This window comes from Pseudomonas sp. IT-P218 (assembly GCF_949767605.1).
GTDB classification, from domain to species: domain Bacteria; phylum Pseudomonadota; class Gammaproteobacteria; order Pseudomonadales; family Pseudomonadaceae; genus Aquipseudomonas; species Aquipseudomonas putida_AE.
The window spans coordinates 1-56,196 of sequence record NZ_CATKQQ010000006.1 but is presented as its reverse complement, the minus strand read 5'-3'; the positions used below and the strand labels follow the sequence as shown (position 1 = coordinate 56,196).

Below are 56,196 nucleotides of genomic sequence, written 5' to 3'. Positions count from 1 at the left end.
CGCATCGGGCACGTTCTGGTAGCACACCGGGCGCAGGAAACGATCGATCGCCAGGGTGCCGACCGAGGTGCCGCGGGCATCGGAGGTGGCCGGGTAAGGCCCGCCATGGACCATGGCATCGCACACCTCGACACCGGTCGGGTAACCGTTGAGCAACACCCGGCCGACCTTCACTTCCAGCGCGCCGAACAGCTCACCAAAGACAGTGAGGTCATCGTCGTCGGCCAGCAGCGTGGCCGTGAGCTGGCCGCGCAAGGCAGCGACGGCGCGCAACAGTTCAGCCTTGTCCGCCGCTTGGACTACCACTGTGCAAGGGCCGAACACCTCCTCCTGAAGCAATTCATCCTGTTCCAGCAACAGGCTGATGTCGGCCTCGAACAGTTGCGGCTGCGCCTGATTGCCCGCTTGCGACAGGCCGCTCAAATGCTTGATGCCCGAGTGCGCCCGCAACGCCTGCAAGCCTTTGCAGTAACTGTTCAGGGTGCCTGGATTGAGCATGGTTTGCGGCGCCTGTTCGGCCATGTGCCCGGTCAGTTGCTCGATGAAGGCGCTGAACGCTGGCGAGCGAATACCCAGCACCAGCCCGGGGTTGGTGCAGAACTGGCCACAGCCCTGCACCACCGAGGCGGTCAGCTCCCGGGCCATTGCCGCGCTGCGGTTGGCCAGGGCCTGGGGCAGGACCAGCACCGGGTTGATGCTCGACATCTCGGCAAACACCGGGATCGGTTGCGGCCTGGCTGCCGCCATGTCACACAGGGCACGGCCGCCTTTCAGCGAGCCGGTAAAGCCCACCGCCTGGATGCCCGGGTGCTTGACCAACGCCTCTCCGACGCCGGCACCGAAGATCATGTTGAACACGCCGGCCGGCATGCCCGTGCGCTCGGCCGCACGAATCAGCGCCTCTGCCACCCGCTCGGCGGTGGCCATGTGGCCGCTATGGGCCTTGAAGACGACCGGGCAACCGGCGGCCAGGGCGGCGGAGGTATCACCACCCGCGGTGGAAAACGCCAGCGGGAAGTTGCTGGCGCCGAACACCGCCACCGGGCCGACGCCGATGCGGTACTGACGCAGATCCGGGCGTGGCAAGGGGGTGCGTGCCGGCAGCGCCTGGTCGATGCGTGCGCCGTAAAAATCACCCCGGCGCAGCACCTGGGCAAACAGGCGCATCTGGCCACTGGTACGCCCGCGCTCACCCTGGATACGGGCGCTCGGCAGTGCCGTCTCCTGACAGGTCAGGTCGATGAAATCTTCGCCCAGTGCATCGAGCTCGTCGGCGATGGCTTCAAGGAATTCCGCGCGGCGTACCGCCGGCAGCGTGCGAAACGAGGCAAACGCCGCGCTCGCCGCCGCCACCGCGGCATCGACTTCCGCCAGGGTGGCCTGATGGAAAGCGCCTGGCAGGCGTTCGCCGGTGTGGGCGTCGATGCTGTGGACCAGGGTGTCGCCCAGGGCACTGCGCTGGCCGGCAATGAAGTTGTATCCGGAAAATTGCATGGTGTTCGCCTTGTGAAAGTTGCGTGGCTGTCAGTCAGGTCACGGCGCCGATCTGCCAGGGCACGAATTCGTTCTGCCCATAGCCGTGTTGTTCGCTCTTGCTGCGTTCGCCGGAAGCGATTCGCAGCATCTGCGCGAAGATGTAGGCGCCGCGCTCTTCGATGCTGGTGGAACCGTCGGCAATGCCGCCGCAGTTCACGTCCATGTCTTCTTCCTGGTGCTCGAACACCCGGTTGTTGGTGGCCAGCTTGATCGAAGGTGCGGGCGCGCAGCCGTAGGCCGAGCCCCGGCCGGTGGTGAAGGCGATCAGGTTGGCGCCACCGGCGACTTGCCCGGTGGCCGAGACCGGGTCGTAGCCCGGGGTGTCCATGAACACCAGGCCCTTGGCCCGGACCGCTTCGGCGTACTGGTAGACATCCACCAGGTTGCTGGAGCCGGCCTTGGCCACCGCCCCCAGGGATTTCTCGAGAATGGTGGTCAGGCCCCCGGCCTTGTTACCGGCCGAAGGGTTGTTGTTCAGTTCGGCGTTCATGCGCCGGCAGTAGTCTTCCCACCAGTGGATGCGCGCAATGAGTTTTTCCCCCACTTCGCGGCTCACGGCGCGGCGCGTGAGCAAATGTTCGGCGCCATAGATCTCCGGGGTCTCGGACAGGATCGCGGTGCCACCGGCCGCCACCAGGCGATCGACCGCATTGCCCAGCGCCGGGTTGGCGGTGATGCCGGAGTAACCGTCCGAGCCGCCGCACTGCAGGCCGACGATCAGGTGGCGTGCGCTGACCGGTTCGCGTTGCACCTGGTTGGCCTTGGGCAGCAAGGCCTTGACCTGCTCGATGCCACTGGCGATGGTTTTCGAGGTGCCGCCTATGCCCTGGATGGTGAAGGCGCGCAACTGGTCGCTGGCCGCAAGCCCCTGGGTTTCCAGCAGGCTTTCGATCTGGTTGGTTTCACAGCCCAGGCCGATGATCAGCACCGCGGCAAAATTGGGGTGAACAGCGTAGCCGCCGAGTGTGCGGCGCAACAGGCCCAGGGCTTCGCCGCTGGGGTCTACTGCGCAACCGGCACCGTGGGTCAGCGCCACCACACCATCGATGTTCGGGAAGGCGGCCAGTGCTTCGGGGTGGATGTCGCGACGAAAGTGATCGGCCACGGCCCGGGCGACGGTCGCCGAACAGTTCACCGACGTGAGAATGCCGACATAGTTGCGCGTCGCCACGCGGCCATCGGCCCGCACGATGCCCTGGAACACGGCTTCGGAGGCTGGCGATACATGGGCGTCCACGCCGAAGGCATAGTCACGGGCAAAGTCGCCCATCTCCACATTGTGTACGTGCACGTGGTCGCCGGCTTCGATGGGCTGGGAGGCAAAACCGATGATCTGCCCATAACGACGCAGGGCCTGGCCCTGCTCCACGCGCTGGGTGGCGACTTTGTGCCCGGACGGAATCGGCTGGCGCACGGTGACGGCTTCGGCTTCCAGGTTCAGGCCTTCAGGCAGGACCTGTCGGGCGATCACTACGTTGTCCAAGGGGTTGAGGCGAATCACGGCAGGGTCGCCGGTCCGTGTACTGGCTATCAGTTGCATGGGACCTCTCAGGGTATAGCGGCCGACTTCTTGTTATGGCGTCACCCTTTCTGTGGAGGGTGAATCTGCGCCAACTGTAAGGAGCCAACCCCGGGATTCCCAATGAGATGATCCGATCAACTGATAACCAAACGTTATCACTTCGACCTATTGCGCCCTGAAGTAGTCGAGCAATTTAGTGAGCGCTACCGACTTGGGTCGTGACCCCAAGGTCAGCAGGCCAATGTTGGCCATGGAGATCGGCAATTCCACCGGCAGGACAGTGACCATGCCATAACGCGCGTAATGCTCGGCCACGTCGTTGGGCACCACCGCGATCATGTCCGAGGCTTCGAGCATCGCCGTGGTGGCCAGGATCGAGGCGGTTTCCACGATATCCAGCGCCTGCACCATGCCGCCGGCCTGCAGGGCACTTTCCACCCGGCGACGCATGGGGCTGCCCATGGGGTGCAGGATCCAGGTCTGTGCGATCAGATCGGCCAACTGCAAGGGCGCAGAACCGGCCAACGGGTGGCCGGCACGGGCAATCACGCGCATCTGTTCGCCGTGGTCGAACAGTTCGATGTCCAGGCCGTGGCTATCGCTCTGATCGGGCACTCGCCCCAGCACCACATCGAAATCGCCGCGCAGCAAGGCCGGCAGCAAGGTATCGCTGGTCCCGACCTCAATGGAGATGCGCACCTTGGGGTGTTCGCGCTTGTACGCCAGCACCGCCTTGGTCAAAAGCGTCGGCACCGGCCCCATCACACTGCCGACCCGCACCAGCCCCGTGGCCCCGCGCGCCAGTTCGGCGATCTGCTCCTGGGCATGCTCGAACTCATGCAGCGCGCCCTGGGCGTAGCGGATCATCACCTCGCCATACAGGGTCGGCTGCATGCCGCGCGGCAAGCGGTCGAACAGGCGCACGCCCAGTCGCTCCTCCAGTTGCTGCAGCAGCAGGCTGGCGGCCGGTTGCGAGGTGTGCATCGCCGTGGCCGCCCGGCGCAGGTTGCCGAACTCGCCCAGGGCATTGAGCAAGGTGATCTGCCGGCTGGAAATTTTCAGGGCAGCAAAATTGCGCAGCTCGGGCGCCGTGGTTTCTGGCTCGATAGGCATATCAAATCCGGTATCGATACTTAGGAATTCGCGATTATGCCTGTATCGCCTGGCGATCTACAGTCGGGGCTCCCTATGGTCACCCAGAACAAGAATCCGCCATGAGCATTCGAATCACTCACCTGAGCGTGCGCGACATCCGTTTCCCCACCTCCCTGTCCCTGGACGGCTCCGATGCGATGAACAGCGCGCCGGACTACTCCGCCACCTATGTCGTGCTGCACACCGACGCGCCTAGCGGCCTGGAAGGCCATGGCCTGACCTTCACCATCGGCCGTGGCAACGAAATCTGTGTCGCGGCCGTGCAATCCCTGGCACCGCTGGTGGTCGGCCTGACCCTCGAAGACATCGTCGCCGACATGGGCGCCTTCTGGCACAACTTCACCGTGGGCGACAGCCAACTGCGCTGGCTGGGGCCGGAAAAAGGCGTGATCCACCTGGCCACCGCGGCCATCGTCAACGCGATCTGGGACCTGTGGGCCAAACACGAAGGCAAACCCGTGTGGAAGTTGCTGGCCGACATGACGCCGGAACAACTGGTGCGCTGCCTGGATTTCAGCTACGTCACCGACGTGCTCACCCCCGAAGAAGCCATCGCCCTACTGCGCCGCCAGGTGCCTGGTAAAGCCCAGCGTGAGGCGCAAATGCTCCGTGAAGGCTACCCCGGCTACACCACCGCGCCGGGCTGGCTGGGCTACAGCGAAGAAAAAATGCGCCAACTGGCGCGGTCGGCAGTCGAGGATGGCTGGACCCACATCAAGCAGAAAATCGGCGCCAACCTGGAAGACGACATCCGCCGCGCCACCATCCTGCGTGAAGAAATCGGCTGGGAACGGAGCCTGATGATGGACGCCAACCAGGTCTGGGGCGTCGACGAGTCAGTCGCCAACATGCGCCGCCTGGCCGCATTCGATCCGCTGTGGATCGAAGAGCCGACCAGCCCCGACGACATCCTCGGCCACGCCAGCATCCGCCAGCGTATCGCACCGATCGGCGTGGCCACCGGTGAGCACTGCCACAACCGGGTGATGTTCAAGCAGATGTTCCAGGCCGGCGCCCTGGACTTCTGCCAGCTGGACGCCGCCCGCCTGGGTGGGCTCAATGAAGTGTTGATCGTGTTACTGATGGCCGCCAAGTTCGACATCCCGGTCTGCCCCCATGGCGGAGGCGTCGGTTTGTGCGAGTACGTGCAGAACATCGCGCTGTTCGACTACATCGCCGTCTCGGCCTCGCTGCACAACCGGGTCCTGGAATACGTCGACCACCTGCACGAACACTTCCTCGACCCGGTGGTGATCCGCCGCGGGCGCTACATGCCGCCGCAACGGCCGGGGTACAGCATTGAAATGAGCCCTGAGACACTGGAGCGTTATCAGTATCCGGGTGGCGCGGTGTGGGTCGATATACAGGCGCACGCGGGGACGTAAAATTCAGACGCCCAACAAAAAGGGCCCCTCTCGGGTAATGCTGTTCACTTAAGCATGGGGTTGTTAAAAACTGGATTGGGGGGATATCCATTGCTGCGGTAACGGCCACCTATGGTTTCGCCCTTGCGGCGAGTCCCTTTTTCAAACGCCAAAAAAGAACCAAAAGGCTCTTGCCCCACCACTCGGTGCCTCGCCTAGGCTCGGCATGCCCTCACTCCGGCATTGCTCCGTGGGTCGCCACGATCAAAAGCAAAGCGAGGCGGCCTGACAGCCGACCTGGTTTCAAGTGAGCACGTTCCCCTGTAGGAGCAGCCGGTCGACGCTCGATTGCTCGCGAAAAACCTGAGAGCACCGCGGGGTGTCAGGCTCCCCGCGTCATCGTTGACCTCCATCGCGAGCAAGCTCGCTCCTACAGGTAAGAGCGAAACCATAGGTGGCCGTTACCGCAGGAATGGATATACACCTAATCCAAATATCCACCTGAAGCCCTCCAACCTAAAGTGAACAGCATTGCCCCTCTCGGGGCCCTTCGTACTCAAACCAAGACGTGCCTTACTTGCTACTCGTCAGCCCCAGGTCAGTTCCAGTGGCCTGTCTCAAACCGTCAACACGCAGACTCTTCACATCGCTCGCCGTCACCGCCGCACCCTGGTTACCCCAGCTCGTCCTGATGAAAGTCACAACCGCCGCAATTTGCTGATCTGATAATCGCCACGCAAAATCAGGCATGGTGAAGGTTGAGGGTGCCGCATGCGTCGCTGGCAATGACCCACCCTTCAGCACAATGTTGATCAGGGAAGTAGCGTCCTCAGTCTGCAGCACCGGGTTGCCGGCCAACGCAGGAAACACACGAGCGTATCCCTGGCCATCGGTTCTATGACAGGCCGCGCAATTGTCGATGTACACCGAAGCGCCGGGTTTGCTGTCGTCTCCTCGCCATAGAGCATCCGCCACCTGTTTGTCATATTGATGGGGCTTGTCGTCTGGGTCGGTGGGCGGCAGGCTTTTCAGGTATCGGGCGATCGCGCGCAGATCAGCCTCCGTCATGTATTGCATGCTGTGCTCGACCACATCACTCATGCCACCAAAGACAGCCCCTCTGTCGCTACGGCCGGTCTTGAGAAACAGCACCAGATCGTCTTCGCTCCAGCTCCCCAATCCATCCTTGTGATCACCACGAAGGTTCTTGGCGATCCAGCCTTCCAATGGCGCGCTGCCGGACAGGAACAACGGGCTCTCACTGGCACTCAGGGCCTTTTCCTGCATCGTGATTGCACGCGGTGTATGGCAGGCACCGCAATGGCCCAGGCCTTCGACGAGATAAGCGCCACGACTGACCACCGGATCTGCACCCACTGGAGCCTGATGGGTTTCAACTTTTGGGGCGAACAGTTCCCGCCAGATCGACAGTGGCCAACGCATACTCAGGGGCCATGGAATATCGGTCTCCTTGTTCGGCTGCTCAACAGGTTCCACGCCCTTCATGAAGTACGCGTAGAGCGCTTGCATGTCGGCCGGGCTGACACGTGCATAGGAAGGAAATGGCATGGCGGGATACAAGCTGCTGCCACTCTTGCCAATCCCATGACGCACCGCCCTGTCGAAGTCATCAAAGCTGTAGCCGCCAATGCCGCTGGCGTCAGGGGTGATGTTGGTCGAATACACCGTGCCGATTGGCGTCTCCATGCCAAGTCCGCCGGCGAAGGGTTTGCCACCCTTGGCGGTATGACAGGCAACGCAGTCACCGGCACGCGCCAGGTATTCTCCCTGTTTGATTTGGGCATCGGTGGACTCTGCAGCCCATGCCGGGAGGTTCGCGCAGAGCATCAACGCCGCGACAATTATTTTTTTCATCACGTGTCGCTCCTTATGCCTGAACCAGCGGGCCTGGGTTTTTCAAGTACTGTTCGCGAATCGCCCGTGCCGACCAGTACGTCAGGGCGGCGACAAGACCCGTGGGGTTGTAACCCAGGCCTTGAGGAAACGCTGAAGCGCCAGGGACAAAAACGTTGTGCACGTCCCAGCACTGAAGATAACGGTTGATGGCACTGGTCTTGGGGTCAGTGCCCATGATTGCGCCGCCGTTGAGGTGCGTCGTCTGATAGGACGCCGTATTGAAATGATCCCCTACTTTCTTGCCAAGCACGGCAATGGTTTTAGGGTTCATGGCCTGGGCGATCTTGCTCATTTTTTCGACCATGAAACGATTCATTTTTATATCGTTTTCCTGCCAGTCGAACGTCATGCGCAAAAGCGGCAGCCCGTAGGCATCGCGGTAAACCGGATCCAGGTCAAGGTAGTTGCCGCGATAGGATTGATGCGCACCATGCGCGTCCATCGACACCTGATGGGTGTAGTAATCGGCGGTCGCCTTCTTCCAGCTGCTGCCCCAGGCCGGGGTGCCTGGCGGGTTCGATGTACCGGCGATTGGCCGACTCCCCGCCTGGTTGACCCACATCGGCGATCCGCCGACAAAACCGTGGGGGCCGTGATCGAAGTTATCGGCATTGAAGTCATCCACCGCCACGCCGTTGCCACCCGCACCGATAAAGTTGTTGGTGTGGGTGTCCTTGTCGAAGAAGGCCTTGATGGTGGCCATGTTCTGATAGGCAAAGTTCTTGCCCACTACCCCTTCCCCGGTCTTCGGGTCATAGGGTTTGCCAATGCCGGATAACAACATCAGGCGCACATTGTTGAATTGGAAAGCCCCAAGGATCACCAGGTCCGCCGGTTGCTCGACCTCTCGGCCTTGCGCATCGATGTAGGAGACACCCGTGGCCTTGCGCTTGCTGCTATCGAGATTGACGCGCAGCACATGGGCGTTGGTGCGTAACTCAAAGTTCGGCACCTGGCGCAGGGCTGGCAGGATATTTACGTTGGGAGAGGCCTTCGAGTACATGTAGCACACGTAACCGCTGCAGAAGCCGCAGAAATTACAAGGCCCCATCTGTGCGCCATAAGGATTGGTGTAGGGTCCCGACGTATTGGCAGAGGGCAGGTTGTAGGGTTTATAGCCAACACTGAGTGCGGCCTTCTGGAACAACTGCGCCGAGTAGGTGTTCTTCTGCGATTCCAGAGGGAAATCACTGGAACGATCCGGCGCGTAGGGATTACCGCCCTTCCCTGCACCGACCAACTGGCCTTTCACTGTCCAGGCCTGGCCAGATGTGCCGAAGACCTTTTCGGCGAAATCGAAAAACGGCTCCAGCTCTTCGTAGGTGACGCCAAAGTCCTGGATGGTCATGTCCTTGGGAATGAAGTGCTTGCCGTAGCGCTCCTCGTAGTGGCTGCGCATCCTCAACTCGATGGGGTCGACGCGAAAATGCACGCCCGACCAATGCAGGCCCGCACCACCGACGCCTTTGCCGGGCAGGAACGCGCCAAGCTGCCGATTGGGCAACGCGACGTCATTGACGCTATGACGGATAGTCACCGTTTCCTTGGAGATGTCCTGGAACAGCTTTTTGCGCACGCTGTAGGTCAGCTCATCGATCACTTGCGGATAGTTTCCATCCGGATAGGTGTCCTGCATGGGGCCGCGCTCCAACGCCACCACCTGCAGTCCCGCCTCGGTCAGCTCCTTGGCCATGATGGCCCCGGTCCAGCCGAAACCGACGATGACCGCATCAACCTTTTTCAATACCGTCGCCATCTTCAAGCCCTCTCGCCACGAATCGACACTGCCGGGAAGGGGTACGGCTCGTTGCGCTCGACCCAATCCATGAAATCGGCGCGAGCGCCAGGGAAACCAATCTGGGTCCAGCCGACCATCCCTTTGTTACCGCCATGAATGGGGTCGCAGAAGAATCCTTCACGGGTGTTCTGCACCATCAGGCTGAAGAATGCTTTAACCGGAAAATCATCGAAAACCACCTCTCCGGACTCCATTTTGTGGAGAATACTGTCTCGGGTAGCGCTGTCTTGCGCAGCAAAAACTTTGCCGTAAGTGGTTTTGCACCACGCGTCCGTTTCCGCGATGCCCAGGCGGTAGAGTTGCTGCGGCGCCAATTGCAGTTGGTAACCCAGTTCAGGGGGAGCATCAGTCACAAATGGGCCCTGCATGTACCAGAGCGCACCTGTTGCGTAGGGCGTGTTCATCTGCCGATCGATAAATTCAGCTGCTCCCGCTTCAAGTGCACCGGGGCCAAGGTCGTCGGCAGGAATAAGGCGCGATACCACCGCCTGGACGAAAGCCCACTCTTCCTTGGTGAAATAGCTGGGCTGGTAATCGCTCGCGGGGGGTGCGATCGGCGCTTTGGCGGTCGGGGCGCTATCGGTTGCCGCCAGTGCGTTCATGCCGAAACCGGTACTGGCCACCGTCACTACGGGAATCAGGGTCAGCGTTTTGCGCAGAAAGTCCCGGCGCGGGTTGTCTTGATCTTGCTCAGACATCACAAATCCTCATCAGCAATTCGGGTAGGCGGCGCATCAATCTTGTTGGTTTTTGGACGCACTGGCTGGGAAAAAGCGGGGAATATATCGACGACCGAGACAAAATGAAACCGGTTTCAGAGCAGCTTGACAGCCGGGCAGCTGCAAACATTTATCGAGGTTGCGTTTACCCGAGAAAATACTGCAGCGGCCGTCGACGTCGTGCGTACAATGCGCGCCCCTTCATAAGCTAATGTTTTCCAATGAAAAAACTGCTGTCTGTAGTAGCGCTGACCCTCTCGGTAATCACCTGCGCCTTCGCAAGCCCACCCTCGACCTTTTCCGAGGCCAAGGTCATCGCCAAACAGAAAATCTATCTGGACCAGGCGAACAGCTCCATGGGCGAGTTGTATTGCGGCTGCAAATGGACGTGGGTGGGGAAATCAGGCGGACGTATCGATGCCGAGTCCTGTGGCCTCAAGGCCAGGAAGCAAGAGAATCGGGCAGAGCGCACTGAGTGGGAACATATCGTGCCCGCCTGGACATTCGGTAACCAACGCCAATGCTGGAAGAACGGTGGTCGGGAACACTGCGTGGATGATGATCCTGTGTTTCGCGCCATGGAAGCGGACCTGTTCAACCTCTACCCGTCCGTTGGCGAGGTGAACGGCGACCGAAGCAATTTCAACTACGGCATGGCTACCGGCGTAGCGCCGCAGTATGGGCAGTGCAAGACGCGGGTTGATTTCGATCAACGTGCTGCGGAACCCCGTGACGAGGTCAAGGGGCTGGTCGCAAGAACAACCTTCTACATGTTCGACAGGTACAAGCTGAGCATGTCCCGTCAGCAGCAACAGCTACTGATGGCCTGGGACAAGCAGTACCCGGTTTCGTCCTGGGAAAAAGAGCGGGATCGACGTATTGCAGCCATCATGGGGCACTCCAATCCATTCGTGACGGGCGAGCGTCGATGGTCGCAAGGATATAAGGCGGTCGGTGAGGGTGTCGTCAGCGCGATGCCTGTTAACCCGCCGCGGGCAGCAGCCCAGCCGACCCTGGCGAGTACGAGCGCAGCAGGTTCGATCATCGGCAACCGCAATAGCCACATCTATCACCTCTCAATGGGGTGTCCTGGGTATGCTCAGGTGTCGACGAAAAACCAGATAACTTTTGACTCTGAATCTGCAGCCCAATCCGCGGGATATCGCAAGGCAGGAAACTGCAAGTAGCTGCGGTGACGCAAATGGCCGGTTCGGTGCGCAACACCGAGCCGGCCACTTGATACTCGATAGCGTGACTACCGCTTGCCCCCGAATCGAGGAATCTCCAGACCCAGGCTTTCACGCAAGGTCGTACCTTCATACGCCCTGCGGTAGACACCACGCTCTTGCAGCAGCGGAACCACCTCGTTGGTAAAACGGTTGAACTGCTCAGGGTGGCCAATGTAGATGTTGAAACCATCCACCGCCCGGGCTTCGAACCAGTCAGCCATTTTCTGCGCAACAGTGTCAGCCGAGCCAACGAAGGCACCCGGGCGCAGCTGTCGACCGAACTCCACGGCCTGGCGCAGCGTGAAACCCTTCTCCCGTGCCTGATCGGCGATACGTTTGGCCGCGGTGAAAAAGCTGCTGCGCGCAGACTCCAGACTCTCCTGAGGGAACGGAGCATCGAGGTCGTATTGGCTGAAGTCATGCCAACCGAAGTTGCGGCCAAATTCCTTCAGCGCGAGCTCGAAGCTATGGTCGGCCTGATGGTAGTACTGCTCGATTTCACGCGCATGTTTGTCGTTGTCACCTACATGGATTTCGGCACCGGGCATGACCAGTAACTGCTCGGGATCGCGGCCAAGTCGCTGCGCCCTGCCCTTGATATCCTGGTAGAAAGCCTGGCCCTGCTCGACGCTGGCGGCATGGGTGAAGACCACATCCGCAGTCGCGGCGCCCAGATCGCGGCCCTGCTGCGAATCGCCGGCCTGGAAGATCACCGGCTGGCCTTGCTGTGAGCGTTGGATGTTCAGCGGGCCGACCACAGAGAAGTGTTCGCCCTGGTGATTCAGACGGTGCAGTTTGCCTGGGTCGAGAAACTGGCCCGTCGCCCTGTCGCGCACGAACGCATCCTCCTCATAAGAGTGCCACAGGCCCTGGACCACCTGGACGTGTTCGGCCGCCCGACTGTAGCGGGTGTCGTAATCGTAATGTTCGTCGCGACTGTAGTTGCCAGCGGTGCCGGCATCGCCGCTGGTGACGACGTTCCAGCCCGCACGGCCTTTGCTGATCAGGTCCAGTGATGCCAGGCGCCGCGCGACGTTATAGGGCGAGTTGTAGGAGGTCGTCAGCGTACCGACCAGACCGATATGTCGAGTGCTCACGGCAATCGCTGACAGCAGTGTCAGCGGCTCCAGACGATTCAGGTAGTGGGATGGCGAGCCCGGTGTAATGAACTGGCTGTCGACGATGAACATCAAGTCGAACAGTGCCGCCTCGGCCTGACGCGCAATGTCGATGTACCAGTCGACATTGACGCTGGCATCGGCGGGCAATTGAGGGTCCAGCCACAGGTTGTGGCGGCCTGGCCCACCACACCCCATCGTCAGCGCGCCCAGTTTGAGCTGTCTTTTGGTCATGGCAAAAATATCCTTATTTGGCCAAGGCTGGCTGCAAGGAGGCAGCGAATGAATTGTCGAACAGGTTGACTGCCGGGTAGGACTTGACCAGTCCCAGGCTTGCGAAAAAGTCCACGGTCTTCTGCGCCTCCACAGGAACCTGCGAGCTCAGTGGCTCGACGGTGGTTCGCGCTCGGGCAAACCAGAGACGCGCGATTTCAGCGTCAGCCCGGGTGCGTTTGGCCCAGGCATCGGCATAAGCGTTGGTATTGGCTGGATTTTGCAGCGTCCAATCACGCGCTTTCCTCAGGCGCTGGAGGAAATCACTGATTTGTGCGCGCTTGGCGTCGACGGAATTGGCGTTGGCGGCGATGAAGCTCTGGGCCGGGATCAATCCATCAGCCGTGGCCAGAATCCGCGCACCCTGGCGTTCCTGTTGCGTGACGTAGGGCTCCCAGGTAGCGATGACGTCAACCGAGCCACCGTCCAGCGCATGGGAGGCATCCAGTGCACTGAGATAACGCAAATCCAGCGAGTCGCGTGGGACACCGGCTTTATCCAGCGCGGTCAGCAGCAGCTGCTGGCTCCAGGAACCTTTCCAAATGGCCGCGCGCTTGCCCTTCAGATCCTCAAGACTGTGGATCGACGAATCCTTGCTCACAAGAATGGCCACACCGCCAAGACTTTGCCGGCCGACTGCAATCACCTTGATCGGTGCGCCCAATGCGCCCAGGAACAGCGCGGGCGCATCACCGAGCAGCCCGATATCGAGACTGCCGACATTGAGTGCCTCGGCGACAGGCGACCCTGCCGTGAACTGCTTCCACTCAAGGGTATAAGGCAGATCGTCAAGTACCCCCGCCGCCTCCATCACGGCCTGGGCGTTGTAACTTTGGTCACCCACCACCAGCGATTGCGCGTTCGCAGCAAGACACAGCCATGCAGCGGCCATCCCGGCCGCCAGTTTCGTCAGGTAACGCACGTTCGTCTCCAGATGCCTTTTCAGGCAAGTCAGGTCGATCCGCGCGCGCGGTCTCGGTACTATTTACAGGAATGGACGAGCCGATATGGGCTCGATAGGCATGCCGAAGCTTTTTCGCGATCACATCTGAATGCGGCCTGCTTTATACGATGAGGCCCTGACCACCTCTCGTAAAATACTCATTACGCATAACGTAATTCCATAAAAATGCAGTTTTTGCATGAATTACGAAAACCAGGGTGCCGCAACTTCCTTCAATCGACTTCATCGACGACCCTGATCTGCGTCAGCCCCACCAGTTCAGCCTGCCATAGCACCTCCTCTGGCGTCGCGTCCGCATTGGGCATGATCAGGCTGTTCTCGCCATCGCCAAAATGCAGTTGCAGCAGGTGCATCGCCGCCTCATGGGTGGGCAACCGAGGTGGCTCGAGTTCGAACAGGTGAGTGCGAGGCTCGCCGTTGAACAGGTATTGCACGGTGTAGTGGTGCATGGGGAATTCCTCGATAGTGCCCTGCCCTCTGATGCCAGGCCTGTCTTTATGGCAAATGATCAGGAGCAAAGGTTCGACTTTTTTGCTTGCTCATTACATATGGATATCCGTATATTTGATTATCCATATGTAATAGGCCCAACCCAATGCTCACGCCCCCTGAGGTATTCAAAAACCTGGCCGACGAGACCCGCGCCCGCGCCACCTTGCTGATCGCCCACCAGGGCGAGCTGTGTGTCTGCGAGCTGATGTGCGCGCTGGACGACAGCCAGCCGAAGATCAGCCGTCATCTGGCGCAACTGCGCAGCAGCGGGTTGTTGCTGGATCGCCGTCAGGGGCAATGGGTTTATTACCGACTGAATCCGAACCTGCCTGCCTGGGTGCACGAGATCCTGCAGGTGACGTTGCAGGGCAACGCCGATTGGCTGCAAAACAACGCGTCCCGCCTGCAGAACATGGACGGGCGCCCTGTGCGCGATGCTGCCTGCTGCTGAATCCCTGATCGAGTGAGTTTTCGATGCTGATTGCCTTTGCTGTTTTTGTCTTCACCCTCATTCTGGTCATCTGGCAACCCAAGGGGCTTGGTGTGGGCTGGAGCGCCGCGGCCGGTGCAATCATCGCGTTGGCGGTGGGTGCGGTGTCGCTGCAGGATATTCCCACGGTGTGGGCCATCGTCTGGAACGCGACCGCGACCTTTATCGCCATCATCATTATCAGTCTGCTGCTGGATGAGGCCGGCTTCTTCAAATGGGCCGCGCTGCATGTGGCGCGCTGGGCGCAGGGCAGTGGCTATCGCTTGTTCGCGTTTTGCGTGCTGCTGGGCGCGGCGGTGTCTGCGCTGTTCGCCAATGACGGCGCGGCGCTGATCCTGACGCCCATCGTCATGTCCATGCTGCTGGCGCTGCGTTTCTCGCCCGCCGCGACCCTGGCGTTCGTCATGGCTGCCGGGTTCATCGCCGACACCGCCAGCCTGCCGCTGGTGGTGTCCAACCTGGTGAACATCGTGTCCGCCGGCTACTTCGGGCTGGGTTTTGCCGAGTATGCGTCGGTGATGGTGCCGGTGAACCTGGTCAGCGTCGCCGCCACCCTGCTGGTGCTGTTCCTGTACTTCCGTCGGGACTTGCCACCGCGCTATGACGTGGACGCGCTGCCGGCGCCGGAAACGGCGATTCACGACCGCGCCACCTTTGTCGTCGGCTGGTGGACGTTGCTGGGCTTGCTGGTCGGCCTGTTTGTCCTGGAGCCGCTGGGTGTTCCCATCAGCGCGGTCGCGGCGGCCTGTGCAGCAATTCTGTTCGCGGTGGCGGCCAAGGGTCACCGGATCTCCACCCGGCGCGTGTTGCGCGAGGCACCCTGGCAGGTGGTGGTGTTCTCGCTGGGCATGTACCTGGTGGTGTATGGCCTGAAGAACGCAGGGCTGACGGATTCGCTCACCCATGTGCTCGACCGCCTGGCCGACTACGGTCTGTGGGGCGCCGCCATCGGCACCGGCCTGCTGTCCGCGCTGCTGTCGTCGGTGATGAACAACATGCCCAGCGTTTTGATCGGCGCGTTGTCGATCCAGGGCAGCGGCGCCGACGGCGTGGTTCGCGAGGCGATGATCTACGCCAACATCATCGGCTGCGACCTCGGCCCGAAAATCACCCCCATCGGCAGTCTCGCCACCCTCCTCTGGCTGCATGTGCTCGAGCGCAAGGGCGTGCGCATCACCTGGGGCTACTACTTCAAGATCGGCATCGTGCTGACCCTTCCGGTTCTGTTGATCACCCTTTCGGCCCTGGCGCTGCGCCTGAGCCTGAGTCTTTGACGCCGCCGTGAGCGGCAGGAGCAAATCCATGCGAGTCCTGTTCATGTGCACGGCCAACAGCTGCCGCAGCATCCTTTCCGAGGCCATGTTCAATCACCTGGCGCCGCACGGTTTCGAAGCGGTGAGTTCGGGGAGTTTTCCCAAGGGCCAGGTACTGCCGCGCAGTCTTGTCACCCTGCAACAGGCCGGCATTGCCATCGACGGCTTGAGCAGCAAGGGCAATGACGCCTTCGAGGGCAACCCGCCGGATATCGTCATCACCGTGTGCGACAAGGCGGCGGGTGAATCCTGCCCGGTGTACTTCGGCCAGGCTGTGAAAGCCCATTGGGGCCTGGAAGATCCATCCGATGTGGTGGGTGATGAAGCGCTGGTCGACGCCGCCTTCCGCGCCACCCTGGCGCGCATCGAACAACGCTGCAAGGCCTTCCTCGCCCTGCCCTTCAACACTATCAGCCGCGATGAACTGAAACGCGAGCTGGATCGAATCGGCTCGCTCTGAGCAGGAGGAAAAATGTCAGACCACCTTCCCAACCTTGATCTCACGCTGTTCGACGGCCCGCAGATGCCGAACCAGCCCAGTGCGCACAAGCCACGCATCCTGCTGCTGTACGGCTCGACCCGCGAGCGCTCGTTCAGCCGCCTGCTGGTCGAAGAAGCCGCGCGCCTGCTGGAGCACTTCGGCGCCGAGACGCGCATCTTCAATCCCTCCGGTTTGCCGCTGCCCGACGATGCGCCCGTCGCCCACCCCAAGGTCCAGGAACTGCGTGAGCTGATGCAGTGGTCGGAAGGCCAGGTCTGGTGTTCGCCGGAACGCCATGGCGCGATGTCGGCCGTGTTCAAGGCGCAGATCGACTGGGTACCCCTGGAGCTCGGCGCCGTTCGCCCGACCCAGGGCAAGACGCTGGCGGTGATGCAGGTGTGTGGCGGCTCGCAGTCGTTCAACGTGGTCAATCAGCTGCGTGTGCTGGGGCGCTGGATGCGCATGTTCACCATCCCCAACCAGTCCTCGGTGCCCAAGGCCTACATGGAGTTCGATGAGGCGGGCCGGATGAAGCCATCCCCGTACTACGACCGGGTCGTCGACGTGATGGAAGAACTGGTGAAATTCACCCTGCTGCTGCGTGATCGCCAGGCGTTCCTGGTGGATCGTTACTCTGAACGCAAGGAGACCGCCGAGCAGCTCATGGCCCGGGTCAACCAGCGTTCCCTCTGAAGGCAATGCCAGGTTTATGCGCGGCCAATTTCCAGCATGGCGCGCAAGCCTGTGGGGCTGCGATTCTCCAGTTTGATTTGCCCACCCAGGCGATCGGCAATGGCCTGGACGATGGTCAGCCCCAGCCCTGCTCCCTGGTCATTGCCGCGGCTGTAGAAACGCTCGAACAGCCGAGCGCGATCGTCCTCGTTGATGCCCGGCCCCTCATCTTCGACGGACAACTCAAGGACGTTTTGCCTGGCGGCCAGCGTGACCCTGATGAGTCCATGCAGCGGTGAGAAGTTCGCCGCATTGGTGACCAGGTTGTTCAGGGCGATATCAATCGCGGCGGGGTCTACCCGCACCAGGCCGATGTCGTCACTGACGTCGAACACCAGTTCCAGGTCCTTGCTCAATAACCAGGGCGTCAGCTGGATCAGGCTGTCGCGAACGGTGGCGGCCAGGTCGATGGGGGCAGGCGGTTGCGTGCCGGGATTGGGCTCGATACGCGCCATGGTCAGCAACTGGTTGACCAGTCGACTGGTACGGTCGACACCGGCAATCAGGTGTTCAAGGGATACGCGCCGCTCCGCGTCACTGCCCGCCTCCATCAGGTTTTGCGCATGCACCCGCAGCACCGCCAGGGGCGTGCGCATTTCGTGGGCGGCGTCGGCGATGAAGCGCCGCTCGCGCCCCATGACTTCCTGGATTTGCGCGAGCATGCGGTTGAGGGCGGCCTGCATCGGTTCAAGCTCGGTGGGCAGCGGCGTCAATTGCAAGGGCTCGAGTGAGCCGGGCTGCCTGGCCCGCAATTTGGCCGCCATATCGACCAGAGGCTTCAATCCCCAGCCGATGGCCAGCCAGATCATGGCGGCCAGCATCAGGCTTGCCAGGACATTGGGCCACAGCGTGTGGCTAACGATCCGATCGACCAGGTCCGAGCGCACGTCGTCGCGTTCGCCCACCCAGATGCGCAGGTTGTTTTGTTTGTCTTCGAGCAGGAAGGCGCGCCAATGCCGGTTTTTCAGGTCGACTACATCGCTGAAGCCCGGGGTAACCGGTGGCGCACTGAAGGACGGTGAGCTCGCCGTGTGCACCAGCAACTCGCCCTTGAAGTTCCAGACCTGAAAGGCAATCTTCGATTCATAGGGATGCCCGTCGACCCTGGGCGCCGCCTCGCTCAGCGCCTGATTGAAGGCCCGGTACAGATCGGCATGCTCCTGGCTCGCCAGGGGCATGCGCATGACGCCTTGCAGGAGGCGCGCGTTCTGGGCCAGTTGGGCATCGTAGACTTCGGCGATTTCGTGGTTGCTGTCGTGCAGGTTGAGCACGCTGATCACCGTCAGGCCCGCGAGCATCAGGCCAATGATCAAGGTCAGGGTGCGACGCCTGATCGAGGTCATCGGCGCTCCTCCACCAGGTAGCCGATCCCGCGGATGGTGCGGATCAGGTCGGTGGAGAACTTCTTGCGCAGGTGATGGATGTGCACTTCCAGGGTGTTGCTTTCGGCCTCCTCGTTCCAGCCGTAGAGCAACTGCATCAGATGATCGCGCGTCATCACCCGGCCAGGGGGCGACAGCAATTCGTGGAGCAACTGGTATTCCTTGGGTGTCAGGGCGACGGGCTCACCCTTGTAGCTGACTTGCTGGGTGCCTGGATTCAGGCTGATGCCGGCGTGTTCGATCAGCGCTTGTGCACGGCCGGCGCTGCGTCGCAGCAGCGCCCGTATGCGCGCTTTCAGTTCGGCCAGGTCGAACGGCTTGATCAGGTAATCGTCGGCGCCGGCATCCAGCCCGGCGATGCGGTCTTCGGTGGCATCACGCGCGGTCAGGATCAGCACCGGCAGGTTGGAGCCACCGTCGCGCAGCTGCCTGAGCACCTGGAGGCCGTCCATGCGCGGCAGGCCAAGGTCGAGTACCGCCAGGTCAAAGATTTCACTGAGCAGCGAGTGCAAGGCGCTGCTGCCGTCCTGCAACCAGTCGACGGTGTAGCCTTCTCGACTGAGGGCCTGGTGAATGCCCTCGCCGAGTGCCACGTCATCCTCTATCAGTAATAAGCGCACACGGACTCCTGTCAGCCGAGTTTCTTGTTCACGTCCACCAACAGCGCTTCAATCTCTTTGCGCCGCCCGGCGTCGGCGCTTTCGCGGCCGGGACGCGGCGCGGCCAGCAAGGCTTTCTGCAGGGCGGCCCTGGCCTCGACGTAACGCTTTTGACGGTAGAGGTGATCGCCCCAAAAGTACAGGCTGTCGATGCCGTTGGGGTTCATTTGCAAGGCGACCTTGAGCAATTGTTCGGCCTTGTCCGAGTCGCCAAAACCAATGGGCCAACCCGGCACCCGGTCGTACAGCGCACCAAGGCTGGTGTAGGCAGAACCTTGCAGGGCCTTGGGGTCCAGGGTCAGGGCTTTTTCCAGGTCGGCCCTGGCCGCCTTGACCTTGCTCAGCGCCCCGAGCCCGCCTTGGGCACCGGCCCAACTGCTGGTGACGATACCGGACCAGATCCAGGCCTCTGCGACTGCCTGGCGTTCCTGGGTGAAGCTTGCAGCTTGCGCGGCGAGTTTTTCGAAGGCCGCGGTGCGTTGATCCTCTGGCAACTCGTACTGAATATGCGCCCAGCTTTGCTGGATCCCGTTGAGGCGTTGCTGGTCGGCGGCATCCAGCGCCCAGACACTCTGGCTCAAGACGCCGCACAGCAGGCAGGTGATGATCTTTTTCATGGCTTGAGTTTCTCCTCGTCGGGTTTCTGGCTCAGGTGGCGGATCAGCGGCAATTGCTTGCGCAGGCCCCGGTCCACCAGGTGCGGCAACAGGCTGTTGAGGCGCACGAAAAAGCGCTCCGGCCAGCCCAGGTACAGGTCACGACGGTCACCGGCAATGGCGTGGATCACCGCGGCGGCCACCGCCCGCGGGTCGTCGACATTGGCCTTGAGCGCATCGTTGAGCGCCTGGGCTGCCGGGCTGTTCATGCTGGTACGGGTGGCGCGGGGGGCGACGTAGAGCACGCTGACCCGGGTGTCCGCCAGTTCCCGACGCAGGGCTTCGGAGAATCCGCGCAGGGCGAATTTGGTCGCGCAATAGCTGGCGTATCCGGGGTATCCGATGGAGCCATAGGTTGAACCGACGTTGACCACCATGGCACTGTCGGCCTGCTTGAGCAGTGGCAGCAGCAGTTTGGTGAGGCAGATCGGCGCGCTGATGTTCACCGCCAGCATCGCGTTGATCTCACTGTCGTCCAGCTGTTCGAGCATGGCGAAATGATTGACCCCGGCGGCATTGATCAGCAGGTTGATGCCACCGATGCTTTCCGCTTCCGCCAGCACTTCTCGGCGCTCGGCGAGCAGCGTCAGGTCAGCGCCGATCCAGAACAGGTTGCGCGGGTACTGCTCGAGCAGCGGTGCCAGCGGTTGCCGATTGCGTGCCACGGCCAATACCCGGGCACCACTGGCGCACAGGGCCGAGGCGATGGCCAGGCCGATGCCGCCGCTGGCGCCGGTCAACACCACGCGGGCTTCAGACAGGCGCATGCCGGTTCTCCCCGTCATGCGGCAGGCCGCGGAACATATCGGTGTACAGCCGGTAGACCACGTTGGAGGCGTGAATGACGGCGGCCTGGTCGTCCGGATCTTCCAGCCTGTTCATCAGTCGGCGGTAGGTCTGCATGTGCTCGATATCCAGTGAGCCGTGGGAACTCAAGTAGCTGAAGGCGCTTTGCGGCAAGTACAGGCGTTGGCGGATGCTGTCGGCGGCCTGGGTGGCCAGGGCAATGCTGGTGCCTTCGAGCACGTTGACCATGCCGAACAGCCCCACCGGGTTGCCCCGGGCAATCAGGTCGTAGAGAAAGCTGACCATCAATTCGATCGCCATGGACGGACGCCCGGTGCGCACAGCATCCCTGTCACCGCCGCAGGCTTCGATGTCATCGAGTACCCACTTTTCGTGGCCGTATTCATCCTCGATGTACTCACAGACCGCCTCACGCAGCCATTCCAGGCGCGACGGCAGGCGCGCACCGCAGGCCATCATCAAGGGGACGGTATGGCGCACGTGGTAATAGGCTTGCGCCAGGAAGGCCTGGTAACTGTCCAGGCTGACGTTGCCCTCCAGGGCATCACGGATGATCGGCACGTTGAACAGCTCAGTGCGTTGTTGATGCGTGGCTTCTTGCAGCCTGTCAAAAAAACTCATGGTGCGGATTCCTCGGAAAATGCGTATTCACTGAGTTGCTCCCGGTAGCGCTCGACGATGGCGTCCCGCCGGTGCCGGCCATTGGCGGTGAGCAAACCGTTGGCGGCCGTGAAGGGTTGATCGAGACGGGTCCAGCGATGGACCCGGGCGTAGTCGGGTAACGCCTGATTGGCCTGGCTGACGGCGGTAGCCAGTTGCTCGTCGCTGCAATCGGGGCGATGGGGCCAGAGCAGCGCATGGTTGTGCGCCATCGCCTCGCCATGCACGAAGGCCTGGGCGATCAGCCCGCGCTGGGTCAATTCGGCCTCCACCCACTCCGGATTCACGTTGCGCCCGAAACTGGTGACGAACTGATGTTTCTTGCGGCCCTTGAGGTAGAGAAAACCCTCGGCGTCGAACTCGCCGAGATCACCGCTGGGCCACCATGCCGCGGTATGGGGCGCCTCGCCCAGGTAGCCGAGCAAGGTGCAACCCTTGATCAGCACTTCGCCGTCGTCCGCCAGGCGGATCTCTACATGGGGCAAGGGCTGTCCGACGCTGCCGGGACGGTGCGCCTGTGGGCGATTGAGGCACACCACCGAGGCGCACTCCGACAGTCCGTACCCTTCGTAGACCGGCACGCCCACCCGCTGTGCACGACGCAGCAGATCCTCGGAAACCCGGGCACCGCCCACGGCGGCAAAACGCAGGTGCCGTGGGTCGAAGGCGTGCTGTTCGGCAGCACTGACCAGCATCAGCAGCAACTGCGGCACCAGGATCAGGCTCTGCGGCGCCCGGTTGGCCAGGCACCCCAGCAGTTGCGGCACGTTCACCCCGCTGGCGCCTTCAATCCCTAAGGTTTTCGCGCCGGGCAGGCTCAAGGTCGCGCCGGCGTACAACGCGGCATAACAACCGATGTTCTCCAGCAGGATGGCCAGTGGCAGCAGCGCCAGATGGTGTTGCGGGTGGGTAGGTTTGCTGGCCTGATCCAGCTCGCGGCTGACCCGCAGGATGCTGTCGGCACTCAGGCACACTCCCTTGGGCGTACCGGTGGTGCCCGAGGTGAAGGTCAACTTGGCCGTGCCTTCAGGCATCACACTCGGACCGCTGAAACTACGGCGCCAGAAGTCGCCGTCCGTTTGATAGCCAGCCGCTTGCAGTTCGTCGTGCAGGTGCGGTTCGGCGATGACCCGTTCGGCGCGGCTCTGCTCCAGGCAGTGCCTGCGTTGCGCCGGGCTGAAAAAGCCCGGCAAGGCGACACAGGCCAGGCCGGCGAACAGTGCGGCCAAGTCCCAGAGCATGGCCTCGACACCGTTGTCCAGCGCCAGGGCCACGACCTCGATCTGCTCATCGCGCAGCCGCTGCTGGCGCTTCATCACTTCGGTATACAGCGTGGCGTAGTCCAGTTTCAGCTGATCGCCCCACAACGCCGTGACTTTTGCCTGATCCTCGGCATGGCTGCGCAGGGTCTGTTCGAACAGTTCCAGCTCAGGCGACATGGCAGCATGCCTCACTCGACGTCGGCAAACCCAGGCGACTGAACAACCCGATATTGCGCAAATGAATGAAGCCGGCGCGGATGTTGCCAACGTGAACCCAAGGCTTGCTTTCGTAGTAACTGCCCCAGGCGTGGCGGTCATCGCCGAGCCGCGCAGGGTCGGCGGCGCACAGCGTCACGGGCTTCAAACCCAGGCGATGAAAGCTGTTGACCAAGCCCAGGTTGCCGGTAAAGGCCACCCATTCCAGGCCTCCCATGGCCAGCAGGTAGGTCATCGCGATGATGCTCATGCGCGCGTTTGCGGTGTCGCTGGCGGCCAGATTGCCCACCTCGACGATGGCCGACCGCTCTACGGCCTGGTCTGCCGTGGCGCTGATCAGCGGATCGATCGCTTCATCCAGGTAACACTCCAGGAACAGCGGTCCGGTGCTCGCCAGGCGCACACCCACTACTGCACAGAGCGCATCGTTGGCATCAAGCATGCCGAACAGTTCAGGCATGAAATGGCGAATGTCGGCGCCGTGGGCCTTGCGAAAACGTTGCTGGATAAAGGTTTCGAAGGCACACCGTTGCGGGTCGTAGGGCAAGGCCCTGGCGAGGTGCAACCGCGGCGTTTCGGCCTGGCCAAACTGCAGCGGCAACTGAACATTCCAGTTGAAATCGGACATTGGAAAATACCTCCCCCGGATCTATTGGGGAGGAGTATCGAAGGCGTTTCTTAACGAAGTCTGAAGGTGATCGAAAGAAGCTGGATGGTGTAGGCCATAATGACGCGTATTGCACTGCAATCGGCGGGGACCTTCCAGATGATCTCGATTGAACTGCACGCGGCCCGGCGCGATGAGCTGCAGACCCTTGAAAACCTGATGCAGTTCTACACCTATGACTTCAGCGAGTGGGTGCCGCTGGCACTGGGCGAGCAGGGTCTTTTCAGCCTGATGTCCCTCTCGGACTACTGGCGAAAACCCGCGACCCAGCCTTTTCTGATCAAGGTCGACGGAGAGTTGGCCGGATTCGTGACCGTGGATGATGAAGTCCATGTACCCGACGCCCGCCACAACATCGGTTACCTGTTCGTCAGTCGGCGCTTTCGTGGCCAGGGTGTCGCCAGATTTGTCGTGTCCACTCTGTTGAACCGCCTCCCTGGTCGATGGCAAATTTTCCATGTCGAGGCGAACCGGCCGGCGCGGCTGTTCTGGGCTGCCGTGATGCCCGAGCTCACGCAAAACCGGTTCAGCCTGCATCAGCTGTCGATCCAGGGGTTGCCGTGCAGCGTTTATTGTTTCGAAACGCCGTAAACCCTGTAGGAGCCGGCTTGCCGGCGAAGGCGTTGAAAGTCCAACACAAGGCTCAAGGACGCCATCGCCGGCAGGCCAGCTCCCACAATAGATCGGGTAAAGCCGCGAGCTTCGCCGGCAAGCCCCCCTCCCTTTCTAATTCCAAATCAGCTTTGTCGGACAATATGTAGTGAACAAAAATATTCACTACAAAACCGTTGACGCCTTCGATTTGCCCTTGCATGATGCAGACGTCTCCCCGATCGGGAGTACTGGCAACACGCTTGAGCAAGCTCGTCTGACCGCCGAGCTGTTTTTTCCGGATACACGCTGCCCACAAGGCAGATTGAAGAAGCTGACCTGGCCTGAACGTCCAGTACAAGGGCGAGAAGCGCTGGCGATCCATCCTCATGATGCTTGTGGCCGACCCTGAAAAGGTCGGCAGGGGCCAAAGGTTATCGCCGCTTCTCTTCGTTGTGACGCTATTGCGTAGCAGTTATTCAACACGACTACATGCAACAGACGCGGGACCCCGTCGATTTCGACGGACGACTGCTGACGTCCTGGTTTCGGTGCCAGGGATCAACTAACCGATGGGCTACCTGTATTAGCGAATCAACTTTGAAAGATCACCAAATGGTCAAGGGGTTTTTATGATGAATCTGAACAATCAACCAACTATCGAAGAACTGGCTCGTATGTTCGCTGCGCAAAAAGACAGCCATGACAGCCATATCCTGTGGATCAGCAAGTCGGGCGAAGTTCAAATCGACTGCCTGTCTCCACACGCCCATGAAGCGGAGTTCGACCAGAACAACGAGAACCTGCTCGCCCGACTGAAGATGTACCGTCGCGGCCAGGGCTATGTCGGCAAGAAAGCAGCGGCCGACAAGGACTTCATCGGTAATGTTCTGCAAACGCTGAAACAGGCCTGGGCCTCGCTGCAGAACCAGAACGAAGTTCGGGTGATTGATCGGTTCTACTGATTAGAATTTAAATTATTAAAAAAAGGGCCTGCTCCCAATAAGAGCAGGCCCTTTTTAATGCCTGATATTCCTAACCACCACAGATCCAGTGTGGGAGCGGGCTTGCTCGCGAATGCGTCGGGTCAGCCAACGTCAATGTCAGCTGATAGACCGCATTCGCGAGCAAGCCCGCTCCCACAAGGAGATTTGTGGTGATCAAGAAAATTCAGTGCCCATCTGGTGTAAAGCCGTCGAAGCCGCCTGAGCTTGACCGCAGCGACCGCCCAGGCAGCCGCTGCGGCAATCTTTTTAGCGTTTGACCGACAGATCGACCTGGGTCATGCGACTGCGAATGGTGAACACACCATCGCCCGAGAGAATCGCGCTGCGCGCAAACAGGCGGCCGCTCTCCCAGTTCGACAGGCCCAGTTCCGGCTTGTTGAGTGCGTACTGACCATCGACCCAACGGGTGATCCCGTTACCGACAAAGGGCGCGTTGACCGCGTTGTAGAAACGTTCCTGGGTCGCGGCATCTTCACTGAGCAGCGACACGGTGAATTGCGGGCTGTAGCGGTTGAACAAGGCGATGGCGCTGTCCAGGTCGTCGACGATCTTCAGGCTGACTTCCGGCGTCTCTTCCCATTCCCACTCGCGACCCAGTTGATCTTCCGGCAAGGATTCGGCCTGAGCTTCAGTGCGATAGCCTTCGGCGCGGTAGACCTCGACGCTCGCGGTCTGCCAATCCGCCGGCAGGAACGCTTCGCTACCTTCGACGATGTGCAACTTGCAGCCCTGGCTGCGTGCCTTGCCGGCCTGTTGCAGCGCGTCGAGAAACAGCGGTACCAGTTCCGCGGCGCGATCGCGCTGGATCAGGCATACGTTCAGGGTATTGCAGACCTTGCGGTCGAGGGAGTTGCGCACCACGGAGGCGAAGCGCTTGGCATCGGCGTCGGTGTCGGCGATCAACCAGGCGCCGCCAGTTCCGTGAAGGCTGACGGCAGTGCCGGCCTGTTGCGCGATGCTGCCCAGTTGACTGACGGCACGTCCCGAACCACGGGCCACGGCCAGTGACAGGCGGCGGTCGGCAAACATCGCCCAACCGGCGGCGTGATTGACGCTTTCCACCAGTGAAACCGCACCAGTCGGCAGCCCGGCGTCGTTCAGCGCCGGGTTCAGTGCGTGGGTGACGATGGCCTGGGCCGTGCCCAACGCATCGCTGCCAATGCGCAGCACCGCGGTGTTCCCCGTGCGCAACACCCCGGCAGCATCGGCGAAAACGTTCGGCCGACCTTCGAAGACGAACGCGACGATGCCCAACGGCGAGACCACTTGTTCGACTTTCCAGCCGTCGTGCTCGACGCAACTGATCACTTTGCCGCGGGTGGCCGGCGCATCGCGCCAGGCGCGCAGGCCTGCGATCATGTCGCGGCGCATGCGCTCATCGGCCAGCAGGCGCGTGGTCGAGCGGCCACGGGCCTTGGCCCGTTCGATGTCGGCCAGGTTCGCGGCCTCGATCAGGGCCCAGCACTCGGGCGTTTCCAGACGTTGCGCGAACAGATCGAAGAAGGCGCTGATGGCCTGGTCCGACACCGTCGACAGCGCCTTGAACGCCGCTTGTGCACGCTCGATCGCCACCGCTGCGGCTTGCTGGTCCGCCACCGGGATCAACAACAGCTCGCCGCTGACCTGCTCCACCAACAGGTGGTCACCGGGCTGGAAGCGTGCCGCCAGTTCGGGGCTGACCACAGTGACACGGTTACCGGCGAAAGGGATTGGCGTGCCAGCGACTAGACGTTCGAGCGCAAGAGACATGAAGCGGTATCACCATGCAAAGGGCGGGCGGAAAATGTATAGCAAAAGTCCCCGAGCGTCATCCGCCGCCCCCATCGCCCAAGACAGCTGCCCAGTGTTGCACCTGGTTACGTATCAAAGTGTGTACAGCCCCACCCCAGACACACCACGCCTTCATTTCCACGCACAAACGACACACTGCAGATACACCCGGTTGATGAAATACATCTCAACGGGCACCCCACCGCCCGACTTCCCTGCCTCGAAGGAAATCAACCATGAGCGCCACTATTTCATCGGCCGTCAAAGGCCTGCACCTGAACCTTGACCGTGCCGGCAGCTGGATAGCGCCACTGACCCTGCGGGTGTTCCTCGCCTGGGAATTCTTCGAGTCGGGCCTGGAAAAATTCAACGGCGAGAACTGGTTCGCCGATATCCAGGACCGCTTCCTGTTTCCGTTCAACCACTTGCCGGCCACGTTGAACTGGGAATTGTCGATGTGGGTGGAGCTGATCTGCGCCCTCGCCCTGCTGGTGGGCCTGGCCACACGGTTCTCGGCGATCAGCCTGATCGTGGTGACCATCGTCGCGACCGCCGCGGTGCACTGGCCGGCCGACTGGTCGACCTTGAGCGAACTGGCCCAGGGTTACTCCATCAGCAACAAGGGTTTCGGCAACTTCAAGCTGCCGCTGATCTACCTCGCCGCCCTTGTGCCGCTGCTGCTGTCCGGCCCTGGCAAATTCAGCCTCGATGCCTTGCTGGCCCAATGCTTCTGGCGCCGCGCTCATCTGTAAAACGCTGCCGGATCAGAGCTGGTTGGTCATCGCCATGTTCACGAACCGGGTATCGAAGCGCAGCTTGATGTTGTTTTTGTCGCCCAGGGTCGAGCCATCGGCGAACTGCATGCCCACCGCGTCAGCACTGGTGGCCGCTTGACCCAGCAAACCCTTGGCGAAGGAAAAGGTGCGGACCTTGTCCATGGTGTGGCGGATAGCCTCGGAGCTGGCGAATTCGTAGGCCGTGGTTGGCGTGTAGAACAGCATGGTCTGGGTAACGGTAAAACACACACGAGAATACCTTCATGGGAACCTCACGGGTTATGAATGGGATGACGCAATGAGTTCAAACGAGCGGCTGGGTATAGCGGCTCAATGTCGGGGATTCGCGCTCATTCCACTGCGCGGCGCTGCGGGTGAACCCGGTGGATTGCGCGTAGCTGACGTGCGGTTCCAGCGTGTCGATGATGAACAGGCGTTCGCAGGCCAGCCCATCAACCAGCAATCGCTGGATGATGTGAACGCTGTCAGCCTGCAGTTCGAAGCCGTCCAGTGGGATCAGGGTCTGCCCCACGCGCGCGGCACAGGTCGAGAGCGTTACGTTGTAGCCCTCGTCGAGCGAGCCTTGGGCCACCGATGTTTCGAAGTTGAACGCACGGCGCAGCCATTGCGGGTCATCCGCGTATTGAGCGACCAACTCACGCAGTGGCACACCTCCATCGAGCGGATGTGCACGCCCCAGCACCAGCGCCGCATATTCACCACAAACGATCAATCCCCCGCCTCGATGACGCACGATGCCGCTCTCCAACTCCTTTTCCTCCAGCAGCCGCAGGCCTATCAATGCGCCGGGCGCCGACAATTGCAGACGCCAGTCTTCGACATAGGCCCCGCTGGGCGAGAACTCGATCATGCAGTTGCCGATACGCTTGAGCAGCCCTGGCTCGGGCCAGCGATTGTGCAACTGCAAGGACGTGTCGGTGTGCCAACTGAGAATCTCGCCTTCCCATGAACACAAGGCTTCCCAGCCTTCGTAGTTGGCCAGTCGCTGCAGTTCTTCCGCGCTGTACGCCAGCAACGGTTTGGCTTGCACCTGGTGTTCTTCCAGCGGCAAGCGCAAATCAATGGTGAAGTTACGGCTCTGGAACCAGCACACGTGGGTCTGGGTATCGGTCAGGCCATCGGCAAAGCTGATTGCCCGGCGCTTGTAGAAACCCAGCATCCAGTCTGGAACGCCTTGGGTCGGTTGCTGCGGGTAACGAGCGACAAGTTCATTGAGGTGCATATCAAACCTCCATGGCGCAGGCAGTACGGCCGAATGAGGACAAGCCCTTTGCCCCGTCCGGCAAGCTCAGTTCACCGCGAGCCAGGCGCTGCTTGAGGTAGCGAAAGGTTTGCAGGGTTTGCGCGTACAAGTGCTCGCCACACACAACCGGTCCATAGCGGCTCGGCGTTGCCGGATCGAGCAGTTGCGCGACGGGCTCGATGACCGTGTCGTAATCACAGGCGCAAAACATCGGAAACGAGTAACGCTCCTGGGCGACTTTGCGTACCCGATGCGCGGTGGCGACGTAGGAGCCGTTGCTCAGCACTTCCATCATGTCGCCAATGTTGATGACAAACGCGCCGTCCACCAAGGGCACATCGATCCACTGCCCTGCACCGTTCAACACTTCGAGTCCCGGCGCGGTCGGGAGCAAAATGGTGAAGCACTCATAGTCGGTGTGCGCACCTATACCGGGACGATCCACCGGCGCATCCGGCGCGAACGGATAGTGGATCAACCGCAATTGGCTGGGCGGGTTGTTGACCCGTTGCGTGAAGGCATTTTCCGCAAGCCCCAGTGCCAGTGCGAAACCTCGAAAAAGCGTGAGGTTGAGGCTGAACACGGCGTCGTAATAGGCCTTGACGTCCTCTTTGAATCCCGGCAACGCCGGCCAGCGATTGGCACCCAGCATCGGTCGCGTCCCGTGCGGCAGCCGGTAATCGAAACCGACATCGAAGGCCTCCTTGTGATCGATGCTGCCCTCGACGAATTGCTCTTCGCCCTCCGGTACATATCCGCTGTGGTTGCTCGACAGGCCGATGTAATCGTTCATCTTCTGTTCAAGCGGCTGGGCGAAATATTCCACCGTCCGTTGTTTGATGCGGTTGATGATCTGCGGATCGATACCGTGCCCGGTCACGTACAGAAAGCCTGCCTGCGAGGCTGCTCGCCCCAGGGCAGCGGCGGTTTCGATACGAGCGGCTGCACAGTCGGAAAACAGTCCCTGAATGTCGACCAGAGGCAGGGTCTGGAACGCGGAATGAGGGGTAATACGAGGCGTGGGCGCCATAAGTAACCTCCTGATGATTAGTCAAAATGTCACCTGGTCGTCCAGATATCGCAGAGCCGCGAGGCCTCCGGGTCGTCCCGGATCAGTCGCACCAGAAAAGGTGCTGGAGAGGTGGAGCAATGTGCGTGCCATATTCGATCGTGCGCATAAGCACAGCTGTATCTAATTGATTTAAAACGGCCGATGCCAATGGAGACCGACCAGGCGTCTCCATCCTGAAGCCAGTAAAGGCACCAGCATGGAGCGAATGCTCTTTAGCGTGGCTTAAGGTCGCGGCCTGGTTCATGATCGCCTGGGTGAATTTGCGACTACTTCGCATCCCCGGCCTTGGGTTTGTAAAATCTGAACAAGCCGATGTTGGCCGTATTGTTGTACTCCCTGGCCCAATCCGGTTTCACCGTGCGATCATGGAAATACAGCGCGCCCTTGGTGCGATCCGGCAATTGCTTGTTCAGTGCCTTGCGCGCGATTTCCTTGGCCATCGCGTAAGGCACCTCTTCCTGTACCGAGTCGGAACGGCCGTCGCACCACCAGGAGAACTGGCAGCTTTTGCTCTGCGAGCCCTGCTTGACCACGCCGCACACGGTATCGGGAAAACCGTCGTGGCCGAGGCGGTTCATCACCACATTGGCCACCGCTTCCATGTCCGCCGCGTTCTTGCCCTTGGCTTCCCAGTAGATCGATCGGGCGAGACAGGTGATGGCGTCATCCAGCGGCGCTTTGCCCGCCGGGTCCACGGCCTGGACCTCGGGCTGGGTAATGGCTTGAGACTTGGACGCCGACGCAGGGCTGCTGTTTTCGGCGGCCTTGTGCTCAAGCACCTCGGCCTTGTCTTCGGCGACTTTCTGTTTTTGCTGCTGGTCGGTGGCGAATACCGGAACAGCGATCAGGGTGAGGGCGAGGCAGGCGGCTATCCAGTCGTGGCGCATGGTCGGGCACTACTCTGTGGGCAGTTTCGCCTCAGTGTAGTAGTGAAATGATGGCGCAAAGGAGGCGACATCGCGAAAAAGACATTGCGTTCAAGGGGGGCACTTCGCGCATCATGGGCGCAGTCAGCTCAAGGAGGATTTCCATGCATTTCCTGTCATCCACTCTGCGCCTTGCCGGGTTTTCACTAGGGCTTGTGTTTGCCGCCACCGCGCTGGCGAGCGAAGAGTCGCAACTGATCGAATCGATCAACCTCTACCGCGGCCAGCTGCAGCGTTGCGCCGGCCAGGTGTCCTCGGAACTGCCGCCGCTGTCGGCCGACCCACGGCTGGTGCTGTCCGCCGCCAGCGTCGGCAACCTGCAGCAGGCCATGGCCAGCGCCGGTTATCCGATGAAGAACGTGCAGGCGATCAGCCTGAACGGGCCGCGAGATGCGCCCTCGGCCATGAAAGCGATCCAGGAAAGTTTTTGCCAGATCGTGCTCGACCCGCAGTTCGTCGACGTTGGCGTCAGCCGCCAGGACCGCGAGTGGCGCATCGTCCTGGCCCGCCCATTGTTGAGCGCACGCCTGGGCGATTGGCAGGCCGAAGGGCAAAAAATGCTGGCCGAACTCAACGTCGCACGCAGCCAGCCCCGCCAGTGCGGCGCGCAATCCTTCAACGCCACCACGCCGCTGACCTGGAACGCCACCCTGGCGACCGCCGCCGAAACCCAGTCGCGCAGCATGGCCAACAACAACTACTTCGATCACAAGGACCGCGACGGCCGCACCCCGGGCGACCGCGCGGAACTGGCGGGCTACGACTTCCAGCAGATTGGCGAAAACATCGCCGCCGGCCAGGACAGCGTGCGCAAGGTGGTCGACGGCTGGCTGACCAGCCCCGGTCATTGTGCCAACCTGATGAACCCGCAGTTCCGCGATCTGGGTGCAGCGTATGCGGTTGATCCGAAGAGCGATGCGGGAATTTACTGGACGGTGATGTTTGGGGCGCAATGAATCGCCCCATCTCCCACGGCCGTACCCGATCTACTGTGTGCGAGCCTGCTCGCGATGGAGGTCAACGATGACGCGGGGAGCTGTCACCCCGCGGTGCCCTGAGCTTTTTCGCGAGCAAGCTCGCTCCTACAGGCCCGCTCAACACCAGCCACCCAATGCGCTAGTACCACCGAGTAGATGCCGCTTGATGTTTATCAATGGTAGCCATCGCCAATCCTGACGGCGGCACGATGTTCGGCCAGAGACTGAAGGCCAGGCCGAGGTAGCCGAGGAACATGATCGGAATGACCCGCAGGCCCATACTCGTGATGGGGCTTGGGCCCCTTGGCCACCCGAGAAATAGATCAAGTGCAAGCCGCGCCCTACCCGGTTCCAGCCAAACAGCATGACCCCGAGGAAGCCCGCTTCGAGGAAGAACGCGGTGAGCACTTCATAGGTCAGCAACGGCCCGGTGATGCTGCCGGCGAAGTCGGAAAAACGGCTCCAGTTGGTGCCGAACTCGTAGGCCATGACCAGCCCCGAGACCACGCCCATGCCGAAGTTGACGGCGAAGATCTTCGACCAGAAATGGTAGAGATCGCGGTAGGAGTCGTTGTGGGTTTTCAGCCAAAGGCCTTCGAGCACCGCCAGGAAATTGTAGGAGCTGGCTTGCCAGCGAAGGCGTCCTTCAACAATGCATTGTTCTTTCGGGCGCCTTCGCCGGCAAGCCGGCTCCTACAGGTTTATGCGGCGGAAGTGGAAATGAGGCTGCTCGCTTTTGCCTGCTCCAACCGGATGGCGACGAACTTGGAGGTAGGGGTGAACGTGCGGTCACCGTAGCTTTCCAGTGGCACCAACGGGTTGGTCTCCGGGTAATACGCGGCAGCCTGGCCGGCCGGAATGTCGTAGGCGATCAAGGTGAAACCGCTGACCCGACGTTCACGGTCGTCGTCCCACAGCGCCACCAGATCGACTTTCTGCCCCGGCTCGAAACCCAGCCGGCGGATGTCCTGCTCGTTGGCGAACACCACATCGCGCATGCCGTAGACCCCGCGATAACGATCGTCCAGACCGTACAACGTGGTGTTGTACTGATCGTGGGAGCGCATGGTCTGCAGGATCAAATGAGGCTTCACCGCCAGGTTGCGCACGCCTTCGCTGATCAGGTGTTCGGGCAACACGCTGGGGGTGAATTGCGCCTTGCCGCTCGCGGTTTTCCAGATGCGCTGCGCGGCGTTGTTCGGCATGTGGAAGCCGCCCGGATGAAGCAAGCGCCGATTGAAATCCTCGAAGCCCGGGATGGTGTCGGCAATCATGTTGCGGATGCGGCCGTAGTCGCCGACGGCCCAGTTCCAGTCGATCGGCTGCTTGCCCAGGGTCGCGGCGGCGATCCCGGCAATGATCGCCGGCTCCGACAGCAGGTGTTTGGACTTGGGTTTCAGCTGGCCATGGGAGATGTGGATCATGCTGAAGGTGTCTTCCACGGTGACGCCCTGCGGCCCTTCGGCCTGCATGTCGATGTCGGTGCGGCCCAGGCACGGCAGGATCAGCGCTTCACGGCCGGTGACCAGGTGGCTGCGGTTGAGTTTGGTGGCGATGTGCACCGTCAGCTCACACTTGCGCAACGCGGCGTGGGTGCGCGGTGTATCGGGGGTGGCCTGGGCGAAGTTGCCACCCAGGGCGATGAACACTTTCGAACGGCCCTGCTCCATCGCCGAAATCGCCATCACGGTGTTGTGGCCATGCTCCCGAGGCGGCTTGAAGGAGAAACGTTTTTCCAGGGCATCGAGCAATTCGGTGGGCGCCAGTTCGTTGATGCCCATGGTCCGGTCGCCCTGCACGTTACTGTGACCGCGAACCGGTGACAGGCCGGCACCGGGGCGCCCGACATTGCCGCGCAGCAACATCACGTTGATCACTTCCTGCAACGTCGGCACCGAATGGGTGTGCTGGGTCAAGCCCATCGCCCAGCACATGATCACGCGCTTGGCGCGGGCGTACATGCGCGCGGCCAGTTCGATGTCGGCCAGGCTCATGCCCGATTGCTGCTCGATGTGCTCCCAAGCGGTGGCATCGACTTCGGCCAGGTAGGCATCCATTCCCGAGGTGTGTTCGGCGATGAACTCACGGTCGAACACCGGCTCACCACCCGTGGCTTGAGCTTCCCGTTCCCACTGCAAGAGGAACCTGGCGATGCCGCGCATGACCGCCATGTCGCCGCCGAGGGCCGGACGGAAGTAGGCGGTGTTGGTCGGCTCGGATCCGTTCATCAACATTTCGATCGGGTGTTGCGGATGCTGGAAACGTTCCAGCCCGCGCTCCTTGAGCGGGTTGATGCAAATCACCTGCGCGCCGCGTTTGACCGCTTCACGCAGCGGTTCGAGCATCCGTGGATGGTTGGTGCCGGGGTTCTGGCCGATGACGAAGATCGCGTCGGCATGCTCCAGGTCATCGAACACCACGGTGCCTTTGCCCACACCCAGGCTCTCGATCATGCTGACGGCGCTGGCCTCGTGGCACATGTTCGAGCAGTCGGGGAAGTTGTTGGTGCCATAGGCGCGGACGAACAGCTGATAGAGAAAGGCGGCCTCGTTGCTGGCGCGGCCGGAGGTGTAGAACTCGGCCTGGTTCGGCGATTCCAGCGCATTGAGATGCCGGGCGATCAGCGCGAACGCTTCGTCCCAGGAGGTTTGCACATAACGATCGGTGCTGGCGTCGTATCGCATCGGATGGATCAGGCGGCCCTGATACTCCAGCCAGTAGTCGCTTTGTTCGGACAGTGTCGAGACGCTGTATTTGTTGAAGAAAGCCGGGTCGACCAAACGGCCGGTCGCTTCCCAGTTGACCGCCTTGGCGCCGTTTTCGCAGAACTTGACCATGCCGTTTTCCGGCGATTCGCCCCAGGCGCAACCGGGGCAGTCGAAGCCGCCATTCTGGTTGGTCTTGAGCATTGCACGGATATTTTTCAGGGCGTTTTCACTGCCCAGCCAGGTTTTGGTAACGGCGATCAGCGCGCCCCAACCAGCGGCGGCACCTTTGTAGGGTTTGTAGCGGTCGACTTGCGACATGGTACTTCTCCGTGACCTGATTCAGGCCATTGATCGTATGACGGAGAAAAGCATAGGAATGAGGGTTGAACATTGTCTAATCGCTATTAATGACCAGATTATCGAAGATATCTATCAAGACATTTTTACTATTATTTTCAATTACTTAATCAGCCATAACGAACTTTTCAGAGGGAAGATATTTCATCATAGAGCCCATCGATCAACCGGTTATCAATAGTGATTGGACGCCCTCGCAAGTTGCACTTAGCCTGCGTTTAATTTGTGGGAGCAGCCTGCTCGCGATGGACTCAAGCACCGCGTTCAGCCAGTAAGCACGCGTCATCGTTAACGACCATCGCGAGCAGGCTCGCTCCCACAATTCATTTGATGCGCCCAGCGCCAAGCGAGGATGTCATGTCGAAACGAGTCTTGATCGATGGGTTCTCCCGCCGCGTGGATTATCTGCGCATGTCGGTCACCGACCGTTGCGATTTCCGCTGCGTGTATTGCATGGCCGAGGACATGCAGTTCCTGCCGCGCCAACGGGTGCTGACCCTGGAAGAGATCTACCAGGTGGCCGAGAGCTTCGTCGCACTGGGTACGCGCAAGATCCGCCTGACCGGCGGTGAGCCGCTGATCCGCCCGGGCGTGGTCCAGCTGTGCGAGAAGATCGCCGCCCTGCCCGGCCTGCGCGAACTGTGCATGACCACCAATGGCTCGCAGCTGGCCAAACTGGCCGAGCCCTTGTTCGAGGCCGGGGTCAAGCGCCTCAATATCAGCCTCGATTGCCTCGACCCGCAACGCTTTCGCGAATTGACTCGTACCGGTGATCTGGCGCTGGTGATCAAGGGCATCGACGCCGCCAACAAGGCCGGATTTCGCAACACCAAGCTCAACTGCGTGGTGATGAAGGGCCGCAACGATCACGAGATCAACGATCTGGTGAGCTTCGCCATCGACCGTAATCTGGATATCTCCTTTATCGAAGAAATGCCCTTGGGCACCATCAGCGAGCACAGCCGCGCCGAGTCGTTTTATTCCAGCGCGCAGGTCCGTGAGCGGATTGCCGAGCGCTACACTTTGATTGATTGCGCCGAGTCGACCCAGGGCCCTTCGCGCTACTGGCGCCTGGCCGAGGCGCCGCAGATTCGCCTGGGGTTCATTTCGCCCCACAGCCACAACTTCTGCGGCACTTGCAATCGGGTGCGGCTGACCGTCGAGGGTCGTCTGCTGTTGTGCCTGGGCAACGAGCACTCCGTCGATCTCAAGGCCGTGTTGCGCAGTCACCCCGGACAGCCGGAACGCCTGGAGAAAGCCATCATCGAGGCGATGAAACTCAAGCCTTATCGGCACAATTTCGAAGTGAACGACGATGTCCAGGTCGTTCGCTTCATGAACATGACGGGCGGCTGAAAGACCATGATCGTCAGACCCAAACCCAACCTGATCGGCGTGCTGACTTCGCTCAAGGGCTCGATCGCCAAACGCATTGCCCTGCGCAGCCTGTTGGTGACCTTGCTTGCCTCGGCCATCGTCCTGATCGAAACCCTGCACCCGAGCTACTTCTCCAAGGTCAGTGCAACGCCGTTCACCCTGCTCGGCCTGTCACTGTCGATCTTCATGAGCTTTCGCAACAACGCCTGCTATGACCGCTGGTACGAAGCGCGCAAGGCGTGGGGCGAGATCATCGTGGACATCCGCTCGATGATTCGCGAAACCCAGATCATCAAGGACGCGCCAGAACGACACACGATCCTCGGCAACCTGTGTGGCTTCGCCCATGCGCTCAACGCGCGACTACGCAGGGAAAACGAACTGGCCGCCAGTGGCGACTGGCTGCAACCGATGCCCAAGGGCAACACCACGGATATCAGCGGACAGATACTGCTGCAGGTGGGTCAGCAGTGCTCTTCACTCAACGAATCCGGGGCGATCAACGATTGGCGCTACACGCTCATGGCCAACCATTTAACCAGTCTGACCCATGCCCAGGCAGTCTGTGAGCGGATCAAGAACACCCCGCTGCCATTCCCCTACACTTTGTTGCTGCACCGCACCATCTACCTGTTCTGCATCCTGTTGCCGTTCGCCATGGCCGAACCCCTGGGCTGGTTGACTCCGATCTTCACCGCGATCGTCAGCTACACCTTCTTCGGCCTGGATGCGATTGCCGACGAACTGGAAGACCCCTTCGGCCGCGACGAAAACGACCTGCCCACCGATTCCATCGTGCGCAATATCGAGCGCGATGTCCTGGCTGCGCTGGGCGTGACGGAGTTGCCACCGGCGCTTGAACCGGTGGATTTTGTGTTGAGCTGACACTCAAGAAACACCCAAAACCTGTGGGAGCGAACCTGCTCGCGAAGGCGGCCTATCAGTCAACATCGATGTTGAATGTACCGGCCTCATCGCGAGCAAGCTCGCTCCCACAGGTTTACGTTGCTCACCCCCGTGTCCCGCAGGCTTGCACCGATTTGAGGTGCGTCGCTGACGGTCAGTACGGCAATGTTCAAGGGGACAAACAGTGCATCCGGTTTGACGCTCATCAAGATTCTCCGGCAGACAGAAATTAACTAACTTGCGGAGACTAAAGCGCTGGAACAAGCACTGTCTAATCACTCTCACCAACCGCATTATCGAGCGAATCTATTGCCCTTTAAATACAGCTGATTGGACGCACAGAACCAACAGTGAGATCGTCTACGCTCAAAATCAAGCCTACCAGTTCCTACACCCTTCCCCCGCCAGCAGGTGCCATCATGGACATCAAACAACTCAAGTTCCTGATCGCCCTGGAGCAGACCCGCCACTTCGGCCAGGCCGCCGCGCGCTGCCACATCACCCAGCCGACCCTGTCGATGCGCCTGCGTAACCTCGAGGATGAACTGGACCTGGTACTGGTTACCCGCGGCCAGCGCTTCGAAGGCTTTACCGAGGCCGGTGAAAGGGTACTGGCGTGGGCCCGGACCCTGCTGGCTGCCCACGATGGCCTGTTCGCCGAAGCGGCCGCGTGTCGTGGCCAATTGGTCGGTAACCTGCGCCTGGGCCTGGTGCCGCTCAGCAGTTTCAATCCGGTCAGCTATATCCAGGGGCTTTCGCGCAGCTTTCCCGAACTCAAGTTCAGCCTGTCGTCACTCAGTTCAGACCAGATCATCGAGGGGCTGGGCAATAACCAACTCGACCTGGGCGTGTGTTATCTCGACCACGTCAACCCGAACTATTTCGAGTTTTTCGAGATCGGCGAAACCCGCGTCGGCCTGCTCTACGACACCCGTCACTTCCGTTTCGACGGCACGCAAATGAGCTGGGAAGATGCCGCCGAGCTGCCGCTGGGCATGCTCAGCAACGGCATGCACTATCGTAAATCCATCGACCTGAGTTTCCGCAGCCGCGGGCTCGACCCGCGGCCGATCCTGGAAAGCGATTCCACCTACCAGTTGCTCCAGGCGATCCACGAGGGTTTTTGCTGCGCGATCATGCCCCTCGATAGTGGCCTGGAAGCGCCGATCGAACACCTGTCCTTCATCAACTTGCCCGATGCCAGCGTGCTGGCGCCCCTGGGTTTGGTCATGCGCAAGACCGAACCGCGTTCGGCGATTGCCGAGAAGTGTTTCGCACAAGCGCAGCAGTTATTTCCCGCAAAGAACTGATATTCACTTCGAGGTTCTTTGCTAAAGTCACGGGCTAAAAGCGCCTTTGCAAGGAACATCCGCTTGAGCCCCACGCCTTCCCAGAACAGTCAACCAGACCAAACAAAGCCTGCTGCAATCAGCCTGCGCGAAGCGTTCCGCTTCTGGCTCAAGCTCGGCTTCATCAGTTTCGGCGGGCCGGCTGGGCAGATTTCGATCATGCACCAGGAGTTGGTCGAGCGCCGACGCTGGATCTCCGAGCGACGCTTTCTGCATGCCCTCAACTATTGCATGTTGCTGCCCGGTCCAGAGGCCCAGCAACTGGCGACCTACATCGGCTGGCTGATGCACCGGACCTGGGGCGGCGTGATCGCAGGCACGCTGTTCGTGCTGCCGTCGCTGTTCATCCTGATTGCCCTGTCCTGGGTGTACATCGCCTTCGGTGAGGTGCCGGCGGTGGCCGGGTTGTTCTACGGGATCAAGCCTGCGGTGACCGCCATTGTGCTGCAGGCGGCACACCGGATCGGCTCCCGGACATTGAAAAACGGCTGGATGTGGGGCATCGCCGCCGCGTCATTCGTGGCCATCTTCGCGCTCAACGTGCCCTTTCCCTTGATCGTGTTGGGCGCGGCAATCATCGGCTATTTCGGCGGGCGCCTGGCACCGGAAAAGTTCCGCACCGGAGGCCACGGCGCTGCGCAGAAAACCTTTGGCGCGGCATTGATCGACGACGACACACCGACCCCCGAACACGCCCGTTTCAGTCGCTGGAAATGGCTGCACCTGGCCCTCATTGGCGCGGTGTTGTGGACACTGCCGATGGCCACCCTCACCGCCCTGTTCGGTTGGGACGGCACGCTGACGCAGATGAGCTGGTTCTTCACCAAAGCGGCGCTGCTGACCTTCGGCGGTGCCTACGCGGTGCTGCCGTATGTGTACCAGGGCGCGGTGGGGCATTATGGCTGGCTGACGCCGACGCAGATGATCGATGGTCTGGCGCTCGGCGAAACCACACCCGGGCCGCTGATCATGGTCGTGGCCTTCGTCGGTTTTATCGGCGGCTACGTGCATCAGGTGTTCGGTCCCGATCAGGCCTTTGTCGCCGGTGCCGTTGCCGCCATGCTGGTGACCTGGTTCACCTTCCTGCCTTCGTTCCTGTTCATTCTCGCCGGTGGCCCCTTGGTGGAATCGACGCACAACGAACTCAAGTTCACCGCGCCACTGACAGCGATCACGGCCGCTGTGGTCGGGGTGATTGTCAATCTGGCGTGTTTCTTTGGCTACCATGTGCTGTGGCCTGACGGCTTCGACGGTCGGCTGGATTGGCCTTCGTTGTTGATCGCGATCGCGGCGGCGATTGCCTTGCTGCGGTTCAAGCGCGGGGTGATCGAAGTGTTGGCTGGTTGTGGGCTGGTCGGACTGGGCGTGCACCTGCTTCGCTGAAAACAGACGTTTACAGGTTTCGCTTTCACCCCTAGTATCCAGTCACTGCGGATAGCTCGTTATCCGCCACCGACGATTTCCCCTGCTGGAAACCTGAGTCATGAGCACCTCACCGTCAGAGCACCACTTGCTGGATGTCTCGATCCTGACCACCCCTGTGTTGGTCGTGGGTGACATTGCCCCATGAAACGTATCGTCAACCTGCCCATGGCCCTGCGCCGCTCCAAACTGCGTCACTCCGCACGCCCGCCGGATAGCAACCTGCTCGCCTGATCGCGTCCACGATTCGTCGAGCCCCTCTCCTTTTTGCTATCGCTGCCAGCCCGCGGCGGATCTTTATCCGTCGTCGCGCCCTGGCCTGAATCCGTGCGTCCGCGGGACGCCCACGTGAGTGACGAACAATGAAATTTGCAGCCCTTGAAGATGCTCAATCCTTTCTGGCGAACAACCCCGATATCGACATGATCGAGCTGTTCATTCTCGACGCCAACGGCGTGCCGCGCGGCAAGCTGTTGCACCGTGAGGAACTGCTGGCGGTGTATGAAAGCGGTCGCCCGCTGCCCAGCACCATTCTCGGCCTGACCTTGCAAGGCAATGACGTCGAGAACTCCGGGCTGGTCTGGGACGTGGGCGATATCGACTGCCGCGCCTATCCGCTCGAAGGCAGCCTGGTGCGCTTGCCGTGGCGGCAGATTCCTACGGCGGCGGTGCAGGTCAGCATGCACCCGCAAGAAGGCATGCCGGCGAGCATCGCCGACCCGCGTCATCTGCTGATCAAGGTCATCGACCGCCTGAAGGCCGAGGGTTACCACCCGGTGATGGCGTGCGAACTGGAGTTCTATCTGCTGGACGCCAAGCGCGACCATAACGGCCGCCCGCAACCGGCGCTGGACGCTGACGGTGGTCGACCGCGACACACGCAGGTCTACGGCCTGCGCGAGCTGGAGCAGATCGAACCCTTCCTCGCCGACCTCTATGCCGCGTGCAAGCTGCACCGCATTCCGGCGCGCACGGCGATTTCCGAGTACGCCCCGGGGCAAGTGGAAATCACCCTGGAACACGGCGATGCCTTGCAGGCGATGGATCAGGCCGTGCGTTACAAACGCCTGGTGAAAGCCGTGGCCCACAAGCACGGCATGCAAGCTACGTTCATGGCCAAACCCTTCGATCATCTGGCAGGCACCGGCATGCACATGCACGTCAGCATCGCCGACGCCGAAGGCCGCAACCTGTTCGCTTCCGAGGACCCGGCCGGTACCCCGCTGCTGCGCACGGCCATCGGCGGCATGCTCGCCAGCCTGCTCGATTCGCTGTTGCTGTTCTGCCCTAACGCCAACTCCTACCGGCGCTTCCAGGCCAACAGCTATGCGCCGTTGGCCCCGACCTGGGGCGTCGACAACCGCACCGTCAGCCTGCGCGTGCCCGGTGGCCCGGCCAACAGCCGGCACATCGAACACCGCATCTGCGGCGCCGACGCCAACCCCTACCTGGCAGCGGCGGCGATCCTTGCCGGCATCCATCGCGGCATCAGCGAAAACCTCGATCCGGGCGAACCGGTGCAAGGCAACGGCTATGCGCAGGCCACGCAGTTGCTGCCGACCGACTGGCTGACGTCACTGACGGCGCTGGAAAATTCGGTGTGGGCGCGGGATGCGTTGGGCCAGGAATTCCTGGGGGTTTATCTGGCGGTCAAGCGTGCAGAGTATCGGCAGTTCATGGCTGAAGTGGGTGAGCAGGATTGGCGTTGGTATCTGACTGAGGCGTGAGCCGCCCGGTCGACCCTACGCATTCCCCCTGTAGGAGCGAGCTTGCTCGCGAAAGGGCCGTGTCCGCCAACATCAATGTTGAATGACACGCCGCCCGGAGCAAGCCCGCTCCCACAGGGTTTGCGCCAAGCTCTCTACCTCTTTTGCCTGGACACTGACATGACTCAGCAACGCTGCAATTCCTACTACACCGCCACCCTCAACCACGAAACCGACTACCCCACGCTGCAAGGCCAGCACCGCGTCGACGTCGTCATCATCGGTGGCGGTTTTACCGGCGTCGCCACGGCGGTCGAACTGGCTGAAAAGGGCCTGAAAGTCGCCATCGTCGAAAGCCACAAGATCGGCTGGGGCGCCACCGGGCGCAACGGCGGCCAGGTCACCGGCAGCCTCTCGGGCGACGAAGCGATGCGCAAACAGATGCGCCGCACCCTCGGCGAAGAAGTCGATGACTTCATCTGGCACCTGCGCTGGCGCGGTCACCAGATCATCGAGCAACGGGTGGAGAAATACGCCATCGCCTGCGACCTCAAGCACGGCCACTTGCACGCCGCCTACAAGCCCGGCCACATGGACGGTTTGCGCAAGGACCATGACGAAGCGCTGCGCCGTGGCATGGCCGATGACGTCAGCCTGCTCGACCGCAGCCAGGTGCGCGACCTGCTGCAAAGCGACCTCTACCACGGCGCGATCAAGAACACGCGCAACATGCACCTGCACCCGCTCAACCTGTGCATCGGCGAAGCGCGGGCAGCGGAAAGTCTCGGCGCATTGATCTTCGAAAACAGCGAAGTGCTGGAGATCATTCACGGTGACAAGCCAGGCATACGCACCGCCCACGGCCGCATCGATGCCAACCAGGTACTGCTGGCCGGCGACGTCTACCACAAGCTGGAACCGGGCAAGCTCAAGGGCAAGATCTTCCCGGCCATGGGCGGCATCGTCACCACTGCGCCGCTGGGGGACCTGGCCAAACAGATCAACCCGCAAGACCTCGCGGTCTACGACTGCCGCTTCGTCCTCGACTACTACCGCCTGACCGCCGACGGCCGCCTGCTGTTCGGCGGCGGCGCCAACTACAGCGGCAAGGATTCGCGCGACATCGCCGCCGAGTTGCGCCCGTGCATCGAGCAGACGTTTCCGGCACTCAAGGGCGTGGCCATCGATTACCAGTGGAGCTGCGCGATGGGCATCGTGATCAACCGCATCCCGCAACTGGGCAAACTCTCGGACAACGTCTGGTACTGCCAGGGCTACTCCGGGCACGGCATCGCCACCACCCACATCATGGGCGAAATCATGGGCCGGGCGATCACCGGGCAACTGGAACACTTCGACACCTTCGCCGCCTGCCAACACATCCGCGTGCCCATGGGCGACCTGCTCGGCAACCCGATGCTGGCGGCGGGCATGTGGTACTACCAGATGCTGGAGCGACTGCGTTGAGTCATCTGCGAAGTTGAGGCAACACCCCAATCCACTGGGGGAGCGAACTGCTCGCGATAGCGGTGTGTCAATCAACATTGAAGTCGCCTGACACATCGCCATCGCGAGCAAGCTCGCTCCTACAGTTTGTGTTTCATTGAGACATAGCGCTCAAGCCTGCGCCTGCACCACCTCGATCCCCAACTTGCGGTAATCCTCAACGTTGCCCGTCGCCACATGACGCTCGGTGATCAGCGTGTGCAGACGCTCACAAGGCGCCACCACGAAGGGCTCCACCGCGCCCAGCTTGTCCGCCGTGGTGACGGCAATGACCTGGGTCGCGCTGTCGAGCATCGCCTGTTTCACCGGCACTTCATCGAAATGCAGGGAGCTGATACCGACTTGCGGATGAATCGCACAGACTCCGGTAAACAACAGATCCGCCTTGATGCCTTCGAGCAATCGCAAGGTTTCATGGCCGCTGGCCGACATGGTCGCAGGATTGAGTTGTCCCCCCGCCAGGATCACCTTGATGCCTTTGAATTCGGACAAGGTAATGGCCGTCATCGGCGACGCGGTGACCGCCGTGATGCAGATGTCCGGTGGCAGCAACCGCGCGATCTGCAACGTGGTGGTGCCTGAGTCGAACATCACGATCTGGCCATTCTCGACCCGACTCGCCGCCAGTTGCGCCAACCGGGTTTTGACTTCGTCGGTCTCGCTGATCCGGGTGAAGTAGTCCTTGCCCGTGTCCTTGGGACGTGGCAAGGCCCCGCCATGTACGCGCTGCACCAGCCCGGCGCTGTCCAGCTCCGCAAGATCCCGGCGAATGGTGTCCTCGGAAACCGCGAAATGCTGGCTCAATTCGGCCGCCATGACCTTGCCGTCACGTTCCAGGATCAAGAGGATTTTCTGCCGGCGCAGTTGCGGGAGTTCGGCTGCGGAATGCTGGTCGTGCATGATATTGCCCGTTTGTGCGCGAAGTTGCCTGTTTGCGAGAGTAGCCAAACAACGCAGGAAACACAAACACGCCAGCAGGTATCAATTCTTTCGATCTTTCAAATCACCAAGCCGAATTTTTTATTTGCGCCCGACCTGTTCAAGATGAACGCCATTACCCCTGTATCGGAACAAGTCATGAATATCAATTTCGCCTTCGCCTGCATGATCGTGGTTTCGTTCACCATCGCCCTGGTCCATACCTGATTCGCAACAACGCGCTCCCTTGCTACGAACGGTGCATCAACGCCGTTCTCCTTTTGTAACTCAATGCTGTAATGGATCGAAACGTTATAGCCAGCTATCTCAGGGCAATAGCTACAGGCCACCGTCGGTCGATAAAAACTGCAGTAATAACCCTCTTAAATTTCCGTGATCTAGTCTGAATGCAAGTTCGGCTGGAGCGCACTCCATGTCATTGACCGAAGAGCAAAAACCGCAGCGACGCAAGGAAATGCGCCTGTTTCTCTTTCTTGTCGTTTGCCTGTTTCCGTTACTTTCAGTCGCCATCGTCGGCGGTTACGGTTTCATCATCTGGTTTTTCCAGATGCTCTACGGCCCGCCCGGACCACCCAACTAAAAGCCTTCCATTAGAGCCTGTTGGAGTCAGCCATGGATGAACCCCTGCACATAGCCAGCCTTGTGGTACTTGCCCGACCTGAACTGTTTGACGCCGTCAAAGCCAACCTGCGTTTATTGGACGGCGTGGAGTTACATCAGGAAAGTGCCGCCGGCAAACTGGTGGTAGTCCTCGAGGCCGTACACGAAAACCAGATCCTGCAACGCATCGATCAAATCAACAATTTGCCGGGCGTGCTCAACGCCGCGCTGATCTATCACGAAATTCTCGATCCCGCGGGAGACATCCAATGAGCATGTCGCGCCGAGCATTCGTCAAGGCCCAGGCCGCCGCCATCGCAGCCTCCGCGGCCGGCCTGCCGATCTTCACCACTGCCAGCAACCTGGTGACCGAAGCGGACATGGTCACCCTTGACTGGAACAAGGCGCCCTGCCGTTTCTGCGGCACCGGTTGCAGCGTGATGGTCGCGACCCGGGACAATCGGGTGGTCGCCACCCATGGCGACGTCAAGGCCGAGGTCAATCGCGGGTTGAACTGTGTGAAGGGCTATTTCCTGTCCAAGATCATGTACGGCGTGGATCGCCTGACCCAACCGCTGCTGCGCATGACCAACGGGAAGTACGACAAGCAGGGAGAGTTCCAGCCGATCAGCTGGGACAAGGCCTTCGACATCATGGAAGAAAAATTCAAGCAGGCCCTGAAAAACAAGGGGCCCGAATCGGTCGGCATGTTCGGTTCGGGTCAGTGGACGGTGTGGGAAGGTTATGCCGCCAACAAGCTGATGAAGGCCGGCTTTCGCAGCAACAACATCGACCCCAATGCCCGTCATTGCATGGCCTCGGCGGTGATGGGATTCATGCGCACCTTTGGCATGGACGAGCCCATGGGTTGCTACGACGACATCGAGGCCACCGACGCCTTTGTGCTGTGGGGCTCGAACATGGCGGAGATGCATCCGATCCTGTGGAGCCGTGTCACCGACCGGCGCCTGAGCTATCCGCACGTGAAAGTCGCGGTATTGTCGACCTTCGAACACCGCAGCTTCGAACTGGCCGACATCCCCATGGTGTTCAAGCCGCAAACCGACCTGTTGATTCTCAACTATATCGCCAACCACATCATTGAAAGCGGCGCGGTCAATCAGGACTTCATCAGCAAGCACACGCGCTTCGCGAAGGGCGCCGACGATATCGGCTACGGCTTGCGTGCCGATGATCCGCTGGAAAAACAGGCTAAGAATGCCGACAAGGCCAATACCTGGACGGACATGTCCTTCGAACAGTTCGCTGAGTTCGTCAAACCCTACACCCTGGAACGTACCGCGAAGGAAACCGGGGTGGCGCCTGAACGCATCAAGGCCCTGGCCGAACTTTATGCCGATCCCAAGTGCAAGGTCGTGTCGTTCTGGACCATGGGCTTCAACCAGCACACCCGCGGGGTATGGGCCAACAACCTGATCTATAACATCCATCTGCTCACGGGTAAAATCAGCGAACCGGGCAACAGCCCTTTCTCGTTGACCGGCCAGCCATCGGCCTGTGGCACCGCGCGCGAAGTGGGGACTTTCTCCCACCGCCTGCCCGCCGACATGGTGGTGACCAATCCGAAACACCGCGCCACCGCGGAAAAAATCTGGAAACTGCCCGCCGGCACCATTCAAGAGAAAGTCGGCTTTCATGCGGTACAACAAAGCCGCATGCTCAAGGATGGTGTGCTCAACGTCTACTGGACCCAGGCCAGCAACAACATGCAGGCCGGGCCCAACATCATGCAGGAAGTCCTGCCGGGCTGGCGCAACCCGGAAAACTTCGTGATCGTCTCGGACGTTTACCCCACCGTTTCCGCCCAGGCCGCCGACCTGATCCTGCCCAGCGCCATGTGGGTGGAGAAGGAAGGCGCCTTTGGCAACGCCGAACGTCGCACGCAGTTCTGGCATCAGTTGGTCAGCGCCCCCGGAGAGGCCAAGTCTGATCTTTGGCAACTGGTGGAGTTTTCCAAGCGCTTCACCACCGATGAAACCTGGCCTGCGGAATTGCTGGCCAAGGCACCGGAGTACAAGGGCAAAACCCTGTTCGAGGTGCTGTTCAAAAATGGCCAGGTCGACGAGTTTCCGGTCGAGCAGATAGAGACCGGCTACAAGAACGATGAAGCCAAGGCCTTCGGTTTCTACCTGCAGAAGGGTCTGTTCGAAGAGTACGCCCAGTTTGGTCGCGGTCATGGCCATGACCTGGCGGCCTTTGATCGTTACCACACCGAGCGTGGCCTGCGCTGGCCGGTGGTTGACGGCAAGGAAACCCGCTGGCGTTACCGCGAGGGGCTCGACCCCTACGTGGAAACGGGCAGCGAAGTGCAGTTCTACGGCTACCCGGACAAGAAGGCGATCATCTTCGCCCTGCCCTATGAGCCACCGGCTGAAGCGCCGGATGCCGACTACCCGTTCTGGCTGAGCACCGGCCGAGTCCTTGAACATTGGCACACGGGCACCATGACCCAACGGGTCGATGAACTGTACAAAGCCGTGCCGGACGCGCTGGTCTACATGCACCCCGAGGACGCCAAGGCCATGAAGGCACGCCGCGGCAGTGAAGTGAAACTGATCAGCCGTCGCGGGGAAATCCGTGCCCGCATCGAAACCCGTGGACGCAACAAACCGCCACGCGGCCTGGTGTTCGTGCCGTTTTTCGATGCCAACAAGCTGATCAACAAGGTCACGCTCGACGCCACCGACCCGATCTCCAAGCAGACCGACTACAAGAAATGCGCGATCCGCATCGAGTTGATCAGCGTGGCTTGAGGAGAACCGTCATGACTTTTCGCATCCTGCCGTTGTTCCTGCTCGCCGTGATGGGCGCGGTGATCGCCGCCGAGGTCGATTACCCGCTGGATGCTTCGGGCCCGGACGGACGCCGGCCCGGCGGCACCCTGACGCAAAACGCGCCTGCGCCGCCACTGGCCGACGATGAAAACAAAGACCTCAAGCGCGAGCGCAACTACCCTGACCAGCCGCCGACCATCCCCCACAGCATTCGTGGCTATCAGATCGACAAGAACGGCAACAAATGCCTGTCCTGCCACAGCCGGGCCAACAGTCCACGCAGCCAGGCGACGATGATCAGCATCACCCACTACATGGACCGCGACGGCCAGGCGCTGGCGGCTGTCTCACCGCGTCGCTACTTCTGCAACCAGTGCCATGTGCCGCAAAAAGATGTGCTGCCGCTGGTGGGCAACAGCTTCGAGACCATCGACAAAATCCTGCAAGACGACGCCAACGCCGCGCAGAAACCTTGAGGAGTCGCCATGAAAGCATTGTTCGCCCTGCTTAAGGACTACTGGGGCATCCTCTGTCGGCCGAGTGTTTATTTCAGCCTGGGATTTCTGACGCTGGGAGGTTTTATCGCCGGGATCATTTTCTGGGGTGGTTTCAACACGGCCCTGGAGCTGACGAACACCGAGAAATTCTGCATTTCCTGCCACGAGATGCGCGACAACGTGTTTGTCGAACTGCAGGACACCATCCACTACACCAACCGCTCGGGTGTGCGCGCAAGCTGCCCGGACTGTCACGTGCCCCATGAATGGACCCACAAGATCGCGCGTAAGATGCAGGCATCGAAGGAAGTCTGGGGCAAGCTGTTCGGCACCATCGACACCCGCGACAAGTTCCTCACCCTGCGCCGTGAACTGGCCGAACATGAATGGGCCAGGCTCAAGGCCAACGACTCGCGCGAATGCCGTAACTGCCACAATTTCGAGTTCATGGACTTTACCCGCCAGGGCAAACGGGCGGCGGCCATGCACTCGACCTCATTGGCCAACGGCGAGGCAACCTGCATCGACTGCCACAAGGGCATTGCCCACAAGCTACCCGATATGAGCGGCGTCAAAGGCTGGTAGCTATTCAGTTGCTCGCGACATGATCCACATGGTCGGCCGTCACCAGCGACTTCAGCGACGCATCGAACTGTTTCAACGCATTCACCTGCAACACCGTTTGCTGATTGATCTGCGCGGCAATCTGCGGCGCGGCTTTGCCATGCACCCACACCGAGGGCATCTGCTCGGCACGTGAACCCGCAGCCTGGCCGATGTATTGCAGGTTCGCATCGTAGAACTTCGCCACAAACCGCGCTTCAACCTGATTGTTGCGTTTCGACACCAGGCGACTGTAAGTGTCGAGCATCACCACCACATCCGGATGCGCCTGCACCGCCGCATCGAGGCTGTCGTAGACCGTCACCGCCGCGAACTCCTTCTGCAATGATCCCAGCAACCAGCCGATCGCCCGCTGCGGATCGGAACTGTCGACGAACGCCTGGCTGATCCGCGAATCCAGCCCAGGATTCTGTGCCCCTTTCACCGCCACATCGTGGTAGCTCTCAAGGTATTGCTGGGTATTAAGGGTGTTTTCGCTGTAGAGCACCGCCACTGTTTGCGTGTGTTGCAAACGAGCGGTGCTGTCGGCGATCGGCAGGAAACGGCAGGACGGATCGGCAGCAATAGCCGGTGCGGTAGCAGCGATGCCACCGCTGAATACGGCGACAAAAGCCAGCAGGGTCGAGATTCTCATCGCGCTTATTCCTTCAATGGCGAGATCGGTATCACGCTATCTTCCTCCCTTGGTGGAAAAACTGAACTTGCATTGCTTAATGATGGGTATCGAGCAAATGAATGGATGCTATGACGGCAACTGCTCGCCCGGTTTCCCGCAGGCGCCGACCTGAGGCACCAGTTGGATATCGACACGACGGTTGGCCGCGCGGCCGGCCTCGCTGTCGTTGCTGGCGATTGGCTGGCTGTCGGCAAACCCCTGGACCGCGAAACAACTGTCGGGGATATCCCCCATGCGCTGCATCCAGCTGCGCACGGCTGAAGCGCGAGCGTGGGACAACTGCAGATTCTGCTCGGCATTGCCCTTGGCATCGCTGTGCCCGGCGATGACGATCAACCAGTCAGGTTGGGCCTTGATGTCGACCAGGGCGCTGATCAATACCTTGGTAGAGCCTGGCTTGAGTTCGGCGCTGCCGGGGGCGAACAGCGACAGGCTGTCCAGACGCACCGGCTCGGGAACAACGGGTGGCGCCTGGAACACACTGGTGAGGCGATTCACGCCCTCCTTGTCCGGGTTCACCAGCCAGGCCATCCAAGGGACACCCGCAGCCAAGGTGACCGTCGCGGCGACCGCGAACAGCCAAGGGCCAATCCGATGCATCTTTTTCTGCTTGGCGCCCGACAGCACGACAGGCATTGGCGGCGTCGGCAGGATCACCACCGGCATCACCTGGGGCGGTGGCGGCAGTCGCGTCGACAAGGCCACCGCGTCGAACACCCCGTGTGTCTGCCCATGGCTCTGGGCGTGGCTCTGCGCCAGTCGCTGCAACAGGCTGTCGACTTGCTGGCGCAGGGCGTGCAATGAACCCGGCGCGGGCTGCGCCTGTCGATCCAGACCTGCATGCAGGCGCTCCAGCCCAGCGCCCAATTGAACGATCGCCGGCAGACTCCAGTGTCGTAGCTCCAGGCTTCGCAGCAGGGGCTGCAGGCAGGCGAACAGCCAGGCCAGGATTTCCAGGCGCGCCGGCTCCATCGCGGGCCACAGGGTCGGCCATTCGCCGACCAGCGCCTCGATCAGCGCGATCCCCTGAGCCATGCCCTCCAGGCCGTGGCGGTGACTACGGGCCAGTACGAAAGCCGCGGCCGTTTGCAACTCCGCACCGTTGCGCTGGAACAACGCCAGGCACAACTGCTCCACCTTGGCCCAATCCACATCCGGGCAGGCCGGATGACTCAGTCTGGCCAACTCTTCACGCAGCGCCTTGAACTCACTGAAGGCACCCGGATCGCCACCGAGCCTGATTCGCATTTCAAACAACGCTGTCATCGCGCATTCCTTTGGTTAAACAGTTCCCGACGTCGACAGGTAGTGCTGCCGCTTCAAGTGACGCACCAGGACATTGCCCCCTGGCGTCAGGGTGGTGCCGAAGGTCACTCGCTGGCCCCCTTTTAGTTGCACCTCGAGGCTGTACTCCAGATGACCCGGTCGGGTCTGGGGCAACAGCTCGATGCCTATCGTGGACACCCGCGGCTCGTACTTGGCCAGGGTGTCGCCCATGGCACTCATCAGTCCATGCGCCGATCCGGGCAGCCCCTGGAGGATCTGGCCCATGTCCGGCAGGCCATAATCGGGCAGATGGTCGAGCGCGCCGGCCCGGCTGTTGAGGATGCGGCGCAAGTTGTCCAGCACAGAGAGCGTGCACTGATCCTCTTCGGCGACCTGATGCAGATCCAGTTCGCCGTCGAAGTTCTGCAGGAGTGTCTCGTACAGCGAGGGGTTGAGATCGCTCATCCGTCACTCCTTGGCCAGTGGGCGTAGGGTCAGGCGGTTGTCCCCCAGCTCGATCACCCGCACCCGGTCCGGATCGAGGTCATCGCGGGCCAGGGTCAGGCGCCAGTTATCGGTCCGGCTATCGAACTCACGAAACAAGGCAACCACGGCAACATAGCGGGCCTGCTTGTCCAGGGGGATGTTCAGCTGCGCGCCCTCGTCGGGCTTGATTACCAGGGTTCGTTTGTCCAGCAGATCGGCACTCAGCACGCGCTCGTCGTGGCTGAGCAGGCTGTCATAGTTCGCCCTTTCCAGCGCCTTGCGGTCACGCAGTTGATAAACCCGCACCAGGGTCGGCACGGATAACGCATTCATGTCGATCCCGGCGGTGTTCAGTGCCGCGCGCCCGTTGAGGTCCAGGCGCAGGGTTTTAACCTGCTTGTAGAAGATTGCCTGTGTGGTCGAGGTCGTCGCGTCGGTTACGCTCTGGCTCACCCCGCAACCGCCGAGCACTGCGAACGAGGCGATCACCAATGATTTATAAACGGTACGCGCCATGCTTTATCTCCCTTTCCCGGGGTTTGTCCCGCAGGCCTTGATAGCGACCCAGATTGATCGTGATGGTGGTGCTTTCGCCGGCCTGCCAGGCATCGCTGTCCAGGCCCAGCACCGCAGTCATGCCCAACAACACCTGCGCGCCTCCCAACAACGGTGGCGGCAGGCTGTGCAGGGGCAACGCCAACTGCAGCCTTGCCGTGCAACGCCAACCCAGGTACACCCGCAGCAGTGCCAGCAGATCGTTGTACAACGGGCCACCGGGCAGCCAGCCACGAGCCTCGTCCCGGTCTTCGGTGAACAACGCCAGATGCAACTGGCTGTTTGCGTCGTAGCCGACACAGCCCAGGGGTGTGCCTTGGGACAGTCGCACCGGATGCATCGGGGACAGGCTAGCCGGCTGCGCCAATAGCACTTTCTGCGGCCAGTGGGGAGTCATCTGTGCCCGGGTTTCGGGGGCCAGCAGCTTGACCAGCGCAGTGATGCCTTCGGCGTTTCGGGTGGGCAGGCGCATCACGCTAAGCAAGGCGAGGAAGCGAGATATCGGCGTGCCGACCCGCCCGGCCGTTCCGGGAATGCCCAGGCCAATCAGCCCCAACAGGCATTGCGAAGTCGCATCCGTGCCACCGGCTTCGAAGGTCGCCGGATAGGAGTACTTGCGCCATATCCGATAGAACTGGGTGAAGATCCGGTGGTTGAAAATGTCGAGGAAGGCTTCAAGTGCCTCGTGCCCCTCCCGTCGCTGGGCGATATCGTCCAGAAAAGCCGTCGGCAATGGCGAGTCCACGCCGTACAGACCCAACAGACGCGTGCGCACCGTGGCCGGTCGCCCAGGGTGTTTATCGTCGGTTTCAATCGCCTTCAATTCACCGGCGGGAAAACTCATGCCGGGGTCTGGCCGAAAGCGTACCGGATCATCCGCCGGCGACGTGGTGCCGCCCAGTGGCGGGTGGTCGGGCAACGCCCGTTCGAGCAACTGGCAGAAGCGATACAGTTGCGCCTCGGCCACCCGCCCCTTCAGTGCCTCCAGTAAACCGCCGGCTTTCAGCCGGGAATACGCTGACTGTGGTTCTCGTTCCATTGCAGGCACGTTCCAGTAGGTTGCAGGATCAGCGTGAGCTGGTTGAAGAGGTGGATGTCGGCGTACAGGCCGAAGAAGCGATTGAGCATTTCGCCGAACAGGTTGATGTCGCCCTCACCGCTGAAGCCGTTGGCGTCCAGCGTGACTTCGATGTCGACCCCGCGCAGCAGAAAGCCCTTTTCGAAGCGCTGTATCAGATGGTGTTCGACCTCGACAATCGCCGCCAGGCGACGTCGATTCAGCTCGCTGCCCGTCCAGTCGTACAACGCCAGCGTGCCGCGCAGCACTTCGGCGTTGTCGAGCATCGGCAGGAAGTTCGAGCCGAGATGGCTCAGCACCCGCCAGTGGAAGCGGTCGCGGGTGGGCGGATAGCACGGCAAAGTCGGCGCACACAGGTTGCGCACGCGCAAGCCGACCTCGATGGATTGCACCGGTGTATCGAGCAAGGTGCCTTGCAAAGCCTTGCGCGGCAGCTGGCCGTGGGTACCGGTCAGGCGCAGCGACAGGCTTTCGTTGGTGTCGAGCCGATCCTGATCGAAACCTTCGCCGCCCAGGATCAGCCAGGTGTCATGCAGGCCATTGGGGCCGCGCTTGAGTCGTGTATGGAAATAGCGCTCGGGGGCTTCGTCACGCAACATGCCGCCCTTGTGACGAAAACTGGTGAAGGGCACGTATTCGTGGCGCACGGCACTCTTCGACGCGGTGACCCGGTCCACCGAATAAATCTCCGTATGGCCGTCCTGCAAACGCATGGGGCGAAGCAGGTAATCGGTCTGCAAAGGCGCCAGGGTCATGGGGTCGGACTCCAGCGTGAACAGGTTGATCACCGGCACGCAATGCAGGCGAATGTGCTCGGCGTTCGGCGTGAACGCCTGGGGCAACGGCTCGCTCAACACCACCTCGAGTTCGAACCAGGGGCTATTTGGTGCCAGCTTCAACTGCTCGAGTCCGCAGAGGGTGACGAACATGAATTTCTCGCGAAAGGTGAAATATTCCAACAGCAACTGATAGCCGCTGAAGGCACTGTCGCCCTTGGGCCACAGGCGATCCTCGTCGCCGAACCCCTTTGGCGAAAAATAACCCTCGAGCGAAGAGCGGCCCGTCTGGTCAGGCAGGCGTACATATAAGGCTTGAGCGTTCAGGGTCAGCGCCTGATGCAGCGCACTGGCCAGCGCGGCATCGGCATTGAGGTACAACGGCAGGCGGCTCAGGTCGATCTCGCTGCCGTCGGCCATTGCCCCGCAGGCAAAGCGCAATCGCAACAGCGAGCGACCGTCCGGTTCATAAGCCACCTGCACGCTTTCCAGCGCCAGCGGCTGTAATGTCAGGTCTTGGGTCGTGGTGTAGCGGCAACGGGTACGCAGCGGCCCGATGGGTTGCGACAGCACTTCGAAGCCGCTGGCGATCCGCTGGCTGCGCTTCATCTCTGTGAGCTCGGGTATCAGCTCGACAATCGAGAGCGATGGAATGGTGCGCAGGTAATGGGGCCAGAGCAGGCTGACCAGGCCTTCGGTCAGCTCCGGCAGGTCATCGTCGAGCTTTTCCCGCAGCCGCCCCATCAAGAAGGCAAAACCTTCAAACAGGCGCTCCACGTAAGGGTCGCGCGCGCCCGACTTGTCCAGGTTCAGTTGGGCCGCCCGGTCCGGAAAGGCCTCGGCGAACTCCTTGCCGGCCTCGCGCAGGTAGCGCATCTCGGCGTCGAAATATTGCAGTGTCAGATTGTCGATGCTCACAGAAAGAATCCTGATAAAGAAGGTTTAGCCACAGAGCACTGCGGCGCGTACCGGGTCGACAGCCACCAGCGCTGCCAGCAGCGCCTCCATCCGCCGGGTCAGGGTGGGTTTGTCTGTGTCATTGCGTTGAGCCTTCAAGCGCAACAGCTTGAGCAGGCGCGCCTTGACCTCGAAACTCAGCTCGGACTCCCATTCCGCCAGCCCATGCCGTTGCCCACAGGCATCCAGTTCGCCCAGCAGGTGAATGGCCAGCTCGCTCTTGCCGTATTGCTCGGCCACCCGAGCCATCAGCAGGCGCAACAGCCAGCGTTGGCGACCGGTATGGATGCCCGGGCGCGCGGCCAGCCAGGCCAGTGAGTGCTCGACGCCATCGTTGTCGGCCTGGGCCAGGGCTTCGCCTTCGAGTGACAGGATCTCGGGGTCTGCGCAGGTAGCTGCTACGGGTGGTGCCGGCAGCCATTGCTGGGGGCGATTGCCACAGACGTGCTGGCTGATCCATTCGCGGGTGGTCTCGTCCGCCAAGGGCGATCCGTCGCTCCAGCACAATGCCTCCAGCCCTGGCAGGCGCTCGAGGAACATGCCCAGGTCGCGCTTGGCAATGTCGGCCCAGCTGTCCTGTGGCGCAGGCTGCTTGCTCAGTGCCTGGTGGAGGTACCACTGCAGATCCAGCCAGAAATGGTTCACGCCCTCGGCGTAGATCCGTTCCACCAGATCCAACAGTTCACTGAAGCTCTGTTGCAGATGCAGGCGCTTGAGTTGTGCCCGGTATTCGACACGGGGTGGAGTCAGGCGAGTCTTGCCGCTGGCATCCTGAAGCGGTGCTTCATGCACGGTGTCCCAGCGCAGGCTTTTCATCAGGCGTTGCGCCGCCAGCCAACCCTGGGGCTGCTCGCGCAGGTAGCCGGCCAGCGCCCGGCCGCTGTCCAGCAGGTCACGCCCGGACTTGATGGCCGTGGGGTCTGGGGCGGCCGTTCGGGTGTTTTTCTCGTGGCTGGCGCTGTTCTGCGGGACCAGCGCGTCGACCCCGCCGGATTGCGCCAATCGCGCAGACAACGCGGCATACAGCGCACCGAAGGCGGGACGCTGATCCTGAGGCCAGGCCGCGAGCCCGTGCTCCAGCCAGGCCAGCGCCGCCACCGTACGCTCGGCCTCGTTCTTGACCACTTCGGGGTAGCGCGACAGGGTGTCGAGCACCTTGCTGCTCGCCAGCCACTCCAGCGCCATCTTGCGGCTGTTGGGACGCGCAGGCAGCACCTGGACGGCGTAGCGTTCCAGCATTGCGGCCAACAGGTTCAGGCCGTCGGCCAAGCCCGCTTCGCCGTCCCTGTGCAAACGTGCCCAGATGTAATAAGTGACCACCCGCAGATCCTTGCACGATCCGGCCAGCAGCGTCTGCGCCAGTTGGATGACCTGTTCGACGTCGGCCCCGGACAGCTTGTTGACCTCCTCACGCATGCGCTGGAAATCATCATCGCAGGCCGGATCTTCCCCGGCGGGCAAGTCCGCGCTGATCGGCTGCAACCAGGATTGCCAGTGCCCTGCCTGCGCCCGGGCAAGGCCCACGGCATCCCGCTCCCCGAGGCAACGTTCGATCAATCTGTCCAGGCTCATTCAAACCTTCCATTCAGTGCATAGGGCACGGCTTTTTCGTCCTTGCCGAGAAAGATCTGCGCTGGCAACTTGAAGCCACGCAGCTTGAGCAGCGCCATCGGCCCTGCCCCCAATTCAGTGCGCAGATACCAGGTCAGGCCAATGCCATCGGGCGCCTTGAGCACCATCCGAAAACGGCTGTCGCCGTCATCCAGTGGCGTGACCTGGGCTTGCTCCAGCAGGCGGATCAGGCCCCAGGTGCCCGGGTAA

General features: G+C 61.2%; 53 protein-coding genes and 3 pseudogenes (1 of these 56 only partly in view). 23 read left to right on the top strand and 33 right to left on the bottom strand.

Going from position 1 to position 56,196, the window contains the following annotated elements:
* The 3 genes from ACM6I6_RS04745 to ACM6I6_RS04735 all read right to left on the bottom strand — a co-directional run.
* Nucleotides 1-1,494: the 5' portion of an aldehyde dehydrogenase (NADP(+)) gene (locus ACM6I6_RS04745; RefSeq protein ID WP_414919500.1), read on the bottom strand. The gene continues 87 nt to the left of window position 1, outside the view; the window shows 1,494 of its 1,581 coding nt (coding positions 1-1,494); its start codon is at nt 1,492-1,494; the stop codon falls past the left edge of the window.
* Between the two features lie 34 nt (nt 1,495-1,528).
* Nucleotides 1,529-3,076, bottom strand: coding sequence for a UxaA family hydrolase (locus ACM6I6_RS04740; RefSeq protein ID WP_414919499.1), 1,548 nt, complete (start codon nt 3,074-3,076; stop codon nt 1,529-1,531).
* Between the two features lie 147 nt (nt 3,077-3,223).
* Entirely contained in the window at nt 3,224-4,171 is a 948-nt protein-coding gene (locus ACM6I6_RS04735) for a LysR family transcriptional regulator (RefSeq protein WP_323608281.1), read from the bottom strand.
* A 101-nt stretch (nt 4,172-4,272) separates the two neighbouring features.
* On the opposite strand from ACM6I6_RS04735, the gene ACM6I6_RS04730 reads away from it, so the two are divergent.
* Nucleotides 4,273-5,598 (top strand): L-fuconate dehydratase, encoded by a 1,326-nt coding sequence (locus ACM6I6_RS04730; protein WP_414919498.1) that lies wholly within the window; start codon nt 4,273-4,275, stop codon nt 5,596-5,598.
* 552 nt (nt 5,599-6,150) lie between these two features.
* Here the strand turns inward: ACM6I6_RS04730 and ACM6I6_RS04725 are convergent.
* Genes ACM6I6_RS04725 through ACM6I6_RS04715 form a run of 3 tightly spaced genes read right to left on the bottom strand, consistent with a single transcriptional unit; the run spans nt 6,151 to nt 9,990 of the window.
* On the bottom strand, nt 6,151-7,452 hold the full coding sequence (locus ACM6I6_RS04725; protein ID WP_414919497.1) for a c-type cytochrome: 1,302 nt from the start codon (nt 7,450-7,452) through the stop codon (nt 6,151-6,153).
* Between the two features lie 13 nt (nt 7,453-7,465).
* A complete protein-coding gene (locus ACM6I6_RS04720; protein ID WP_274076727.1) occupies nt 7,466-9,250 on the bottom strand; it encodes a GMC family oxidoreductase in 1,785 nt (594 codons plus the stop codon).
* A 2-nt stretch (nt 9,251-9,252) separates the two neighbouring features.
* The gene (locus ACM6I6_RS04715) at nt 9,253-9,990 is read right to left on the bottom strand and encodes a gluconate 2-dehydrogenase subunit 3 family protein (RefSeq protein WP_414919496.1); all 738 of its coding nucleotides are present in this window, start codon (nt 9,988-9,990) and stop codon (nt 9,253-9,255) included.
* Between the two features lie 242 nt (nt 9,991-10,232).
* On the opposite strand from ACM6I6_RS04715, the gene ACM6I6_RS04710 reads away from it, so the two are divergent.
* The gene (locus tag ACM6I6_RS04710) at nt 10,233-11,198 is read left to right on the top strand and encodes an endonuclease (protein WP_274076725.1); all 966 of its coding nucleotides are present in this window, start codon (nt 10,233-10,235) and stop codon (nt 11,196-11,198) included.
* A 68-nt stretch (nt 11,199-11,266) separates the two neighbouring features.
* Here the strand turns inward: ACM6I6_RS04710 and ACM6I6_RS04705 are convergent, their stop codons facing one another.
* The 3 genes from ACM6I6_RS04705 to ACM6I6_RS04695 all read right to left on the bottom strand — a co-directional run bounded on the left by ACM6I6_RS04705 (nt 11,267) and on the right by ACM6I6_RS04695 (nt 14,044).
* Entirely contained in the window at nt 11,267-12,592 is a 1,326-nt protein-coding gene (locus ACM6I6_RS04705) for an LLM class flavin-dependent oxidoreductase (RefSeq protein WP_323608276.1), read from the bottom strand.
* Between the two features lie 13 nt (nt 12,593-12,605).
* Nucleotides 12,606-13,553: an ABC transporter substrate-binding protein gene (locus ACM6I6_RS04700; protein WP_414919495.1), complete on the bottom strand. Its 948-nt coding sequence runs from the start codon at nt 13,551-13,553 to the stop codon at nt 12,606-12,608.
* 254 nt (nt 13,554-13,807) lie between these two features.
* Nucleotides 13,808-14,044: a hypothetical protein gene (locus ACM6I6_RS04695; RefSeq protein ID WP_414919494.1), complete on the bottom strand. Its 237-nt coding sequence runs from the start codon at nt 14,042-14,044 to the stop codon at nt 13,808-13,810.
* Between the two features lie 146 nt (nt 14,045-14,190).
* Between ACM6I6_RS04695 and ACM6I6_RS04690 the strand changes: the two genes are divergently transcribed.
* From ACM6I6_RS04690 to arsH, 4 genes are read left to right on the top strand one after another with little or no spacing between them, the layout of a single operon-like run.
* A complete protein-coding gene (locus tag ACM6I6_RS04690; protein ID WP_274076721.1) occupies nt 14,191-14,538 on the top strand; it encodes a metalloregulator ArsR/SmtB family transcription factor in 348 nt (115 codons plus the stop codon).
* A 23-nt stretch (nt 14,539-14,561) separates the two neighbouring features.
* Nucleotides 14,562-15,851: an arsenic transporter gene (locus tag ACM6I6_RS04685; RefSeq protein WP_414919493.1), complete on the top strand. Its 1,290-nt coding sequence runs from the start codon at nt 14,562-14,564 to the stop codon at nt 15,849-15,851.
* Nucleotides 15,852-15,879: 28 nt separating this feature from the next.
* A complete protein-coding gene (locus ACM6I6_RS04680; protein ID WP_274076719.1) occupies nt 15,880-16,350 on the top strand; it encodes an arsenate reductase ArsC in 471 nt (156 codons plus the stop codon).
* Between the two features lie 12 nt (nt 16,351-16,362).
* On the top strand, nt 16,363-17,064 hold the full coding sequence (gene arsH / locus ACM6I6_RS04675) for an arsenical resistance protein ArsH (protein WP_323608272.1): 702 nt from the start codon (nt 16,363-16,365) through the stop codon (nt 17,062-17,064).
* A gap of 14 nt (nt 17,065-17,078) precedes the next feature.
* On the opposite strand, the gene ACM6I6_RS04670 is transcribed toward arsH, so the two are convergent.
* The 7 genes from ACM6I6_RS04670 to ACM6I6_RS04640 are packed head-to-tail and all read right to left on the bottom strand — an operon-like array spanning nt 17,079 to nt 23,373.
* On the bottom strand, nt 17,079-18,446 hold the full coding sequence (locus tag ACM6I6_RS04670; protein ID WP_414919492.1) for an ATP-binding protein: 1,368 nt from the start codon (nt 18,444-18,446) through the stop codon (nt 17,079-17,081).
* Complete coding sequence (locus ACM6I6_RS04665) at nt 18,443-19,105, bottom strand: response regulator (RefSeq protein ID WP_274076716.1); 663 nt, start codon at nt 19,103-19,105, stop codon at nt 18,443-18,445. Before ACM6I6_RS04665 ends, ACM6I6_RS04670 begins: the two co-directional genes overlap by 4 nt.
* A gap of 11 nt (nt 19,106-19,116) precedes the next feature.
* A complete protein-coding gene (locus ACM6I6_RS04660) occupies nt 19,117-19,761 on the bottom strand; it encodes a tetratricopeptide repeat protein (RefSeq protein WP_414919491.1) in 645 nt (214 codons plus the stop codon).
* Nucleotides 19,758-20,567 carry an SDR family oxidoreductase gene (locus tag ACM6I6_RS04655; RefSeq protein ID WP_414919490.1) on the bottom strand — a complete coding sequence of 270 codons (810 nt, stop codon included), beginning with the start codon at nt 20,565-20,567 and terminating at the stop codon, nt 19,758-19,760. The genes ACM6I6_RS04660 and ACM6I6_RS04655 overlap by 4 nt, the downstream gene beginning before the upstream one ends.
* A complete protein-coding gene (locus ACM6I6_RS04650; RefSeq protein ID WP_414919489.1) occupies nt 20,554-21,228 on the bottom strand; it encodes a TenA family transcriptional regulator in 675 nt (224 codons plus the stop codon). The genes ACM6I6_RS04655 and ACM6I6_RS04650 overlap by 14 nt, the downstream gene beginning before the upstream one ends.
* Complete coding sequence (locus tag ACM6I6_RS04645) at nt 21,225-22,706, bottom strand: AMP-binding protein (RefSeq protein WP_414919488.1); 1,482 nt, start codon at nt 22,704-22,706, stop codon at nt 21,225-21,227. The genes ACM6I6_RS04650 and ACM6I6_RS04645 overlap by 4 nt, the downstream gene beginning before the upstream one ends.
* Nucleotides 22,696-23,373: a thermostable hemolysin gene (locus tag ACM6I6_RS04640; protein WP_323608268.1), complete on the bottom strand. Its 678-nt coding sequence runs from the start codon at nt 23,371-23,373 to the stop codon at nt 22,696-22,698. The genes ACM6I6_RS04645 and ACM6I6_RS04640 overlap by 11 nt, the downstream gene beginning before the upstream one ends.
* Before the next feature lie 138 nt (nt 23,374-23,511).
* Between ACM6I6_RS04640 and ACM6I6_RS04635 the strand changes: the two genes are divergently transcribed.
* The 3 genes from ACM6I6_RS04635 to ACM6I6_RS04625 all read left to right on the top strand — a co-directional run bounded on the left by ACM6I6_RS04635 (nt 23,512) and on the right by ACM6I6_RS04625 (nt 24,968).
* Nucleotides 23,512-24,003 carry a GNAT family N-acetyltransferase gene (locus tag ACM6I6_RS04635; protein WP_323608304.1) on the top strand — a complete coding sequence of 164 codons (492 nt, stop codon included), beginning with the start codon at nt 23,512-23,514 and terminating at the stop codon, nt 24,001-24,003.
* Between the two features lie 169 nt (nt 24,004-24,172).
* A complete protein-coding gene (locus tag ACM6I6_RS04630) occupies nt 24,173-24,415 on the top strand; it encodes a hypothetical protein (RefSeq protein WP_274076710.1) in 243 nt (80 codons plus the stop codon).
* Nucleotides 24,416-24,638: 223 nt separating this feature from the next.
* Nucleotides 24,639-24,968 carry a hypothetical protein gene (locus tag ACM6I6_RS04625; RefSeq protein ID WP_323608267.1) on the top strand — a complete coding sequence of 110 codons (330 nt, stop codon included), beginning with the start codon at nt 24,639-24,641 and terminating at the stop codon, nt 24,966-24,968.
* 288 nt (nt 24,969-25,256) lie between these two features.
* Here ACM6I6_RS04625 and ACM6I6_RS04620 read toward each other — a convergent pair whose 3' ends face one another.
* The gene (locus ACM6I6_RS04620; RefSeq protein ID WP_414919487.1) at nt 25,257-26,759 is read right to left on the bottom strand and encodes an aldehyde dehydrogenase family protein; all 1,503 of its coding nucleotides are present in this window, start codon (nt 26,757-26,759) and stop codon (nt 25,257-25,259) included.
* A gap of 257 nt (nt 26,760-27,016) precedes the next feature.
* On the opposite strand from ACM6I6_RS04620, the gene ACM6I6_RS04615 reads away from it, so the two are divergent.
* The gene (locus ACM6I6_RS04615) at nt 27,017-27,532 is read left to right on the top strand and encodes a DoxX family protein (RefSeq protein ID WP_414919486.1); all 516 of its coding nucleotides are present in this window, start codon (nt 27,017-27,019) and stop codon (nt 27,530-27,532) included.
* 12 nt (nt 27,533-27,544) lie between these two features.
* Here ACM6I6_RS04615 and ACM6I6_RS04610 read toward each other — a convergent pair whose 3' ends face one another.
* The 4 genes from ACM6I6_RS04610 to ACM6I6_RS04595 form a co-directional block, all read right to left on the bottom strand.
* Nucleotides 27,545-27,805: a hypothetical protein gene (locus ACM6I6_RS04610; protein ID WP_323608265.1), complete on the bottom strand. Its 261-nt coding sequence runs from the start codon at nt 27,803-27,805 to the stop codon at nt 27,545-27,547.
* A 55-nt stretch (nt 27,806-27,860) separates the two neighbouring features.
* Nucleotides 27,861-28,799 (bottom strand): hypothetical protein, encoded by a 939-nt coding sequence (locus ACM6I6_RS04605; RefSeq protein ID WP_414919485.1) that lies wholly within the window; start codon nt 28,797-28,799, stop codon nt 27,861-27,863.
* Nucleotide 28,800: 1 nt separating this feature from the next.
* The gene (locus tag ACM6I6_RS04600) at nt 28,801-29,850 is read right to left on the bottom strand and encodes an isopenicillin N synthase family dioxygenase (RefSeq protein ID WP_414919484.1); all 1,050 of its coding nucleotides are present in this window, start codon (nt 29,848-29,850) and stop codon (nt 28,801-28,803) included.
* Nucleotides 29,851-30,158: 308 nt separating this feature from the next.
* Complete coding sequence (locus ACM6I6_RS04595) at nt 30,159-30,779, bottom strand: cell wall hydrolase (RefSeq protein WP_414919483.1); 621 nt, start codon at nt 30,777-30,779, stop codon at nt 30,159-30,161.
* 143 nt (nt 30,780-30,922) lie between these two features.
* Between ACM6I6_RS04595 and ACM6I6_RS04590 the strand changes: the two genes are divergently transcribed.
* On the top strand, nt 30,923-31,774 hold the full coding sequence (locus ACM6I6_RS04590; RefSeq protein WP_274076702.1) for a CAP domain-containing protein: 852 nt from the start codon (nt 30,923-30,925) through the stop codon (nt 31,772-31,774).
* 348 nt (nt 31,775-32,122) lie between these two features.
* Here ACM6I6_RS04590 and ACM6I6_RS04585 read toward each other — a convergent pair.
* Together ACM6I6_RS04585 and ACM6I6_RS04580 are read right to left on the bottom strand one after the other, a co-directional pair.
* Nucleotides 32,123-32,410: pseudogene (locus ACM6I6_RS04585) on the bottom strand (cytochrome ubiquinol oxidase subunit I); the annotation flags it as partial.
* An 86-nt stretch (nt 32,411-32,496) separates the two neighbouring features.
* Nucleotides 32,497-34,821, bottom strand: a complete 2,325-nt coding sequence (locus ACM6I6_RS04580; protein WP_414919482.1) for an FdhF/YdeP family oxidoreductase — start codon at nt 34,819-34,821, stop codon at nt 32,497-32,499.
* Between the two features lie 396 nt (nt 34,822-35,217).
* Between ACM6I6_RS04580 and moaA the strand changes: the two genes are divergently transcribed.
* Both moaA and ACM6I6_RS04570 read left to right on the top strand, forming a co-directional pair.
* Nucleotides 35,218-36,216: a GTP 3',8-cyclase MoaA gene (gene moaA / locus ACM6I6_RS04575; RefSeq protein WP_414919481.1), complete on the top strand. Its 999-nt coding sequence runs from the start codon at nt 35,218-35,220 to the stop codon at nt 36,214-36,216.
* 6 nt (nt 36,217-36,222) lie between these two features.
* Nucleotides 36,223-37,122 carry a bestrophin family protein gene (locus tag ACM6I6_RS04570; protein ID WP_406590994.1) on the top strand — a complete coding sequence of 300 codons (900 nt, stop codon included), beginning with the start codon at nt 36,223-36,225 and terminating at the stop codon, nt 37,120-37,122.
* A gap of 164 nt (nt 37,123-37,286) precedes the next feature.
* Here ACM6I6_RS04570 and ACM6I6_RS04565 read toward each other — a convergent pair.
* Nucleotides 37,287-37,349 (bottom strand): annotated as a pseudogene (locus ACM6I6_RS04565) (molybdenum cofactor biosynthesis protein); the annotation flags it as partial.
* A gap of 213 nt (nt 37,350-37,562) precedes the next feature.
* Between ACM6I6_RS04565 and ACM6I6_RS04560 the strand changes: the two are divergent.
* From ACM6I6_RS04560 to ACM6I6_RS04545, 4 genes are all read left to right on the top strand, one after another.
* Nucleotides 37,563-38,453, top strand: a complete 891-nt coding sequence (locus ACM6I6_RS04560) for a LysR family transcriptional regulator (protein ID WP_414919480.1) — start codon at nt 37,563-37,565, stop codon at nt 38,451-38,453.
* A 63-nt stretch (nt 38,454-38,516) separates the two neighbouring features.
* Nucleotides 38,517-39,875: a chromate efflux transporter gene (gene chrA, locus ACM6I6_RS04555; RefSeq protein WP_274076697.1), complete on the top strand. Its 1,359-nt coding sequence runs from the start codon at nt 38,517-38,519 to the stop codon at nt 39,873-39,875.
* A gap of 401 nt (nt 39,876-40,276) precedes the next feature.
* Complete coding sequence (locus ACM6I6_RS04550) at nt 40,277-41,641, top strand: glutamine synthetase family protein (protein WP_414919479.1); 1,365 nt, start codon at nt 40,277-40,279, stop codon at nt 41,639-41,641.
* A 159-nt stretch (nt 41,642-41,800) separates the two neighbouring features.
* On the top strand, nt 41,801-43,087 hold the full coding sequence (locus ACM6I6_RS04545; protein WP_274076695.1) for an NAD(P)/FAD-dependent oxidoreductase: 1,287 nt from the start codon (nt 41,801-41,803) through the stop codon (nt 43,085-43,087).
* A gap of 150 nt (nt 43,088-43,237) precedes the next feature.
* On the opposite strand, the gene ACM6I6_RS04540 is transcribed toward ACM6I6_RS04545, so the two are convergent.
* Complete coding sequence (locus tag ACM6I6_RS04540; protein ID WP_414919478.1) at nt 43,238-44,026, bottom strand: DeoR/GlpR family DNA-binding transcription regulator; 789 nt, start codon at nt 44,024-44,026, stop codon at nt 43,238-43,240.
* Here ACM6I6_RS04540 and ACM6I6_RS04535 point away from each other — a divergent pair.
* The 6 genes from ACM6I6_RS04535 to ACM6I6_RS04510 all read left to right on the top strand — a co-directional run bounded on the left by ACM6I6_RS04535 (nt 43,919) and on the right by ACM6I6_RS04510 (nt 48,542).
* Nucleotides 43,919-44,272 (top strand): hypothetical protein, encoded by a 354-nt coding sequence (locus ACM6I6_RS04535; RefSeq protein ID WP_414919525.1) that lies wholly within the window; start codon nt 43,919-43,921, stop codon nt 44,270-44,272. The two genes, ACM6I6_RS04540 and ACM6I6_RS04535, sit on opposite strands and share 108 nt — an antisense overlap.
* A gap of 205 nt (nt 44,273-44,477) precedes the next feature.
* Nucleotides 44,478-44,645 (top strand): periplasmic nitrate reductase, NapE protein, encoded by a 168-nt coding sequence (napE, locus tag ACM6I6_RS04530; RefSeq protein WP_046817268.1) that lies wholly within the window; start codon nt 44,478-44,480, stop codon nt 44,643-44,645.
* A gap of 32 nt (nt 44,646-44,677) precedes the next feature.
* Nucleotides 44,678-44,938, top strand: coding sequence for a chaperone NapD (locus ACM6I6_RS04525; RefSeq protein ID WP_077185768.1), 261 nt, complete (start codon nt 44,678-44,680; stop codon nt 44,936-44,938).
* Entirely contained in the window at nt 44,935-47,439 is a 2,505-nt protein-coding gene (gene napA / locus ACM6I6_RS04520) for a nitrate reductase catalytic subunit NapA (RefSeq protein ID WP_274076693.1), read from the top strand. The genes ACM6I6_RS04525 and napA overlap by 4 nt, the downstream gene beginning before the upstream one ends.
* A gap of 11 nt (nt 47,440-47,450) precedes the next feature.
* Entirely contained in the window at nt 47,451-47,936 is a 486-nt protein-coding gene (locus ACM6I6_RS04515) for a nitrate reductase cytochrome c-type subunit (protein WP_274076692.1), read from the top strand.
* A 9-nt stretch (nt 47,937-47,945) separates the two neighbouring features.
* Complete coding sequence (locus ACM6I6_RS04510; protein WP_274076691.1) at nt 47,946-48,542, top strand: cytochrome c3 family protein; 597 nt, start codon at nt 47,946-47,948, stop codon at nt 48,540-48,542.
* A 4-nt stretch (nt 48,543-48,546) separates the two neighbouring features.
* On the opposite strand, the gene ACM6I6_RS04505 is transcribed toward ACM6I6_RS04510, so the two are convergent.
* The 8 genes and pseudogenes from ACM6I6_RS04505 to ACM6I6_RS04470 all read right to left on the bottom strand — a co-directional run.
* The gene (locus tag ACM6I6_RS04505; protein WP_323628549.1) at nt 48,547-49,215 is read right to left on the bottom strand and encodes an ATPase; all 669 of its coding nucleotides are present in this window, start codon (nt 49,213-49,215) and stop codon (nt 48,547-48,549) included.
* 108 nt (nt 49,216-49,323) lie between these two features.
* Nucleotides 49,324-50,523, bottom strand: coding sequence for an OmpA family protein (locus tag ACM6I6_RS04500; RefSeq protein ID WP_414919477.1), 1,200 nt, complete (start codon nt 50,521-50,523; stop codon nt 49,324-49,326).
* Between the two features lie 15 nt (nt 50,524-50,538).
* Complete coding sequence (gene tssE / locus ACM6I6_RS04495) at nt 50,539-50,988, bottom strand: type VI secretion system baseplate subunit TssE (RefSeq protein ID WP_274076688.1); 450 nt, start codon at nt 50,986-50,988, stop codon at nt 50,539-50,541.
* A 3-nt stretch (nt 50,989-50,991) separates the two neighbouring features.
* Nucleotides 50,992-51,525, bottom strand: a complete 534-nt coding sequence (tssJ, locus tag ACM6I6_RS04490; protein WP_323628546.1) for a type VI secretion system lipoprotein TssJ — start codon at nt 51,523-51,525, stop codon at nt 50,992-50,994.
* Nucleotides 51,506-52,603 (bottom strand): type VI secretion system baseplate subunit TssG, encoded by a 1,098-nt coding sequence (gene tssG / locus ACM6I6_RS04485; RefSeq protein WP_414919476.1) that lies wholly within the window; start codon nt 52,601-52,603, stop codon nt 51,506-51,508. The genes tssJ and tssG overlap by 20 nt, the downstream gene beginning before the upstream one ends.
* The gene (gene tssF, locus ACM6I6_RS04480) at nt 52,567-54,336 is read right to left on the bottom strand and encodes a type VI secretion system baseplate subunit TssF (protein WP_414919475.1); all 1,770 of its coding nucleotides are present in this window, start codon (nt 54,334-54,336) and stop codon (nt 52,567-52,569) included. The genes tssG and tssF overlap by 37 nt, the downstream gene beginning before the upstream one ends.
* A gap of 24 nt (nt 54,337-54,360) precedes the next feature.
* Nucleotides 54,361-55,947 (bottom strand): type VI secretion system protein TssA, encoded by a 1,587-nt coding sequence (tssA, locus tag ACM6I6_RS04475; RefSeq protein WP_414919474.1) that lies wholly within the window; start codon nt 55,945-55,947, stop codon nt 54,361-54,363.
* Nucleotides 55,944-56,196 (bottom strand): annotated as a pseudogene (locus ACM6I6_RS04470) (hypothetical protein); the annotation flags it as partial. The gene tssA and the pseudogene ACM6I6_RS04470, both read right to left, overlap by 4 nt.

Coding starts and splice junctions, on each gene's coding strand:
- ACM6I6_RS04740 (WP_414919499.1), bottom strand. CDS start 3,076: ATGCAACTGATAGCCAGTACACGGACCGGCGACCCTGCCGTGATTCGC.
- ACM6I6_RS04735 (WP_323608281.1), bottom strand. CDS start 4,171: ATGCCTATCGAGCCAGAAACCACGGCGCCCGAGCTGCGCAATTTTGCT.
- ACM6I6_RS04730 (WP_414919498.1), top strand. CDS start 4,273: ATGAGCATTCGAATCACTCACCTGAGCGTGCGCGACATCCGTTTCCCC.
- ACM6I6_RS04725 (WP_414919497.1), bottom strand. CDS start 7,452: ATGAAAAAAATAATTGTCGCGGCGTTGATGCTCTGCGCGAACCTCCCG.
- ACM6I6_RS04720 (WP_274076727.1), bottom strand. CDS start 9,250: ATGGCGACGGTATTGAAAAAGGTTGATGCGGTCATCGTCGGTTTCGGC.
- ACM6I6_RS04715 (WP_414919496.1), bottom strand. CDS start 9,990: ATGTCTGAGCAAGATCAAGACAACCCGCGCCGGGACTTTCTGCGCAAA.
- ACM6I6_RS04710 (WP_274076725.1), top strand. CDS start 10,233: ATGAAAAAACTGCTGTCTGTAGTAGCGCTGACCCTCTCGGTAATCACC.
- ACM6I6_RS04705 (WP_323608276.1), bottom strand. CDS start 12,592: ATGACCAAAAGACAGCTCAAACTGGGCGCGCTGACGATGGGGTGTGGT.
- ACM6I6_RS04695 (WP_414919494.1), bottom strand. CDS start 14,044: ATGCACCACTACACCGTGCAATACCTGTTCAACGGCGAGCCTCGCACT.
- ACM6I6_RS04690 (WP_274076721.1), top strand. CDS start 14,191: ATGCTCACGCCCCCTGAGGTATTCAAAAACCTGGCCGACGAGACCCGC.
- ACM6I6_RS04685 (WP_414919493.1), top strand. CDS start 14,562: ATGCTGATTGCCTTTGCTGTTTTTGTCTTCACCCTCATTCTGGTCATC.
- ACM6I6_RS04680 (WP_274076719.1), top strand. CDS start 15,880: ATGCGAGTCCTGTTCATGTGCACGGCCAACAGCTGCCGCAGCATCCTT.
- arsH (WP_323608272.1), top strand. CDS start 16,363: ATGTCAGACCACCTTCCCAACCTTGATCTCACGCTGTTCGACGGCCCG.
- ACM6I6_RS04670 (WP_414919492.1), bottom strand. CDS start 18,446: ATGACCTCGATCAGGCGTCGCACCCTGACCTTGATCATTGGCCTGATG.
- ACM6I6_RS04660 (WP_414919491.1), bottom strand. CDS start 19,761: ATGAAAAAGATCATCACCTGCCTGCTGTGCGGCGTCTTGAGCCAGAGT.
- ACM6I6_RS04655 (WP_414919490.1), bottom strand. CDS start 20,567: ATGCGCCTGTCTGAAGCCCGCGTGGTGTTGACCGGCGCCAGCGGCGGC.
- ACM6I6_RS04650 (WP_414919489.1), bottom strand. CDS start 21,228: ATGAGTTTTTTTGACAGGCTGCAAGAAGCCACGCATCAACAACGCACT.
- ACM6I6_RS04645 (WP_414919488.1), bottom strand. CDS start 22,706: ATGTCGCCTGAGCTGGAACTGTTCGAACAGACCCTGCGCAGCCATGCC.
- ACM6I6_RS04640 (WP_323608268.1), bottom strand. CDS start 23,373: ATGTCCGATTTCAACTGGAATGTTCAGTTGCCGCTGCAGTTTGGCCAG.
- ACM6I6_RS04635 (WP_323608304.1), top strand. CDS start 23,512: ATGATCTCGATTGAACTGCACGCGGCCCGGCGCGATGAGCTGCAGACC.
- ACM6I6_RS04625 (WP_323608267.1), top strand. CDS start 24,639: ATGAATCTGAACAATCAACCAACTATCGAAGAACTGGCTCGTATGTTC.
- ACM6I6_RS04620 (WP_414919487.1), bottom strand. CDS start 26,759: ATGTCTCTTGCGCTCGAACGTCTAGTCGCTGGCACGCCAATCCCTTTC.
- ACM6I6_RS04615 (WP_414919486.1), top strand. CDS start 27,017: ATGAGCGCCACTATTTCATCGGCCGTCAAAGGCCTGCACCTGAACCTT.
- ACM6I6_RS04605 (WP_414919485.1), bottom strand. CDS start 28,799: ATGCACCTCAATGAACTTGTCGCTCGTTACCCGCAGCAACCGACCCAA.
- ACM6I6_RS04600 (WP_414919484.1), bottom strand. CDS start 29,850: ATGGCGCCCACGCCTCGTATTACCCCTCATTCCGCGTTCCAGACCCTG.
- ACM6I6_RS04595 (WP_414919483.1), bottom strand. CDS start 30,779: ATGCGCCACGACTGGATAGCCGCCTGCCTCGCCCTCACCCTGATCGCT.
- ACM6I6_RS04590 (WP_274076702.1), top strand. CDS start 30,923: ATGCATTTCCTGTCATCCACTCTGCGCCTTGCCGGGTTTTCACTAGGG.
- ACM6I6_RS04580 (WP_414919482.1), bottom strand. CDS start 34,821: ATGTCGCAAGTCGACCGCTACAAACCCTACAAAGGTGCCGCCGCTGGT.
- moaA (WP_414919481.1), top strand. CDS start 35,218: ATGTCGAAACGAGTCTTGATCGATGGGTTCTCCCGCCGCGTGGATTAT.
- ACM6I6_RS04570 (WP_406590994.1), top strand. CDS start 36,223: ATGATCGTCAGACCCAAACCCAACCTGATCGGCGTGCTGACTTCGCTC.
- ACM6I6_RS04560 (WP_414919480.1), top strand. CDS start 37,563: ATGGACATCAAACAACTCAAGTTCCTGATCGCCCTGGAGCAGACCCGC.
- ACM6I6_RS04550 (WP_414919479.1), top strand. CDS start 40,277: ATGAAATTTGCAGCCCTTGAAGATGCTCAATCCTTTCTGGCGAACAAC.
- ACM6I6_RS04545 (WP_274076695.1), top strand. CDS start 41,801: ATGACTCAGCAACGCTGCAATTCCTACTACACCGCCACCCTCAACCAC.
- ACM6I6_RS04535 (WP_414919525.1), top strand. CDS start 43,919: ATGCTGGCTCAATTCGGCCGCCATGACCTTGCCGTCACGTTCCAGGAT.
- ACM6I6_RS04540 (WP_414919478.1), bottom strand. CDS start 44,026: ATGCACGACCAGCATTCCGCAGCCGAACTCCCGCAACTGCGCCGGCAG.
- napE (WP_046817268.1), top strand. CDS start 44,478: ATGTCATTGACCGAAGAGCAAAAACCGCAGCGACGCAAGGAAATGCGC.
- ACM6I6_RS04525 (WP_077185768.1), top strand. CDS start 44,678: ATGGATGAACCCCTGCACATAGCCAGCCTTGTGGTACTTGCCCGACCT.
- napA (WP_274076693.1), top strand. CDS start 44,935: ATGAGCATGTCGCGCCGAGCATTCGTCAAGGCCCAGGCCGCCGCCATC.
- ACM6I6_RS04515 (WP_274076692.1), top strand. CDS start 47,451: ATGACTTTTCGCATCCTGCCGTTGTTCCTGCTCGCCGTGATGGGCGCG.
- ACM6I6_RS04510 (WP_274076691.1), top strand. CDS start 47,946: ATGAAAGCATTGTTCGCCCTGCTTAAGGACTACTGGGGCATCCTCTGT.
- ACM6I6_RS04505 (WP_323628549.1), bottom strand. CDS start 49,215: ATGAGAATCTCGACCCTGCTGGCTTTTGTCGCCGTATTCAGCGGTGGC.
- ACM6I6_RS04500 (WP_414919477.1), bottom strand. CDS start 50,523: ATGACAGCGTTGTTTGAAATGCGAATCAGGCTCGGTGGCGATCCGGGT.
- tssE (WP_274076688.1), bottom strand. CDS start 50,988: ATGAGCGATCTCAACCCCTCGCTGTACGAGACACTCCTGCAGAACTTC.
- tssJ (WP_323628546.1), bottom strand. CDS start 51,525: ATGGCGCGTACCGTTTATAAATCATTGGTGATCGCCTCGTTCGCAGTG.
- tssG (WP_414919476.1), bottom strand. CDS start 52,603: ATGGAACGAGAACCACAGTCAGCGTATTCCCGGCTGAAAGCCGGCGGT.
- tssA (WP_414919474.1), bottom strand. CDS start 55,947: ATGAGCCTGGACAGATTGATCGAACGTTGCCTCGGGGAGCGGGATGCC.